We start from the raw sequence: 56,369 nt of genomic DNA on the forward strand, positions 1-56,369 counted from the left end.
TGAATGATCATCAAGACGAAACGGGCAACAGGATCAGTAAGGGCTATCTAACCCTGATCGGGGAAAAATTTCCCGAGCTCGAGATCGTCAACAAAGGATATAATGGCTGGACGGCGGTGAAGATTGCCCAGGAATTTGACAAGCTGGAAATCCCGCGGGCTGACATTTACAGCATATTCCTGGGAACCAATGACTGGTGGGGAGGAAAGCCGCTTGGCGCCTACTCTGACTTCCAAAACGCAACTGGGCACGAAACTCTAAATGGAGCCTTTCGCGTGATGATCGACAAGATCCGCCTCCTCAATCCAGATGCAAAAATCATCCTGATCACCCCCATGCAGCGCGTCGACTTCGTCTACATCAATAATCCCAAAAACAATGCATTTGGATCCTATCGGGAAAAAAATGGCCAGAAGCTAGAGGACTTTGCTGACGCGATCAAAGCAATCGGTGTCCAAGAAGGGCTGCCTGTAGCGGATCTATACCATCAAAAAGACATGGGACTTGCCGACTTGGTGAAATACAAATGGCTCAAAAATCCCGAGACCGGCAAATACCAAAAGTACCGCTATCCTGACTTTGTCGGTGTGCCCTTTGATCCGGAAAAAGATGAATACCCTTATCCTCCAAAGACTGTGGCGATCACCTACGATGGACTGCACCCCTCGGACAAGGGATACCAAATCATAGCGAAGGAACTGCTTCCGATTTTTGAAAGTATCCTGAAATAGGGCTCAGTCCGTACCAAAGCACATTGGGGAGATGCGACAAATTTCCACCCACGCGATTTTACTTAATCTGTACTAGGGTATAGTGGTAATTGTTTGCGTTTGTTTTTTGTTATTTTAGGATTCGCGCTGCATGCTTCCAGCGTGGAGCAGTATCCTGAACCAATTTCTTTTTCTCAATACCTACTGAATTTTTAACAGAAATGCCATGAAAGCAAAACCAAAACAATCTCGTTATTTAACCTTGGTTCTCATCCTGGGATTAATCGCTGCCTGCACCCCACCTGCGGAGAAAACGGCCGAACCCACGTCAATTGTTGAAGCCGATCCCCTTCCGTCCTGGAATGACGGCCCGCGAAAGGAAGCGATCATCAGCTTCGTGGAAGACGTGACCGACAGCGCCAGTCCCAATTTCATTCCCGTGGCGGACCGTATCGCCACCTTTGACAACGACGGCACGCTCTGGTCGGAGCAACCGATCTACTTTCAGTTCTTCTTTGCCTTGGACAGGGTAAAAGCTCTTGCGGCGGAACACCCGGAATGGAAAAACAAACAGCCATACAAAGCTGTCTTGGAAAACGACATGCCCACGCTCATGCAGCAAGGGGAACATGGGCTTCTTGAAATCGTAATGTCAACCCATGCCGGAAATACCACAGACGAATTTGACAGCCTAGTGAGAAGTTGGATTGACACTGCTCAGCATCCGGTAAAAAAAAGGCGCTACACCGAGCTGGTATTCCAGCCTATGTTGGAGCTACTCGACTTTCTGAGAGCGAATGATTTCAAAACCTTTATAGTCTCTGGCGGTGGGATAGAATTCATGCGTCCTTGGGTGGAAGGGGTCTACGGAATTCCAAAAGACCAAGTAGTCGGCAGCAGCATCCAAACTGAATACGACTACAACAACGGCAAGCCCATAATCAAGCGACTGGCCAAGATCGACCTGATCGATGACAAAGAAGGAAAGCCCATAGGGATCAACCGATACATCGGTCGCAAGCCCGTCTTCGCTGCAGGTAACTCCGACGGTGACCTTCAGATGCTCCGCTGGACAGACGCCAACCCCTTGATGAGCTTCCAACTCTATATCCATCATACCGACTCCCTCCGTGAGTGGGCATATGACAGGGATTCCCATATCGGAAAATTTGACATTGGGCTAGATGAAGCAATAGAAAAAGGCTGGACGGTGATCGATATGCAAACCGACTGGAAAATCATCTACCCCTTCGAGAAAAACCAATAAGTGCATGAAGGAGATTAAGGTTAGCATCCGAAGTCAGGCGTTGGCAATTACCTGTGCCCTTTTCGCCCTCTTGATCAGCAAGTCAAGCATGGCCCAAGAGGAGCGAAAAGAAGAAAGAGAATTTACCAAAAAACAAAGTATCGCAATCGCCATCGGCCATACCCAAGTGGCCAAGGGATTTCAGGAAGGAAAAAAGAAATGGCTCTCTTTACCCAGCTGGGCTGTGGACTACACCTATCGCTTGAATCCAATCTGGAGCTTAGGCCTTCAAAACGAACTGATCCTTAGTGATTTCGAGGTGGAGTCAGAGGAAGGAAATGGACAAGTGATCACCCGGTCGACACCGCTTGCCAGCATCGCGGTGGTAGGCTACCGACCCTTGGAGTACCTCACCCTGTTTGCGGGTGCAGGCGGCGAGTTTGCAAAAGAAGAGGATTTCGCGGTGGTTAGGCTTGGAGTTGAGCCATCGATGGAGATCCGGGAAAGGCTCGAACTTTTGGCCAGCCTCGTATACGACTTCAAGATCGATGGGTACAACAGTTTCGGTCTGAGCGTAGGAGTGGCGTATACTTTTTAGCTTGTTCCGCAGAACAAAGGTTAATGCCGCAAAAAAAAAGCCGCTTCCAAGTTCTTGAAAGCGGCTTTTTTGTAGCCTAGCTAGGAATCGAACCTAGATCTAGCGTTTAGGAAACGCTTGTTCTATCCGTTGAACTACAAGGCCATAAGGGTTTGGAAGCGGCGTTTGTCAATCAAAGTTGATCCACGCCACGGATTTTCGAGCCGCAAGATAAAGGAATTCTGAAATTACAGGCAAATATTCTGGAGTCAACTTGTGCCTTTACAATGATTTACCCTATCTTTGCACTCCAAAATTAGGATGGACGGGTTCCATCCAATCACTTAATCTAAAAAATTATGTCCGTAAAAATCAGATTAGCACGTCGAGGCAGAAAAAAACAAGCCATCTATGACGTCGTTGTAGCTGATGCAAGAGCTCCACGAGATGGACGCTTCATCGAGAAAATCGGAACTTACAATCCGAACACAAACCCCGCTTCCATCAACATCAACAATGAGCGTGCTCTTACTTGGTTGTTGAATGGAGCTCAGCCGACTGATACCGTAAAAGCTATGCTTTCCTACCGAGGTATCATGCTGAAAAAACACCTTCAAATCGGTGTATTGAAAGGCGCTATCTCCCAAGAGCAAGCAGACGCTAAATTCGGTGCTTGGTTGGAAGAAAAAGACTCAAAAATCGCATCCAAGTCTGACAAGTTGGCTGCTGCCAAAGCTGATGTCCGTGCAAAAGCACAGGCTGCCGAAGCTGCTAAAAACCAAGCTCGTCTGGACGCTATCAAAGCAAGAGAAGAAGAAGCAAAGGCTGCTGCAGCCGCTGCCGAAGCTCCTGCCTCTGAAGAGGCCGCTCCTGAAGCTACTGCAGAAGGCGGAGAAGCTGAAGCTTAATAGAACCCTATTCCATGAACAAGGATCAGTGCTTTCAAATAGGCAGAATTGCCAAAGTTCATGGACTTCGTGGAGAAGTAAACGTAGTGCTCGACGTAGATTATCCTGAGGACTACGAAGGATTAGAGCACCTGTTCATCGAACAAAAAGGCCGATTGGTCCCCTTCTTTTTGGAGCACTTTGTGATCCAGCCGGGAGGAAAAGCCTTGGCGAAGTTTGAAGAGCTGGACACCATCGAGTCGGTGGAAAATATGGTCGGATCAGAAGCTTATCTTCCTCTGACCGAATTGCCCCAACTCGAAGAAGGTCAATACTACTTCCACGAGCTGGTTGGTTTTGAAGTCATAGATGAGACTTTGGGACTAATCGGACCAGTTCAGATCATCTACGATCTGGAAACACAGGATCTCCTCGGAGTGACCCACCAAGGAAAAGAAGTGCTGATCCCAATACAGGACGGCATCATTTCCAAAGTGGACAAGGCAGCAAAAAAAGTTTACTGCCAATTACCAGAAGGTTTACTTGACATTTATCTGGAAGACTGAGCCATGCACATTGATATCATCACTGTGGTGCCGGGATTACTGGAGGGACCTTTCTCCCACTCGATCTTAAAAAGAGCGGAGGACAAAGGCTTGGCCAGTGTAAAGGTGCATAACCTCAGGGACTATGCCACCGGCAAGCAAAACCAAGTCGATGACTATGCATTCGGAGGTGGAGCAGGGATGGTCATGATGATCGAGCCGATTGCTCGATGCATCGAGGCGCTTCAAAAGGAAAGAACGTATGATGAAATCATCTACATGACTCCTGATGGAGACACCTTTGATCAGCCCATGGCCAACTCGCTCTCGCTTAAGAAAAACCTCCTGATCCTCTGCGGTCACTATAAGGGGGTAGATCAGCGCGTGCGGGACAAGTTCATCACCCGGGAAATCAGCATTGGAGATTTCGTCCTTTCGGGAGGAGAATTGGCAGCAGCTGTAGTGGCTGATGCGATTATCCGGCTGATTCCGGGAGTTCTCAATGACGAGACTTCTGCCTTGACGGATTCCTTTCAGGATGGTCTTTTGGCACCACCCGTTTATACCCGGCCTGCAGAATATGAAGGAATGGGAGTACCGGAAGTGTTGCTTTCAGGCCATGAAGCCAAGATAAACGAGTGGAGATTTGAAGCATCGGTTCGCCGAACCAAGGAAAAACGTCCTGACCTGCTTGAGGGCAGCGGATGGGAGTAGGCGAGACAAGAGTTAAAAAAAGTAATTCATTTAAACCGCTGCGGCGGTGAACTGCGAAAGCATAAAATATAGAGCTATGAGCGATCTAATGAAAATTGTAGAAGCGGAATACAGCGAGGCGAGAGCCAAATTCCCTTCTTTCAAAGCCGGTGATACCATCAACGTACACGTACGTATCAAAGAAGGTAACAAGGAGCGTATCCAGCAGTTTCAGGGAACTGTGATCCAGCGCAAAAACCCGAACACTAACGGTGAAACCTTCACTGTACGTAAAATCTCCAACGGTGTAGGCGTAGAGCGTATCTTCCCAATCATTTCCCCAGCGATCGAGCAAATCGACGTATTGAGAGAAGGTAAAGTGAGAAGAGCTCGTCTGTTCTACTTGAGAGGTCGTCAGGGTAAAGCTGCCCGTATCAAGGAAAAAATCAGACCAAGACACTAAGATTGTCGCGTTCGATATCCTAAAAAGGAATCCAGAAATGGGTTCCTTTTTTTTGTTTTCGTTAAATTGGGAAAAAGATAATCTCCATGAACCCAACAATTTCCCTTTCTGACCCTGGAGCCCTTTTGGGCAAAACGTTCGTGAGAATCGGACAGGGGCTGTTGATATTCCTACTGCTTGGAAGTGCTTACATGGCCTATTTGGCCGCCGATGGTTTTTTTACCGGCTGGGATTGGGAATTTGATTCCGATTTGGCAGACCTCTTTCCCGGACAAAGTCCCGATGCTATAATATCTTACTTCTTTGTTGGTATTTGTGTCAAGCTTCTGCTTTTACTGGGGTTTTTGACTTGGCTCGGCCGTAAGATTTGACTTAATCTATGGCAAGGTTCTTTTTCCGAACCTGATGACACGGCCCTTAATCGACTTTTTGGGTGGGTATCGACCATATACAGGTCCAACTGGGCCCTATGACCAAAGTTTTGGACAGGAACACCACACGTGAGCAATGCTACATCTTATTGACAACTAGCCGTTTTTGACGGTATTTTCAATCTTCAATAACAAATATTTGCGGTCTAATCATTAGATTTAGCTAGCTTTTTTATTCCCACCTAAATTTTAATCTATGCTCAAAAAGATCTGTTTAGGGCTGGCGCTGATTGTTACCGGCCATTTTGCAAAAGCCCAAGAAGGAAAAATTGACTCAACCGCCATGATGATCTTGGACAAGATGAGCGGTCTGTTTGGAGAACTAAAGTCTGTGGGATTCACCAGCGAGGTAGCCAAGGACGTGGTATACTCCGAGGACTTCTTTATTAAGGAATTCGGATCCAGTAAGGTTAGGTTTTTGGGGCCAAACAAGTTCTCGGTCCGCATTTCCGGAGAGAAACAAGATGATCTGTATAGCTACAACGGCTCCCAGGTGGCCTACTACTCTTTTGCGAACAATCTATATGCGGTGGCAGATGCGCCGGATAATCTGATCGAAACCATTGATTGGTTATATGAGGATTTTGGAGTTGAACTGACTCTGGCAGACCTTTTTTATCCGTCTTTTTCCCAAGATTTTGCCGACAAAATGGACTACGTGGAATTTTTGGGAGTCATCCATATTGACGGCGTCCGTACATTCCATATTGGCGCCGCCAATGAAAATGCGACCTTCCAGTTCTGGATCTCTGACGATGGCTATTTTTTGCCAAAAAAAATCCTGATCACCTATATGGACGGGCCATATGCACACCAACATCAAACGGACTTTTACGATTGGGAATTGAACCAAGACCTTCCCGAATCGATTTTTGAATTTTTGCCTCCACCAAATGCCAAGCAAATCACGTGGATCAAAAAAAATTGACCAAGCTAAACAGAGACCTATGAAAACTTTCAATGTGAAAATCGGAATTCTGATGTTGGGTATTTTTGGGATGTTAATTTTTCCGGACCTCGCCGAAGCCCAACGGATGCGGGGGGCCGCCGCTGGTAGGGGGGCCGCAAGACCAACAACTACCAGAAGTGCGCCTCAAAGATCCACTGCCAGGCCCGCGTCGAGGCCTGCTACGGCCAACAGGCCTGCATCAAGACCTCAAGCCTCCCAATCAGACAGAAGAGCTTCCAATTCAAGCGCAAAAGCTACTTTGAATGGAGGCTCAAATAAACTCGTGCAAAAGCCAACTAACAACGGCAAAGTGGCCAGCGTGAAAGACAGAAATGTTGGTAACAACTCCGGGAACCGTGTCGGTAACAATTCCGGAAACCGTGTCGGCAACAACACCAACGTCGGCAATAGGGTAAATATCGACAATAGTAGAAACGTCAACATCAATGTACGAAACACCCGAAATGTAGCCTACCGACCTCCCTATCGCCCCTATCCTCGTCCTCCTGTAGTTTGGGGAGGCTATGGCTTCTCCTGTTTTAGACCATACTACTACCATCCTTATACGCCTTTCTACTGGGGACCTGCTTGGCATCCCTGGGGCTTCTTTGTGGCGGCGTTGGCTACCACGGCCATCATAGTCACCGTGGAAAACCAAAAATACCACTATGATGAAGGCGTCTTTTATACCGAATCCGACGGCGGATATGTCGTGGTAGAAGCACCGCAGGGCGCTACCGTAAAAGTGATTCCCAGCGAAGCCGAAACTGTACAAGTCAATGAAACGGTAAACAACTATTACTATGGAGGAACCTTTTACGAAAAAGAAGATGGAGGCTACACAGTCGTGCCTCCACCGGCTGGGGCGACCGTAGACCAGCTCCCAGAAGGAGCCGAAGAAGTAAAAGTTGGTGACCAAACCTATGTCAAGTATGGCGACACCTACTACCTACCCGTTCAGGTCGATGGGAAAAACGCCTATGAGATTGCCCAAGTCGAAGAGGTGGAACAATAGTTCCTTTAACCAAATCGTGTAATCATCCCTTTCACAGCAAACCAGAAAGACTTAGTCATAAAAAAGCGGTCCTTAGACCGCTTTTGCTGTTTCCATCTGGTTGATGATTTCCTCGTAGTCGAGTTTGTCCCAGTTCTCGGTGATGAGTGGATTTGCCATCACCTTGTTCATTATTGCTTCTTGGAGTTTGCCTTGTGCATAAGCCTCGGCATAGCCCATGTCGGAGAAGGTCACCATGGTATAGAGCGGAATCCATTCTTTTGGATAGAGCTCATGTAGCTTGGCTTCGATTTTTTTGCGGAGCAAAAACTTTGGATCACCTACAGAATCCCTCATTTCTTTGAAGTTTTCCATCGCAAGCTGGCATATGGCATCCGTGTCTGGCTTGCGCTTCTTCTGGAATTTTTCAAAGACCAGGTCCCAGGCGTTGGTGCCTAACTTTTCGATTAATCCATTGAGAATGTAGCAATCCTCAAAACCACAATTCATCCCCTGACCGTAAAACGGCACCATAGCATGGGAAGCATCCCCCAAAAGCAGGGCGTTTCCTTGTACCCAAGGGAAGCACTCAATATTGATCAGTGCAGCGGTTGGATTCTTGAAAAACTCAGTCTTCAGATCCGGCATCAGCTGGTATGCATCGTCAAAATAGGCCTTAAACATCGTTTCCAGATCCTTTTCGTCCCGGATTTTCTCAAAACAAACCTTTGACCCCTCGAAAGGCAAAAATAGCGTACAGGTGAAAGACTTGTCAGGGTTTGGCAGCGCTATCAACATAAACTTCCCGCGGGGCCAGATATGTAAAGCATTCGGGTCCATGGCAAACTCACCCTCAGCAGTTGCTGGGATCGTCAATTCCTTGTATCCATGCGGAATGAACTCCTGCTTGTAATTGAAGCGGATCTGCTTCTGCATTGCCATCCTCAGGGAAGAATAGGCTCCATCCGCTCCGATGACCACCTTGGGAAAAAGAGTTTTCTCACCCGTTGGAGTATCAAACGTCACCTGGTTGCTTTGGAAGTCCACACCAACGCACTTGTGCTCAAAGTGGACAGCAGCTCCCAGCCGCTCAGCCTCTTCGACCAGCATTTGGTTGAATTTGCCTCTGGAGATAGAGTAGATCGCCTGATTGGCATTGCCATAGGGGATAAAGCTGGTTTTGCCGTGCTCGTCGTGCACTTTTCTCCCATACATCGGGATAGCCAACGGTAGCACTTTGTCTTTCAAACCCACCTGTTCCAGACTTTTCCAACCTCTATGGCTTAGTGCCATATTGATGGATCTGCCGGCTTCGGAATAGGGGGTTTTACGCTTGTCTGGCCGCTTGTCGTAGACTGAGACATCCAGCCCTTGGCGCTTGAGGTATATGGCCATCAGACTGCCGATCAGACCGGCACCCAAGATGGTGATTTCGTTTTTTTTCATCGGATAAGTTTACCCACGCTTCTTTCAAGCGAATTTCTCCAAGGATTGTTCCAAAATCTGTGCAAATCGAAACACGTCCATGAAGCTGTTGTACAGCGGAGTAGGAGCAAGACGGATCACATTGGGATTTCTCCAGTCACCTACCACACCATGTTTATAAAACTCATCGAATACGGCTTTCCCTCCCCGATGAATCAGCAAAGATAACTGACAGCCTCTTTCCGCAGGGTTTTTTGGGGTAATAATTTCCAAAACCCCTGATTCTCCGCTGATTTCACGGATGAGAAACTCCAAGTAGGCGGTCAACTTTTCACTCTTTGCACGGAGATTTTCCATTCCCGCTTCCTGAAAAATGTCCAAAGATGCCTGATGCGCTGCCAAAGCCAAGACGTTATTGTTAGCCAGCTGCCAACCGTCGGCTCCAAACATCGGTATAAAGCCTTTTTCCATCTTGAATCGCTCCTCTTCGTCATGTCCCCACCAGCCCGCAAAACGGGGCAAATCGGCACGCTCGGCATAGCGCTCATGGACAAAAATACCCGAAACATTGCCTGGACCGGAGTTGAGATATTTGTAGCTGCACCAAGTGGCAAAATCCACATCCCATTCGTGGAGCTTCAAAACGGCGTTTCCAGCCGCATGAGCAAGGTCAAAACCCGCAACCGCGCCAACTTCATGCGCGGCGGCGGTGATTGCCTCCATATCAAAAAGCTGCCCGGTATAATATTGCAGTCCGGCCATATTGACCATAGCCAGGGAATCTCCTTGCTTTCTGATTTCAGCCAAAATATCCTCTGTGCGCAGGATATGCTCTCCCGGCCTGGGACTTAGTTCTACAAGCGCGTCAGCCGGATCCAAGCCATGAAACTTGATCTGGGATTCGAGCATGTATTGGTCTGAGGGAAAAGCTCCCGCTTCAACTATGATCTTGTACCGCTCTTCGCTCGGTCTATAAAACGAAACCATCAACAAATGAAGATTGACGGAAAGATTGTTCATCGCCACCACCTCATGTTCATGCGCACCAACTATCTCAGCCAGTGCCGGCTTGGATTTTTTGCGAATGTGAAACCAGGCATCTTCCCCATGGAAATGTCCGTCTACCGCCAGATCAGCCCAGTTGTTTAGCTCCCGCTCGAGGTGGTCTTTGACGGATTTGGGCTGAATACCCAGCGAGTTGCCGCAAAAATAGATGGCTTCCTTTCCATTTACTTTCGGAAAGTGAAATCGCGATCGGAAAGACGCCAAGGGGTCTTGAGCGTCCATGTGAAGGGCGAAGGATTCGGAATATTCAAAATTCATTTTTTGTTGGTCAACGGTCGACAGACTTCCGTCCTCGGCCCGTCATAAAATTCTTCAACCTTGATTATCAAACTCAAAACCATGCAATACCTGCTGTCAACAACCGTCGGTGGGCTATTGACATCGTCTATTTTTGCATAAAAGTCCCGCAAGCCTTGCAGGTCCTCAATTCATCATTGGACCAGAAGCGCTCCATGATCGGAGGAAGTTGGGACACGATGTCTGCGAGTTCTACATATTCCTCATACAGCTTTTCCCCGCAATTTTCGCAGTGCCAGATAAAGCCATCCATCTCACCAGGCTGGCGATAACGCTCGATCACCAGGCCAACCGTATTGGCCGGACGGCGCGGAGAATGAGGCACTTTTGCCGGAAGAAGGAAGATTTCTCCCTCCTTGATCTCGATGTCCTTGGGCTTTCCGTTCTCGATGATCTTCAGGACGATATCGCCTTCCAACTGGTAGAAAAACTCCTCACTCTCGTCGTAGTGGTAATCTTTGCGGCTATTGGGCCCGCCCACGACCATTACGATGAAGTCGCCGTTTCCTTTATACACCTGTTGGTTGCCGACAGGCGGCTTGAGCAGGTGGCGGTTGTCTTCGATCCACTGTTTGAAATTGAAGGGTTTTGCTACGGCCATGGTATGATTAGGTTTGAAAGGGGATTTGTGCCAAAGATAGGTATTGGGAGGAAAAACACGGAGTAGATTGTATGAAGTTAAATTTTTGCTCAGTTCTTTCTTGCTAGCATTTCCGCTTCCTGATGGTCTTTAACTTTAGAGTAATAAATGTCGCTCCTAAGCTCGTTCAGGTTCTTTTTTCTTCGTTCTTTTGGCTTGACCCAAAACCAAAAAGTCAAGATTCGCCAAAGCTCCCACCGCACGAGGCCGAACGCTGGCTCGCTGGCAAATCCTCCCTCCCGCCTATCCGAATTATGTTAGGTGCTACGCAGGTGAAACTTACTCCTTGATGGATAGCAAGAGCAAAAACGCGGTAGATATCGTTTTTTAAATTCTTGAATTTCCAGAAGTCGTTATTTTATTCCGGAAAACAATTGCGTTGGCTTGAGTCAATAGAGTCCTCATCTTGTTCCGAAATTAAAAATTCTAAGTCCATTTTGCCTTATTTTGCCTGAAAACCCATTCCCTTCATGAAGTATCCCATCGCCGATATGCATTGCGATTTATTGTCGTTTATGGCCAAAGTGCCCAATGCAGACCCTTTTGATTCCTCCCAAATTGCCTGTGCATTTCCCTGGATGGAAGCCGGTGGGATGAAAATGCAGGTCATGGCCATCTACACCGATGTCAATCCCGACAGCATGGATTTGGCAAGCAAGCAGGCTCGGATTTTTTCGGATTTACTTCAAAACGAGGCCGGTACCGTCACCAGGTTTGATTCGGAATACATTCAAAATCAGGACAATCAAGAGTCTATCGGGATCATCGCTTCGGTAGAAAACGCGGCTGGATTCGGACATGAAAATGCCACATGGCCCGAGATTTACGCTCAGTTTGACTCAATTGTCGATACAGTCGGGCAGCTGGCGTACATCAGTCTGACCCACCATACCGAAAATCGCTTTGGGGGAGGCAACTACACCGAAGGAATCGGACTAAAAGAGGACGGGAAAAGGCTGCTTGACTACATGGCGGGCAAGAGGATTCCGATCGATCTTTCCCATACTTCCGATTTGCTGGCCGAGGGGATTTTGAAACATATTGATCGCCATCACCTTCCGATTCCGGTCATTGCCAGCCATTCCAATTTCCGCACACTTTGGAATCACAAACGGAATCTGAGCGATGAATTTGCCCAGGAAATCATCAATCGAGGTGGGATTATCGGCGTAAATTTCCTTCGCGCATTCTTGGACACGGATGTTCCAGAGCGCTTGTACGAGCACTTGGAATACGGCACCAAACTGCGCGAAAATGCCATCTGTTTTGGAGCAGACTTCTTTTATACCCAAGATTTCCCCGACAAAAGCCGCCATCCTTTTTATTTCTCTTTGGCGGAAAACTCCAGCAAATACCCCGATATTCTGGAGCATCTGAACACGAGCTTGTCCGAGGTACAGCTTCGCAAAATGGCTTTCGAAAATGTCTTTAACTTTTATCAAAAACTCTGGAGCTGATGTCTAGCCATCATTTTGTCAAAGAACAACAGGAGCCCGCAGTCTTTATTTTGAGCACCGGAGGATTGGGCTTTGATGCCGTTTCGCCGCTTTTGGAATGGGTGCCGACGGTTATTGTCTGGCAGGAATGCTTGGACACAGTGCTAAGCTGGGGAATAAAAGTCGACGTGATCCTTGCGGAAGAGGCTTTTCAAAAGGAGAATATTCACCTTTTGGAGGAACAATATCCGGTGAGGTTTCTGACCGCCAACGCAGACAATTTCCTCCATGAAGGCCTGCAATACCTGCTGGCTTCCCAACACAAAGGAGCGCATTTGGTGGGCTTTGACCATTCCAAGCTAGAGACTTTGACTCCCGAGGCGGAACTCCTAGACCTGACCGTTTTGGACGACGGCTGGAAATACTATCCTGTCAAGACCAGAGAATTCAAAAAGTGGTTTGTGGCTTCGACTATCCGCATCCTCGGAAGGGAAGGTATGCCTTTGGAGGTCGCCAATTCGGATGGCAAACTTTTTCTGCCACTTTTCTATTTGACCCAACTGGAAGTACCCGAGGGCATCACCGAGATCAAGGGAGCGGATTTATTTTGGGTGGGGGAAGAGGTTTGAGGCAAAGGAAAAATTAGGTTGACATTTAAGTTATTTTGGACCCTCTTTCACTTCGGGATAACCAAAGGAAAAAGGAAGACCTTTGCCTTCCTTTCTTGTTCTATGGATAAAGATCGCGTGGTTCCTCGCGATGACGGTTACTCCCTCACCCAGCTTACTTTTTCAGCCATTGAATCTCTTTTGCCTTCCGGCCAGTTGTCAGAAGCTGGCTTGGCAACGTAGAAAAAGCCCATCAGCATATCCTCCCCTTCCAAACCGAAATCTTCTCTAGCTTCTGGCCAGAAAGTCGGCCCGCCGGTACCCCAGTAGCAGGCCAAGCCATGCGCGCAAGCTGTCAGGTACATGTTCTGAACCGCCATGGCAGTTGCAGCGATCTCCTCCATTACCGGAATGCCTGAACCTTCTGTTCTCTTCATAACGATAGCGATCACATGGGAAGCCTTCAAGGGTTGTTCCTTGAATTTCTGGTAGGTTGCTTCGATAAAGTTGGTGCCGTTTTTCTCCGCTCTGTACTTGTAAAGTTCAGCCTGATAGTCGGCAAATTTCTTTATTCCAGCCCCGGCGTAGACGATGAATCTCCAAGGTTGGGTGAGCTTGTGGGTAGGCGCCCAGCTTGCGTTTTCGAGGATTTCCTCGATGATGGAGTCCTCCACCGGATCGTTTTCCTTATACTGTGCGGCAAATTGGGAACGGCGTCCCCGGATAATCTTATTGACTTCTGCGATGTTGAAATCGGGTCTTTGCATGTTTGTCTTAAAATGTATTATTCGATCAATTGATTTTTTGCGCTGGAAGTTCGCTCTAGGTCTAAAAACCTGACTCGATTTTTAGAATGCCTTCTTGCTCATGGGACAAAAAGTCGAGAATCTCATTTTTCCTCGACAAAAGTATTTGAGCTATATGATTGGTGGAAGAGTTACCCAAACGAAACCAAACCACTTTAGGCGGAGATTTTAGAAGAATGGAAAGATCCACGAAGTCAGAATCGAAACTCGCGATGGCAAATCCGTTTTCTTTTGCCCAATTCCAAATCTCTCGATCCGTTTTTCCTTCTAAGCCCACCTCTCTAACCTGCTTGCAACCCGGAAAGTCTGCAGAAAACGCTTTTAGGATTCGATAGGAAATATTTTGATCAAAAAGTAAAGGCATATCGCTGGCTAAGCATACTTCAACTTCTGCTCTTTGTCGGCGGCATAGGCGAGGCAGGCTCGGACATGTTCTTCGCTCAGCTCCGGAAAGTCTTCCAAAATCTCCTCCACACTCATTCCGGATGCCATCCAACCCAAAACATCGGAAACGGTGATCCTACTTCCAATGAGATAAGGTTTTCCAAACCGGATATTGGGATCAATGGCGATATATTTTGAATAGTCCATGGGGGAATTTACGAATATTTCATCCAAATGATTTCTAATGGGACGGGACAATCCAAGCCGGCAGTTTTCCAGTTCTTGAGCTCCAACCAAGCGTCACCCAGCCTAGTAATTCCAACCTAGCTTCACACCCCCATACCAGTTGCGGGTCGGAGCGGGCTGATAGTATCTCCCACCAAATGCGTTGAGGTCATTGCCGAGGGAGTAGCTTTCATCCAAGAGATTGTCCACTCCGGCGAAAAGCTCCAAATCCCACTGTCCCAGATTTTTCACCCAGCCAAACCTCAGATTTACCAGGTTGTAGGCATCTTGATAGACGGTATTGGCATCGTTGAGTGGAATTTCGTCCGTGAATTGATGGGTCAGGTTCAAATAAATTCCCGGACGGGAACGGATATCGAGCCGGCTTACCAGATTGTTCGGCGGTACGCCGGTTAGGTCATTTCCTGAGAAATCGTTGTCCTGTTTTTGGTAGTCGTTGAATGTAAAAAACTGTCCCGTATAGGCAGTTCCCAGCAGCAAGTCCTTAAAGAATCCCAAGCCATTTCTCAGCAAGGCGTAATCCACAGAGGCTTCAATCCCCTTTTGATCAGTGGAACCTGCGTTTCGGAAGAGCACCACGCCATTTTCATTGGTGTAGGTGGTAATGGTCTGGTCGAGTTTAAGATAGTAGGCAATCAACTCAAGATTGATTTTTTCCTTTCCAAGTCTATAGCCCAATTCAAAGTTGGTGCCCTTCTCCGCTTCAAGATCCAGATTGACACTGCCCTCGTTGGTACGAACCTCGTCTATGGTCGGAGGAGAAAATCCCCCGCTGACAGAGCCATAAACCGAACTGAAGGAATTCAGCCTGTAATTCAGCGCAACGCGCGGCACGATTTCAGGATCGAAAGTTCGCTTCTGTAGTCCCGTTGCCCCACCGGAAGCGTCGATTTGACGATCTATCTCATAGCCTGAGAAGTTTTCGCTCAAACCTAATGTGAAAAGCAGCTCCTCTGTGAGATTCCACTCAGCCTGCTGAAAAAGGAAACCTTGGTAAGCTCGGAGCTTGTCCGCAAAGCGAACGGTATCTGCGACACCTTCGCGATTCCCAAAATTCTGGGCGTTCGTCAAGCTGTTTTGGTATTCTCCACCTGCAACTAAGCGAAAGGACTTCCCTGCCAACTTTCCGTCGTAAATGAATTTGGTTCGCAACCCGTATCCGAAACCCAGTTCTTTCTTGTAGTCAAGAATGAAGGGATTTTCAAAGTCATTCGTGTTTAGATAGACCGTGGTATTGTTACTCGCTTTCTCTGAAAAGCGATACAGATGCCCCAAGGAAAGCAAAAGTGCTTGCTGAGAAATGGAGCTGTTTTGGGCGACAGAACCTGGGCGAGCCTGAGTCGGATCCGCCGCTAACTGGTCGGCATTCAGCGCTCCGGGGATCTGATAATCTAGATCCGACACCAGCAATTGGGTGCGGATTTCCTGCTTGTCTGATACAGGGAAAAAGCCCCCCAACTGAAATACTTGTCTATCCACCGCCGAGTGCTCCCGATAGCCATCCGATTTCTGCGAAACGAAAGAAGCTTCAATTCCGCCATCACCGACCTGCTGGGAAAGGCTCAAACGATACTTTGAAAGCCCAAAGTCACCAGCCAGAAAGTCCGCCGATACCCGATTTCCAGAAATGTTTGGCTGACTGAAAAGTGAAATTGCCCCGCCATTTCCCGCACCGTAGATACTCCCAGACGGACCTTTTACTACTTCCGAAGACCGGATATTCGCCAAATCGAGCAAATTCAGAGCGGTCGTACCGTCTGGCGCGGTGAAGGGGACTTCATTCCAATAGACTTTGACATTGCGTACCCCGAACGGCGATCGCAGCGAACTTCCCCTAATCGAAACCCGGTAGCTGGCGGGAGCGCGCTCTTCGATGCGAACACCGGCCTTTTGGTTGAAAGCATTCACCGGGGAGATCTCGTTAAATCTTCCGAAGTCGCGTTCCGTCACTTGCACGACGGCTGCCGATTGCTGCAAAAGCGGGCGCTCGCTCTCAAAGGCTGTCACCGTCACTGCGCCTAGATTCATGACAGCTGGCGTCAGTTTGACTTCATTTTCTCCCGACCCGAAAAGCTTTTCCAAAGATTCATAGCCTTCCAAAGTGAAAGAAATTCTGAGCTTATCCCCCGGAAACACGACCGTTCCAGATGCATTTGTCCTTTGAATCGTACCCTCTTCAGCTCTCACTCGCACGTTTTCCAATGGAAGCCCCGTGATCTGGTCAACAACCCTGACTTGGATTTGAGCCTGAGCAACCAAGCTGATCAAGCAAAACAAAAAGAAGAAAATCTTTTTCATGTGGGAAATTAAGACGAAAGCCGAAGATAGTGGATTGAATATTTTTCAGCGGCCTAATCTGGCTTTAAACCCATTTTGGAAGAAAAACAGTAAGAGCACAAATTGATTGGCCTATCTCTCTGTTTGCTTGGAAATAACGATTTAAAAAAATACTTTTTGCAAAGGCAACTATGGAACTACCTTCCTAGCAGTTCAGCCAAAGAGGCATTCAAAATATAAATTTCGCTATACCACCTTCCCAAATAACCATGAAACGCCTTCTATTCGCATTCTTTTTTCCCTTGGCGCTGTCCTTTAGCCTAGCCTGTGACGCGCAGATGATGTCCAATCGGGACAAAAACGGTGACATTCCTTTCAAAAAAACAATACTCTTCGACGACTTCGTTTCTGAAGGAGTCGCCGTGGGAGACGTGAACCAAGACGGGAAAATCGACGTGTTGGCCGGGCCTTTTTGGTTTGAAGCTCCAACTTGGACTAAACATGAAATCTACGAACCTAAACTCTATGTGGCGGAAAAGGAATGGAGCAATTCCATGCTGAATTTTGCCCTGGACGTGAACCATGACGGCTGGGTAGATCTGATTAGGGTGGATTTTCCCGGAAAGGCGGTCTATTGGCATGAAAACCCAAAAGGCAAAAACCAACTTTGGCAGGTGCACATGATCCATGAGACCGTGGGAAATGAATCGCCCAATTTTGTCGATATGGATGGAGATGGGCGAAAGGACATCCTTTGCGGAGATGTGGCAAACAAGCAAATGATTTGGCTTAAGGCGCCAGTTTCCGCTGGAGATTTGGCTTGGAAAAAGTATACGATAAGTCGTCCTGGTACTCCTGGATCCGAAAACTTTTCACACGGACTGGGATATTCAGATATCAATGGGGACGGAAAACCTGATGTAATCGTGCGTGAGGGCTGGTGGGAAAATCCAGGAAATCCGACACAATCCGACTGGAAGTGGCACCCCTCGAATTTGGGCGAGCCGGCTTCCCACATGTATGCAGCCGATTTCAACCAAGATGGATTTGCAGATGTCTTTGCCGCCTCCGCTCATGAGCGGGGCATTTGGTGGTATGAAAGCAAAGGGGATGGGAGCAACGAAAATTTTATCCGGCATATCCTGACAGAGGAGATGTCAGAAACTCATGCCGTCGCCTTCGAGGATGTGAACGGAGACGGCAAGAAAGACTTTATTACCGGAAAGCGCTATTACGCTCACATGCGGGAAGGTACTGGGGCCTTGGAACCAGCCTATTTGTATTGGTTTGAGTATATACCGGACAAGAATCCGCGATGGCTGGCGCATCAGATCGACGACAACTCCGGAGTTGGACTCAATGTCGTTGCCGAGGACATTAATGGCGATGGCCTCTTGGATGTGGTGATCGCGAACAAAAAGGGGATTTTCGTTTTTGAGCAAATCGATTGAATAATTGATCTTCCCCCGCAAGACTGACGTCAGGAGACTTCGATGTCGAAGGTTCAGAACGGATTGACAAATTCCTCCATTTTCTTATTATTTACAAAAACCCTTAGGAACTTCCTGTAATTTTTTCTTTATAATACCATTTAAAATGGGTAGGTTTTCGGCCAAATACTACCCTATGAAAAAGTACGTCTGGCCGTTTTTAGCCCTTGGATTAAGCTATTGTCAGGAAAAAGCAGTTCCTCCCGCTCCGGTTTTGCCGGTGCCTCACGAGCGTCAGATCGCTTGGCAAGAATTGCAATTTTACGGATTTGTCCACTTCAATATGAATACCTTCTCCGATCGGGAGTGGGGTTTTGGAGATGAAAAACCCGAGCAATTCAACCCAACAGCTCTTGATGCCAGACAGTGGGCTCGAGTGGCCAAAGAGGCTGGCATGAAGGGCCTGATCATTACGGCCAAGCACCACGATGGCTTCGTGCTTTGGCCATCGGCCTATACCGAACATTCGGTCAAAAACAGTCCCTGGCGTGATGGAAAAGGGGACCTGATCCGCGAATTTGTCGACGCTTGCAGAGAGTATGGCTTGAAGGTCGGGATTTATTATTCTCCATGGGACCGAAACCATCCGGACTATGGCAAGCCGGAATATGTAACCTACATGAAGAACCAGCTTACCGAGTTGCTAACTAACTACGGGGAAATCTATGAAGTCTGGTTTGACGGAGCCAACGGCGGAGACGGCTGGTACGGCGGAGCAAACGAGGAGAGAAAGGTCGACAAAAGAACCTACTACGACTGGCCGACCATGCACGCACTGGTGCGCGAACTCCAGCCCAATGCCATGATGTTTAGCGATGCGGGACCGGACGTACGCTGGGTCGGCAACGAGCATGGATTTGCCTACGAGACCACTTGGTCCAACCTTATGCGCGACTCCACCTACGCCGGGATGCCGGACTTCGACAAGTGGGCTTCCGGCCAGGAAAACGGCACCCACTGGGTGCCAGTAGAGTCCGATGTCAGTATCCGTCCAGGGTGGTATTATCACAAATACGAAGACCACAAGGTTCGGACTTTACCGGATCTGATGGAGATCTACTACAAAAGCATCGGACAAAACAGCTCGCTTTTGATCAACTTTCCGGTGGATACTCGAGGATTGATCCACGAAAAAGACGAAGAAGCCATTTTGAAGATGGCGGCCAAAGTGAAGGAAGACTTCGCAGTGAATCTCGCCAAGGACGCTTCCTTCGAAGCCAGCGAAGACCGCGGTAAGGGATATGAGCCGACAAACCTCAATGACGGCGACTTTAACACCTACTGGACTACTTCCGATGGGCAAGTGCAGGCCTCTGTGGAAATCGACTTTGGAAAAGAAGTCTCATTCAACCGTCTCCTTCTCCAGGAATTTGTCAATCTCGGTCAGCGGGTGAAGTCATTTTCCCTAGAAAAAGAAGTGAATGGCAGCTGGGAAAAAGTCGCTGAAGGCACCACCATCGGCTACAAGCGCATCCTGAGGTTTGCGGACACGCAAGCCCAAAAGATCCGTGTCAATTTCCTCGACTCGAAGGACATTCCCGTGATTTCCGAGATTGGTGTGTTTTCCGCGCCAGCCTTGCTTTTCCCTCCAAAGATCACTAGAACCCCTGACGGCAAAGTCAACATCCAAGCTGCCGAATCTGACTTGGAAATCTTCTACACGACCGATGGTTCCACCCCGGAAAAAGGCAAAAATGCCTATTCTGGAGAGTTTGATGTGGTTTCTGCTCAGACTGTTCAGGCAATTGCTGTGGACCCAACTACTGGAAATACTTCAGAAATTGCCTTAGTGGAATTCGACCTTCCGAAAGTGAGCTGGAAGGTTGCGAGCTCGGATGAAAAATCCGTGCGCGCAATAGACGAAAATATCCACTCTTATTTCACGACGGAAAACAACAATTTCCAAGTCGACTTGGGTAATACTTCCGAATTGACGGGCATTTCTTACTATCCAATGCAAGCCCGTTATCCCAGCGGATTTATCGCGGACTATGCCGTCGAAGTAAGTGAAAACGGAAGCTCTTGGAAAGAAGTAGCTCGGGGAGAATTCTCCAATATTGCGGCCAGCCCAATCGAGCAATACGTTCGCTTTGAAAAGGTGCCAGCACGCTATGTCCGCCTCAAGTCCCTGAAAACCACCGATGGCAACAAGGCCACCGTGGGGGAATTTGGCGTTATTACCCGCTAACACTGAAAACAATTTTGTGGTTTCTGGGCAAATTGGCTACTTTCTCAGCTCAATTTGCTTAGAGCCCAAATAATTAACCTATGAACAGACGCATCGCCCTGCGGCATCTGGCTTTGATCTCGGGAGGACTCGTCCTGATTCCTTCCTGTGATTTTAGCAAAGAGGATATCCTCGCCGCGTACGAAAACCTTAAAGTCACCGCTTCCCAAAAGAACCTTTTGGGGATGATTTCCGATACCATCATCCCTGCCGGAGAGATCAAAGGAGCTCTCGATCTAGAGGTACCAGACTTCATTCTGGTCATGGTAGACGACTGCTTCACTCAGGACAATCAAACAAAATTCACCGAGGGCTTAGCCTCTTTCCCCGATTATGTGAAAAACGCATCGGGAAAGAAATTCGAGGATCTCTCCACAAAGGAAAAAGAGGAAGTCATCCTTGCCGGCACCAAGCTGGAAGGAGATGATACCGATGAGGGGAAGAAAAAAGCGGCCGTCGCCTATTTCCTGAATTCCACCAAAAGACTAACTATCCAAGGCTATATGGCCTCCGAATACATCCAAACCGAAGTCATCCCCTATTCCCTCATCCCTGGCGAATACAACGGAGCAGTCTTGATCTCTGACCTCCAAAAACCTAGAGTAAATGGCTAATCTGAATATCCGCAACAAACAGGAGCGAACCTACCAAGCCATTGTAATCGGATCGGGTATCAGCGGAAGCTGGGCCGCCAAGGAACTCTGTGAGCTAGGCGTAAAAACTCTTATGCTCGAGCGCGGGCGCAATGTGGAGCATAGCAAGGACTACCCCACCACCACGATGTTACCCTACGAATTCGAACATCGAGGCCAAATCCCAGAAAAAATCAAGGAGGAAAATCCGGTTGTCAGCCGCTGCTATGCTTTCCGAGAGGATGCAATGCACTTTTTTGTAAAAGACAAAGAGCATCCTTATGTCCAAGAAAAGCCTTTTGACTGGATCAGGGGCTACCAAGTAGGTGGAAAATCCCTACTGTGGGCTCGTCAAGTACAACGTTGGTCTGACTTCGACTTCGAAGGTCCAGCGAGAGATGGTTTTGCCGTGGACTGGCCGATTCGATACAAGGACCTCGAAAAGTGGTATAGCCATGTCGAAAAATTCGCAGGTGTCTCTGGTTTCAGAGACGGCATCGACACGCTTCCCGATGGAGAATTCCTTCCCGGCTACGAGTTAAACATCGTCGAAAAACACTTTGCCGACCAGCTGAAGAAAAACTATGGCGGCACCCGCCATATGATTTCAGCACGTTGTGCGCACATCCACGGCAATGCGGAATATTACGCCCAACAAGGTAGAACCCTTTGTCAAAACAGAAACCTCTGTCAGCGCGGCTGTCCATTTGGAGGCTATTTCAGCTCCAATTCATCGACCATTCCTTGGGCTTTAAAAACCGGAAATCTAACCCTGAGACCAGACGCCGTGGTTCATTCCATCATCTATGACGAGGAAAAAGGCAAAGCCACCGGAGTCCGTATCGTGGATCGGTTGACGAAGGAGACCGAAGAATTTTACGCAGATGTAATCTTCCTGAATGCAGCAGCGTTGAACTCCAACCTTGTCTTGATGAACTCAACCTCAAGCCGCTTTCCAAATGGGCTTGGCAATGACAATGGGCTTTTGGGCAAGTATGTGGCTTTCCACAACTACCGGGCACAAGTTTCGGGAACTTGGGAAGGACACAATGAATACACCACCTCCGGCGGTCGTCCTACGAGCGGATATTTCCCAAGATTCAGAAATGTCTACAAACAAGAAACAGACTTCCTGAGAGGCTATGCGGCTGGATTCTCTGCAAACCGCGGCGTTCGGTCAAACTCGGACGGCATAGGTATGGAGCTCAAAAACAGCCTCCTCAACCCCGATCAATTCGGTCCTTGGTACGTGGGCTCACACATGATGGGCGAAACCATTCCGAAGGAAAGCAACTTCGTAGCCTTGGACTTGAGCCAAAAAGACGAATGGGGGATGCCTCTTCTGAAAGTCAGCGTGGACTACGACGACAACGACGAAAAGATGATCAAAGATTATCAGGAGCAGATGTCAGAGATGTTTGAAAAGGCTGGCATCACCAATATCCGGGTCAACGATGATCATAGAATCCCTGGCTTGGACATCCACGAGATGGGCGGTGTACGCATGGGCAAAGATCCCAAGACTTCCCTGCTCAACGCCAACCACCAGCTTCACGCGGTTCCAAATGTATATGTGACCGACGGGGCGTCAATGACCTCCACTTCCACGCAAAACCCTTCGTTGACCTACATGGCTTTTGCCGCCAGGGCTGCGCATCATGCGGTGGCCGAAAGCAAAAAGTAAGTCAGATTGGAATTCTAAAAGCTGATAGCAGAAATCTGAAAAAGGTCCAAATTTTCAATTTGGACCTTTTTTTATTCTTCATTTTTGGCTTTTCCAAGCCTTCAACCATCCCAAGATCAAGTCCAACCCATACTCGGTGAGATAAGCTTCGGGATGATATTGGATTCCCAAAATCGGTAGCGTCCGATGAGCCATTGCCATAATTTCACCGGATTCTGTTTCCAGAACGCACTCTAAGCAATCTGGTAGGTTCTTGAGCTGGAGCGAATGATAGCGCGTGACCTGAAACTTCTCAGGAAGATTATCGGTGAAAAAGTGCGGCCTTGTCTTTCGCACATTATGCACTTTGCCATGAATCGGCACCTCGTTTTTCACCAAGTCTGCTCCAAAAAACTCCCCGATGGCCTGATGTCCCAAGCAGACGCCAAGAACGGGGATTTTGTCATGGTATTTTTCGAAAATCGCATTCAGATTTCCCGATTTGCTAGGAATCCCAGGCCCAGGAGAGAGAATAAGACCCTGAAAATCAATCTTTTCCAGGTCTGCAAGCATCGCGTCATTTCTCAGGATCAGGAGTTCCTCGCCGGTCTGACGGATGAGGTCTGCAAGGATATGGCTGAAAGAATCAAAGTTGTCAATCAGCAGCAGCATCCTTAAATCCCTCGACGATCTCGTCAACCGTCTTTTGCAGTTCCCCAATTTTTGGCACCACCGGTTCTAGCACCCAAATTACCGCGGGTGCGAGGGGTTCTACATATTGAAGAAATTCACTTTTCGCACTCCATTCCTTGGACATTTTCAGATCAAAAAGATTGGCAAGCCAGAGGAAAAGACTGATGAAAAAGGCGGTCTTGACTATCCCCAAAATAGCACCTCCTATGCTATCCAGGCCGCCCAACAACACCAAGTCCACCATTTTTTTCATCATCCAGCCGGCAATACCAACGATTGCCATCGTGATGCCGAACACAATCAGAAAGGCGAGGATGGGAAATGCGAAAGTAATTTGGTCTAGATGCTTGGCTAGGTATTTACTCATCGGCTCCATAAAATACACGCCGAGAATGATAGCCAAGACAAAGCCTACGAGCCCCATAATCGTCCTCAGAAGGCCTTTCCTATAGCCCTCGATGGCACCAAGGATGATCAGGATCAGCAGTATGATATCGACCGTTGCCAACTCAGTTGTTCAATAAGGCCTTTACCATATCCGCAATCGCCTTGCCATCGGCTTTTCCCGCAAGCTTTTTGGTCGCTCCCATTACCTTGCCCATATCCTTAGGACCCGTAGCACCCACCTCGGCGATGACCGCTTGGATCTCAGTCTTCAATTCTTCCTCGGAGAGCGCCTTTGGCAAAAACTCCTGAATCACTGCCAGTTCGGCCAATTCAACATCCAACAAATCGGTCCGCCCCTGCTGCTGGTAAATATCTGCGGAGTCTTTGCGCTGTTTGGCTGCTTTGGTCAGCAGCTTCATTTCATCGTCTTCGGACAGCTCTCCTTTGAAACCTTCCTTGGTTTCTTCCAAAAGTATCATGGATTTGATCGCACGAAGCGCTGTGAGGCGTACCTTGTCCTTCGCTATCATCGCCGATTTTATTTCCCCTTCTATTTTCTGCTTTAAAGCCATTAGTCCTAAGTTTGTGTTTCTTCAAAAATTTCGGGTAAAAATACCCTTTTTTCCCAGCAGATATGACTAAGCTGAGTGTAAATATCAACAAGATCGCCACCCTGCGCAATGCACGCGGAGCAAACAATCCCGACGTGGTGAAAGTGGCTATGGATTGCGAGCGATTTGGCGCACAAGGGATTACGGTGCATCCAAGGCCTGACGAGCGACACATTCGATATCAAGATGTACTCGACCTAGCGACGGTAGTGTCGACTGAATTTAACATCGAAGGCTACCCGGATCAGCGCTACATGCAGCTGTGCAAAGAGGTGAAGCCTGCACAGGCCACCCTCGTACCTGATCCGCCAGATGCCATCACGTCCAACACCGGCTGGGATACGATTTCAAATCAAAGCCAGCTCCGAGACATCGTTGCCGAACTCCAGTCCTATGGTTGTAGGGTTTCGATCTTTATCAATCCCGAGGATAAGTATTTCGAACCGGCCAAACTGACTGGTACGGACCGGGTAGAGCTCTACACGGAGCCCTATGCTTCACTTTTTCCCAAAGACAAAGAAAAAGCCGTGAAGCCCTATGTTGAAGTTGCCTTAATAGCCAAAGAGCTCGGACTTGGACTCAATGCAGGCCATGATCTTGATTTACACAATTTGGCCTACTTAGCCCAAAGCATTCCTTTTTTGGAGGAGGTTTCCATCGGACATGCGCTAGTTTGTGACGCACTCTACTATGGCTTGCAAAACACAATCCAGATGTATAGGAGGCAGCTAGAATTGTAGTCAACGGTCCACAGACTACAGTCAATGGCGGGTTGAAAAGAGCTCCATTTATTTAAACATTTACTTATATCATTCAAATTTGAAGATTTAAGAGTATGGAAGGAGTCGATCAATCTGTCAGCCGGGGTCAGCAAGTTGATTAAAACTTTCCCTGCAGCGGAAAGATTTGTTTTGAGTTCTCAAATGCAACGGGCAGCAGACTCCGTTGCTCTGAATATTGCAGAAGGATCTACAGGCCAGTCAAATGCCGAATTCAAAAAGTTTCTCAGCTATGCTAATCGCTCGGAGATAGAAGTGGTCAATTTCCTGTATCTGGGGAAGAAAAGAGACATAATCAATGAGGAAGATTTTTCAGTTTGTATGCTGTATACGAAGCCTTAATTGTGAAAATTCAGGCACTAAAAAACTCCTTTTAAAGTTGAACATTTGATTTTATTACTGCTCGGCTGCCGTCTGCGGACTGTCGACCGTTGACAAAAAAACAATGAAACTAAACTATAAAAAAACCGGCTCTGGAAAACCATTGGTCATCCTCCACGGCCTATTCGGCTCTTTAGACAATTGGTTTTCGATTGCAAAGGAACTCGTGGAGCACTACACGCTCTACTTGGTCGATCAGCGAAACCACGGCGACTCTCCCCACGCCGAAGCGTGGAATTACGCCGTGATGGTGGAAGATTTAAAGGAACTTTTGGACGCGGAGGGATTGGATAAAATCTACTTGATGGGTCACTCTATGGGTGGAAAGACGGCGATGAATTTTGCCGTCAACTATCCGGAGCTGGTTGAAAAACTGATTGTGGCGGACATCGCTCCGCGCTACTATTCACCCCACCACCAATCTATCTTGGAAGGGTTGAATTCCTTGGATCTCAAAGAAATCAAATCGAGAAAGGAAGCGGATGATCAGCTAGCCAAATACATTCCCGAACTCGGTGTCCGTCAGTTTTTGCTAAAAAGTCTGACAAGAGACAGCGAAGGCTTTGTTTGGAAAATCAACCTTCCTGCGATCACAAAAAACATTGAAAATGTGGGCGAGGCTCTTATGGAAGGAAGTCATTTCGATGGACCAACCCTCTTTTTGGCGGGAGCAAATTCCAATTACATCCAACAAAAAGACCTACCTGACTTGGAAGCCCATTTCCCCAACTATCAGCTTGAATTCGTAGCCAACGCAGGACACTGGCTACACGCCGAGCAACCGCATGCGGTGGTAGAGGAGATGAAAAAGTTTTTAAAATAAAAAAGGGGATGTAAAAACCCCCTTTTTTAAACAAAAACTAATTTTTCAATTTTAAGGAATAGCCCAGCTCCAAGGCCCAATAACTCATGCTGGTCGAATGGGTGACGTGATATTCTTCAGACTCGAAGATGACCTCCGGAAAATCGCGTACGACCACCGCGTTCATCATTGTGATCCCAAGGCTCCCTTTCACAAAAAGCGATGATCTCTCGTTTAACGCATAGTGTAGCTCAACATTTGGTTTTACTAAAGGGAATACACGGTTTTCCACTAGTTGGGATCCGGAAAATGTAAGGTCGTAAAGTGGAACACTGGAGATGGTGCCGTCAGGATTCTTTTTGTCATTTCGCATAGTTTGGAATGATTTAGAATTTTCGTAATAGCGATCTTTGCTTGGCATGTAGCCAATCCCAAATGCCAAATTCGCTCGAATAGAGAACTTGCTATTCTTAGGATTGTGGTGGTAGCCTATAAAGGGTAAAATCGAAAAATGATGAATTTCTCCAATACCATGTCGACCAATTCCAAATTGGAAGCCGTTTCCATACCGATTTACTCCGAGGTCGATCCCATAGATCAAGCCATTTTCCTTTATTGTTAGTCCCGAGGCAGTAATCGACCAACCACCGGAATTGACTGTTCTCAATCCATCAAAGTTCCCACTATAGCCCCAGTTGATGCTTGGAAAGCCTAAAGAGAGACTAAGCGATTTCTGGGCAAATGATCCGGAGTGTGCTGCCAAAAATACTAAAAGGGTTACGGCGATAGTTTTAAACATGAATTAAAATCCCTTATCTATTTGGTAAAGATCAAAATCCCAGTACGCAAACCCACCCGCACCATCACCATGGTTTCCTCCAACTTCCACATAAAAGTGGCTATCCAGCCTATATGATTCCAACCCCCTTGAGGAAGAATAATGGGTCTCTTCGTAGACGTCATTCCATTTCGAGTCGTTGTCGATATCTGACTGAATACCAATACTGTTTCTCTTGCTTTTGAACCAATAATCCCAAGATATTTGAATCTCTGTAGGTTCCCCGCTATAAAGTGGAGGTGAATTTCTCTTCATGTGTTTTGCCTGAGAGAACAACTTGAAATAGACTCCAGAGGACTGATACACATGTTTGGCTTCAACCCGATATTCGTACCCATTGTCGCCAGGAGTATTACTATCATATCTGCATTCATCCCAATCGCAATTGGATCCCACGGCTGCAATTCTTCTGTTCTCTAAATCCGCTTTCTTTTTTGAGAGAATGGTTCCTGTCGAGCCTTCTTCCAACAGTCCGATCACATCGTCCTCAAAAGAAAAAAGATAGACTAAATCCGAGTCGTAATCGCCTTCAATCAAATACTGTTTCAAAGAAAAATCCTTCGTCACGGCTACCAGTTTTTTGGCAAAGTCTAGATAGAACAATCTCTCACCAATTACGACAGTCTTCTCCTCGTCTAGAATATCAACGATCAGCGAGCCCTCGTATTCTTTGAGCGCATCGGTTTCATCGTCTGACAGAATTCTTGCATTTGAGGATACTTCTTGCCGTTGTATCAAGCGGGATATCGACCTGAACTCTAAGTCAATAATTTCATCAGGGTTCTGGATTGCGTCTTCATAAGCTTCAAAATCAGCAAAGCTTAACGTATTGTCCTTGACCTTGAGCTTGCTGACCTGAGTGACATCTGACAGAGATTCGTTGGGGTCTGATATGCAGCCTAAAAGGATTGCCACAGGAAGTATTAAACCTCCAATTTTCAAATTTGTTTTTTCATAAGAATATGTTTTAAAAGTTTAAGTCAATTATAAAAAAAACCACAAACTAAACAATATGACTTCTTATTTTTCAGTAAAAACACTTCATGTCACTGTATATCAGTTGAATAAAATTTTAGTAATGTGAAATCAAACGAATATTCGGAGCTTTGACGATTTTCTTACGAATTTTGCGCTATGCCCAAAGGAAAGCTCTTTTTAATCCCCAATGTACTAGCCGACAACACGGCCCATTGGGTGATCTCCCCCCAAGTACAGGAAGTCATCGCACACACCAAGATTTTTTTGGTCGAAAATCCCCGTTCCGCCCGTCGCTACATCTCCAGCCTCAAGCTGGGGGTGAATCTGGAGGAGGTGCACATGGACATTTTGGACAAGGGAACCCCGCCGGAGTTTATCAACCGGCTCATGCAGCCGCTCATGAACGGCGCCGATATTGGGGTGATCTCAGAAGCTGGCTGTCCCGGTATCGCCGATCCGGGAGCATTGGCTGTTGCCTATGCGCACCAAAAGGGAATTCAAGTCGTGCCAATTTCCGGACCTAGCTCCATGTTTTTGGCGCTGATGGGTTCGGGATTTTCAGGGCAGTCCTTCGCTTTTCACGGCTATTTGCCCATTGACAAAAAAGAAAGGGCTTTGGCTCTAAAGAAACTGGAAGCGGAGTCCATGAAAGAAAAACGCAGCCAGCTTTTTATGGAAACCCCTTTTCGGAACAACCAAATGTTGGAAGACTTGCTCGCTAACTTGGCTCCGCAAACGAAACTCTGCATCGCCAAAAACCTGACTGCTCAAGACGAATTCATCCAAACCAAAACCATCGCCGACTGGAAACATCATCCCGTCGACCTGCATAAAATCCCCACTGTTTTTGTCCTACAAAGCTTTTAAGCCATGTTTACCATCGACGCCCATCTTGACCTGAGTATGAATGCCCTAGAGTGGAACAGGGACCTCACCCGGCCTGTCGCCGAGATCAACGCCAGGGAAAAAGGCCTGACGGACAAGCCGGATCGCGGCAATGCGACGGTATCTCTTCCAGCACTTCGCGAAGGGAACATCGGCTTGGTGGTCGCCACGCAAATAGGCCGCTATGTAGCTCCAAACAATCCCCTTCCCGGATGGCATTCGCCAGAACAGGCTTGGGCGCAAACCCAAGGTCAGCTGGCGTGGTATCAAGCCATGGTCGAAAAGGGCGAAATGACCCAAATCCGCAATCTGGTGGACTTGGATCGCCATGTCGAGCTTTGGAATGATGGAAAAGAAGCGAGTGAAAAGCCAGTGGGATTTATTCTTTCCTTGGAGGGAGCCGATTCGATCGTGAGTCTGGACTATCTCGAAAAAGCCTACCAAAGCGGTTTGCGAGCCTTGGGACCCGCACATTATGGACCCGGTCGCTATGCTTTCGGTACAGATGCCTCAGCGCCACTCAGCCCGCAAGGAAAAGAACTGCTCAAAAAAATGGATGAACTCGGCATCATCCTGGACGCCACACACCTTTGTGATTTGGCTTTTTGGGATGCGCTGGAAATTTACCAAGGTCCGATATGGGCCAGTCACAACAACGTCCGGGCTTTGGTCGATCACAACCGGCAGTTTTCCGATGAGATGATCAAAGCGCTGGTGGATCGCGGTGCGGTAATCGGTGGCGCCTTCGATGCTTGGATGCTCAGTCCGGGTTGGATCAGAGGCGAGTCAAGTCCAAGAGAACGGAATGTGACGATTGCCACGGTCTTGGACCATCTGGATCACATCTGTCAGATTGCCGGAAATGCTGACCATATCGGCATAGGCTCCGATCTGGACGGAGCCTTTGGCACCGAGCAAAGTCCGTATGACCTCGAGACTATTGCCGACCTACAAAAAATCCCCGACTTGCTTCGGCAAAGAGGCTACTCCGAATCAGACGTGAATAAAGTCATGCGCGACAATTGGTTGAACTTTTTGAAGAGAGCTTGGGCCTGATCCAAGAATAATTGTATGATATCGTTGTTTTTAGGTTGCATAAATAATTCAAATTGAATTATTTGCAAGCATGTATTACTATCTAGCAACGTATGAATTGTAAAAATTTACTCCTTTTCACCCTTTTCACCCTACTAGTTTCCCCTTCCTTTTCCCAAAAATTAATGCTTACTGCGGATCATTCTGATGCAAAGTTCATCTTGCTGAATGACTATGACGATTCTGACAAGGTGGAGCTGGGTACCGGTACGGTAGAATTGAAGCTTGAAAAAGACAGCAAAAACCGCGTAAAAATCGTAAAGCCCGGCTATCAACCAGTGATCAAAGAGTACAACAAGGATCTCAAGTGGGACAAGGAACAGCGTATCGCATTGACCACTCGCCAAGTTGACATCACGGCCGAACCTTTTGATGCGGAGATCCTCGTAGACGGCCGGGTGATCGGTACCAAAGCCATCTACCTTTACGTCCAAAAGGACCGTTTTCTGACTTTGGAGGTAAAAAAGCCCGGCTACATGCCCGTGACCAAGGTGTACTACAACCAGCCGGACAAGGAAACTCCGCCTTTCAAAGACCACTTTGTCCTGAAAGATCGACAAGTAAGACTGGAAGTCTCACCTGCAGATGCCAATGTCGCTGCCAATGGCATTACCCTTGGCAAAGGCAACCAGGACATCCGAGTCCCTTTTGGCGACTGTGTGACCGTGACTGTGACCAAAGACGGTTTTGTCAACTATGAAAAAGTACTTTGCAACAAAGAAGGTGATCCTGAACCACCGGTCCGCGATAAAGCAGTTTTGGAAGACAGATTGGTAAAGATTACCACTGCGCCTAATGACGCTGCGATCGAAATCGGCGGCAAGCGTGTAGGCAACGGTTCTTACGATTTGAAAGTCGCCAAAAACTCCTGCGTCGAAATTCGCGTGAGCAAAGACGGATTTATCCGCTATGTGAAAAACTACTGCAACCAAGCCAATATGCAGGAGCCACCTGCATCGGACTTTCTGGAAATGGTCGTGGACGAGGCCTACACTTCCTCAGTTTCTTCCGACCTGGCTAACGTAAGAATCACCGTACCGGTCAACCCCGCACATTCTCCTGAAGCAGCTTGGAAAATTCTCAGCTCCATCATCACGGGCTATTTTGACATCCTTGAGACCGTGGACTACAACACTGGCTATCTGACCACTTCCTGGCAGGTGCAAAACTTCCAGTCGAGCATCATCCGTACGCGAGTGATCGTATCCAGTGGAGGCAACTCGGACCAACTTGCCTACGCGGTGAAGCTGGTGAGCCAAGAAGCCTATCTGGATGGAAAAAACCCAGTTACGGTCAAAGACGACGAGCGCTTCCAGGATTGGGCTCGAATCCTGAAAAAGTATGACGGTCTGATCCAAGAGATACAGGCCCGTTTGCAAAACTAAAGGCAATCCCAATCATCGTTCTCCTACCCCCAGCAGTGATCTGTTGGGGGTTTTCTTTTTTTGTAGGCTAGAGAAGACTTGCATTTTTTCTACCCTTAGCAAAAGGTAGATTTCCCCACCTCAAGTAGCCACAAAAACCAATGCCGGAAGCGTTGACCACTAGTCCTTTTCCCCCAGGAGCGGGGTAGTATCTGACGGAATAATGTATAAATTGACTTTCCGCATTTTCAATCCAAACCAAAAAGAAATGAAACCTATAGTACAGATTTCCCTGGATCTGACGAATATCGATGAAGCACTGGAAACGGCTGCGCTGGCCATGAGAGCGGGCGTTGACTGGCTGGAAGCAGGAACTCCGCTGATCTTGGCTGAAGGGCTTCATGGCGTGAGAAAATTGAGGGAAGCTTTCCCGGGAATACCAATTGTAGCAGATCTGAAAACCATGGATGGAGGCTATCTGGAAGCGGAAATGATGGCCAAGGCGGGTGCAACCCATGTTGTCGTCATGGCCCGCGCGCACGCCGAGACCGTCAAATGCGTAGTCAAAGCCGGCAGAGATTTCGGAGTGAAAGTAATGGGTGACAATATGATCTGCTCAGATATGGTTGAAGGAGCCAAGTTTTTGGAAGACCTCGGTTGCGACTACGTGATTCACCATATCGGCTACGATGAGAGAAGGGGAATTGCAGCAGCCGGGCATCGTATGCCCAGTCCGCTGGATCAGCTGCGAGAGGTAGTGTCAGCTGTAAATATCCCTGTACAAGCTGTTGGCGGTCTATCTTTGGAGCAGGCAATCAAGTGCCCCCAATATGGTGCTCCATTGGTGGTCTTGGGTGCACCATTGACCATTGATGCGGATTCGTTCAAAACAGCCGACGGCAATTTGGAAGCGTCCCTCCGGATGATCTGTGAAGCCATCCACGCCCAAGAAACCGTTTTACCCCAAAAAGCCTAAAACCATGTCCAGCTCAAAAAACGCGGCAGTAGTCAACTACTCCGAGCAAAAATATTCTGTAGAACTCCGCGAGATTCCCGTACCTGAGATAGGGGAAGAAGATATTCTTCTAGAAGTGGAAAACGTCGGCGTTTGCGGCAGCGATCTGCACCAGTGGACCTCAGACCACAGCTGGCCGGTAAACTATCCAGTCGTATTGGGACACGAGTTTGGAGGCAAAATCGCCGCCTTGGGATCCAGGGTATCCGGCTGGAATGTCGGGGAACGCGTGGTCTCTGAGACCGCTGCTGTGATCGACAGCCAAAACCCCATGAGCAAAGTCGGTCTATACAACCTAGATCCTACTCGAAAAGGCTTTGGCTATGGCGTGAACGGCGCGATGACACGTTTCGTACGGGTACCTGCAAGATGCCTCCATCATGTACCCGAGAACCTATCCTTTGAGGAAGCCTGCCTGACCGAGCCCTGTTGCGTGGCTTATAATTCCGTGGTGGGAAATTCCAATATCAAACCTGGCGACCGCGTGATCGTGATTGGACCAGGGACAATTGGAATTTTGTGCGCCGCTATGGCTAGACTGTGCGGAGCAGAAGTCGGAGTCTTGGGGCTTGAGGGCGACCGGGCTAGGCTGGAAATCGCAAAGCAAGCCTATGGCTGCGAACCGCTCATCGGAGAGGATGCAGCGGAAGCCTGGGCGAGAAAGCGGGACGGCCTAGGGGCTGACCTTATTATCGACGCAGCTGGACATAGCATCACGCTGAAAATCGCCATGAAGATAGTCCGTCCTAATGGGCAGATCACCAAAGTCGGCTGGGGACCTCAGCCTCTCAATTTTTCCATCGATCCGATTGTACAGAAAAACATCCGGCTTCAAGGTAGCTTCAGCCACAACTGGCCTATCTGGGAGCGTGTGATCGCCTTGTTGGCAAGCGGCGCTTTGAACGTGAAGCCCATCATCGGCGGCGTATGGCCTATTACGGAATGGCATGAAGCCTTTGAAAAAATGCATTCTGGACAGGTGGTGAAGTCTGTGCTCAAGCCCGTCTGACATGCGACTCAAGGGAAAAGTAATTATCGTCACAGGCAGCACCACAGGCATCGGCAAAGCCATCGCGAAGCGATGTGTAGCCGAAGGAGCAAAAGTGGTTCTCCATGGCCTGGAGGAAGATCTGGGTTTGGAGGTGCTCGGTGAAATAGGCGAAAAAAACGCCGTTTTCCACTGTGAAGACATCTCCACCGATAGGTGCCCGGCGAACTTGGTTCGCGTGGCAGAGAAGAGTTTCGGCAAGCTGGATGCAGTGGTCAACAATGCGGCATGGGTCGTCACCTCCAACGTAAATAACACAGACCGGGCTTTTCTCCAAAAAATCCTCGACGTCAATACCATCTCTCCCTTTTTGCTGATCCAAGAGGCCTTGCCCCAACTTGCTAAAACCAAAGGCTGTGTGCTCAACATCGGATCGGTCAATGCCTGGAGCGGCGAACCCAATTTGCTCGCGTACTCCATATCAAAAGGCGGCCTGATGACTATGACCCGCAACCTTGGCGATGTGCTCATCCGAGACCATGGCGTTCGCGTCAACCAAATCAATCCCGGATGGGTACTGACAGAGCGGGAGCGGGAACGGAAAAAGGAGCATGGACTGTCCGAATCCTGGTATGAGGGATTGCCTCCAATCTACGCCCCCGCCGGAAGAATCCTTTGGCCTGAAGAGATTGCAGCGGCCTCCATCTACTGGCTTTCCGATGAAAGCGGCCCCATTAGCGGGCAAGTCGTCGATCTCGAGCAATATCCAATGATCGGTCGAAACGCCCCAAAAGACACCAGTACAATCAAATAAGTTGAAATAAATCAGCACAAGATAAAATGCCAAAATTAGCAGCATTCCCAAAGGCCTTTATGCAGGCACTTTGCAAAGACGGAAGTATGAAAATCGCCGATTGGGTCAAACTGGCGGCCCCATTGAACATCGACGGACTGGAATGGTACGCGGGATTTTTGGAGATGGAAAACGAAAAGAACTGGCCTGTTTTCCGCAGGATGGTTGAAGATGCAGGAATGGTCATCCCCATGATGTGTTGCTCTCCTGATTTTACCCATTTGGACAAGGCGTTTCGCGAAAAGGAAATCGAAAAACAAAAGCGCTGGATCGAGATGACTGACGTGCTGGGCGGAAAATACTGCAGGGTTCTTTCAGGTCAATACCGCCCCGAATTATCCATAGACGAAGGCATCAAACTCGCCAAAGACAGCATCGAGGCCTGCCTTCCTTACGCACAATCCCTTGGAATCACACTGATCATCGAAAACCACTACAAGGACGACTTCTGGGAATATCCGGAATTTGCCCAGAAGCGGGCTATCTTTACCAAGTTGGTGGACAGCATCCACCATCCCTTCTTCGGAGTAAACTACGATCCGAGCAATACTTTTCTCGCTGGCGAAGACCCTTTGGATCTGCTTTACGATGTCTCCGAGCGCGTTGTGACCATGCATGCCAGCGATCGTTTTTTGAAGTACGGCACCATCGAAGATCTCCGAAAAGAAGAAGAAGGCGGTGCGGTCGGCTACGCCAAAAGGCTGAGCCACGGCGAAATCGGAAAAGGGATGAACGACTACGATGCCATCTTTACCGAGCTGAAGCGAGTAGGTTTCGACTCTTGGATCAGTATCGAAGATGGCGTTGACGGGATGGACCAGCTGGAGCGTAGCGTGGCATTTTTGAAGAAAAAAATCGCGCAGTATTGGAAGTAAGTCCAAGGTCAACAGACGACAGTCGGCCGAAAATACTGAACCAAAACCAGAAACCCCGAATATTAACCAGCGGCCGTTGTCCGTGGACTGCCGACCGTTGACAAAAAACCTTACCATTTTGAAACTATCCAACTTTACCTCCATTCCTTCCCAGTGCTTCCTCGGCGAAGGCCCGCTTTGGCACTCCGGGCGGCAAAGCTTTTTTTGGGTGGATATCGAAAGGGGCAATCTTTTTGAATACCACAGTGCCACGGGTGTCACGAGTACGCGAAATTTTCCCCATCGACTGGCCGTGGTGCTGGAGGGAAAAGACGGAAGCCTGATATTGGGTTTGGACAGGAGGCTGGCACGATTCGACTTGGAAACCGAAGAATTGGAATGGCTCTGTGAGGTGGAAGAAGACCTTCCGCTCCATCGCTTTAATGACGGAAAAGTGGACCCAGTCGGCAGCATATGGATCGGCACGCTCAGTACCAATTTTACCGAGGGTGCAGGTTCACTCTATCGAGTTGGACGGGATCTGCATCCCAAAGCACAACTATCCAATCTCACGATCAGCAATGGAATGGCCTGGACTGAGGACAAAAAAACATTCTTCTTTATCGATACACCGACCCGTCTGGTTCGGGAGTTTGACTTTGACTTGGAGTCTGGACAAATCCAATTTCGAAGGGTAGCTGTGGAGGTGCCGGAGGAGTTGGGATTTCCAGACGGAATGTGCATTGACCGAGACGGCATGCTCTGGATTGGCCACTACGGAGGATCTGGAGTGTTCCAATGGAATCCAAAAACTGGGCAACTTTTGGAGAAAATCGAACTTCCGGTTCCGCATGTCACTTCCTGCTGTTTCGGAGGGGAAAATCTCGATATCCTTTTGATCACGACTGCCCAGGAAAACCTTACTCCGGAACAACTGGAAAAATATCCCCAAAGTGGAGATGCGTTCTTGGTGAAGGTAACGGTACCAGGATATAAAACTAGCGTGGCGATCTTATAACAAAAAGGCTGACCTCTTGGCCAGCCTTTGAAGCTATAGCATTGGCCTGAATTGCCTTAAGAATCTGACATCATTCTCGGTAAAGAGGCGCAGGTCTTTGATCTGGTATTTCAACATCGCGATGCGCTCGATGCCCATACCAAAGGCAAAGCCCGTGTATTTTTTGGAGTCAATCCCACAGTTTCCCAGCACGTTAGGATCGACCATACCTGAGCCTCCGATCTCTACCCAGCCGCTTCCTTTGCAGACATTGCAGCCTTTTCCACCACAGATCAGACATGAGATATCGATCTCAGCGCTGGGCTCTGTAAACGGGAAGAAAGAAGGCCTGAATCTCACCTTGGTCTCCTTGCCAAACATCTCCTTGGCAAAATGATAAAGCGTATTTTTCAAATCGGCGAAGCCGACATTTTCATCGACATACAAGCCCTCAACCTGATGGAAAATACAATGTGCACGCGCGGAAATGGCTTCATTGCGGTAAACCCTTCCTGGTGACAGTGTACGGATAGGAGGCTTTTGGTTTTCCATTACCCGCACCTGCACGGAAGAGGTATGGGTACGAAGGGCGATATCGGGATTCTTCTCAATGAAAAACGTGTCCTGCATCTCACGGGCCGGGTGGTTTTCAGGGAAGTTGAGCGCAGTGAAGTTGTGCCAGTCGTCCTCGATTTCAGGACCTTCGGAAAGGTTGAATCCGATTCGCTCAAAGATCTCAATGATGCGCTGACGAGTGGCCGTTAGCGGATGGATGCCTCCCAAGGGATAGTTGGACGGAGGCAAGGTCAGGTCAATATCGGCTGACTTCGATTTCTTGTTTGCCGAGTTGACCTTTTCGATCAGCTCCTGGAATTTTTCCTCGGCCAGCTGCTTCACACTGTTGACGACCTGCCCGTATGCTCTTTTTTCCTCGTTGGGAATTTTCCCCATCGCTGCGAACAGTTCTCCTACGACGCTCTTTTTGGAGATAAACTCCATTCGGTAGGCTTCCAGTTGATCCGGGGTGGTGGCATCGGCCGCTGCAATGGCCGCTTTGATCGCTTCGACTTTCTCCTGGTACATGGCTTGGGATTTAATCAGGGCACAAAGCTACCATTTTTAGGCTTTTTTGGGTAAAAGCCAGCGGCGAAGTCAACACTGAACCTGCGATTCCTCGATTTTTTTTATTCCAGCTCAATCCAAGTCGGAAATCCGCCTCGTAAGTGCTTTCAACTTTACATCAAGAACTCTAAAAATCAAAAACCATGAACAATCTAGTGAAACTGGCTTTTGCAGCCTTCGTATTTTTGTCAGCCAATCTGGCCTATGCGCAAATGGAAAAGACCGTCGAAGTGGGCGGTGCTCCAATGTATCCCTCCAAAAATATCGTGGAAAACGCAGTGAACTCTGCCGATCACACCACCTTGGTGGCTGCAGTGAAAGCTGCCGGCCTTGTGGAGACCCTCCAGGGCAAAGGGCCCTTCACAGTCTTTGCCCCCGACAACGCAGCCTTTGACAAGCTTCCAAAAGGAACTGTTGAGACTCTTTTGAAGCCTGAGAATAAAGGTCAGCTGACCTCGGTACTAACCTACCATGTTGTGGCGGGCAAAATGGGCTCAAAGGAGATTGCAGCTGCAATCAAAAAAGGAGATGGAAAAGCGACCCTGACCACTGTGCAGGGGGGTAGATTGACTGCATGGATGAAAGGAAAAGATCTCTACATCACGGATGAAAACGGAGGACAATCGAAAGTCACCATCGCGGATGTATGGCAGTCCAACGGCGTAATCCACTCAGTGGATACCGTGGTACTTCCTAAAATGTAAGCAACAATCACCTTAACCAAAAAGGCCGTCTGGAATGATTCCAAGCGGCCTTTCTGTTTCCAGACCATTTTCCCTACCAGGTTCTTCCCCCTGAAGGCCGCCCCATTTGCCAAGGCTGCCTCGGCTCCTCGTCGGACTGCTTGAAGTTGCCAAGGATGTAGGTGAAGGTGAGCATGCCGTATCGCGTGAGCACATTGGTGTATACGTCCGTCACTGACACATCCGACACGGTTCGACTGATGCTGTTGTTTTGGTTGAGCAGGTCAAAGATGACTACTTTCAGCTCGGCCTTGTTGTTTTTGGCAAAACGGTAGCCGCCTTCAATATTCCAAAGCCAGAAGTTCTGGTCGAAGCCTTCCGAAAGTCCGCTGTACAGCGTATGGGCGACGTTGTTTCCGACAAACACTTTCCCGTTTTGCGACGAGAGGTAAAGTCGGATATTCGATTCCTGCTGATAGTAGTTGTTGTCAAGATCCTGTTGCAGGCTGGAGTTGACGATGTTGTAGGTACCTGTGGTCTGTATGGAAAAGTCCACGTTTTTGCTGATGTTGGAGCTGAAGGTCAAGCCCTGGCTGAGAGCAAGGTTGTCGTTCAGGTTCCTGTCCCCATTGATCATGCCCGGGGTTCGGTTGAAGCTTACCCGGCTATTGGTGTTAAACTGGGTTTTGATTTTCTTGATCGGTGCACCGTAAGTTAGGAAGAGACTGGTCCTCCAGTTTCCATCCAAGTTGACGGGCTGGGAAATTTGACCTCCTGAGCGCAATAGTATTTCCCCGTTGATCAGGGTGTCCTTGGCAGTGATGAAGGTATTGTTGCCGATGTAGTTGTTGGTCGCCGAATAATTCACAAACATGAAAAGGGTCCTCGACTTTTCCATGTACACCTTGCTGATGTTGGCGAAAATGTTGTGGTTATAGCTCTGGGCTAGGCTTGGATTACCTACACTCATGTTGAGCGGATTTTGGTTGTTGACCACGTTCTGAAGTTGGGAGACGTTTGGTTCGTCTGTGTCCGTTCTATAACGGAACCTCCAGCTGAAGCCCGTCTCACGGTTGCGGTAGTTGATGCTCGCACCAGGAAGCACATTGCTGAAGTCCCTTTTAAAAACTCCCTCTGTAGGGAAGAAAGACTCATTGTCCAAAGTGGCAAACTGATAATCCAAGTTCAGGTTGATACTATAGCCCTCTTTGTTGTAGGCATAGCCGGAGCGCAACCTTTGAGTGATGAACTTGTTGTCAAACTCATTGGAAAGAGCGGTATCCAGCACAGGCCTACGCTCGTCGTCCAAAATATAGGTCTTCTGGTCCGCGATCGTTTTGTTGTTTCCGATCTGATAGCCCAGTGTACCGATGGAATTTTGCCCCAACGGTTCCGTCAGGGTCGCGTTGATCCGGTAGTTGAATCCCTCATTCAAAGCGTCCGTATCCTGAAGCGTGGTGTCCAACAGGTTCCTATTAAAATCCCTACTGGCGGCAAGGAGATCGGAGTTTTGGTCCCGGTTGCTCCACGCGGTGTATATATCAGTCGAAAGCGTTCTTCCCTTTTTTTCAAACTTGTAGCGGTAGGTCAGGTTGTTGGAGATATTGAAAGCTTGGGTCTCTGCATCGGTGATGGATCTCAAGGCAGATAGCGAGTCTCCCGTGCTAGCCAAAGTCAAGGCATCCCTGTCGCTAAATGTCTTATTCGTTTGGAAAGAAAGGTTTGGTGTCAGGATGATGGAGTTCTTTTCATTCAAGTCCGCCTCGATTCTTGCATTTGCGCGATGGTTGTAATTGTCCACCGTGTTGATGAGGTTCTCCTGGTAATACTGTCTCAGGTCTTCGTTGACCACGGTCTCCCGGTTGGTGATCTGCTGCAGCGTGTTGGTGGTGTTGTTGAAAAAGTAACTTCCCGTGAAATTAACTTTGTCTCCCCACTTGTCCGAATAGTTCAATCCAAGTGCATTGGTCGTGACTATGCCCCCCGAGTTTCCGACGTAGAAATTGTTGTTTCCACCGCCCCAGCGACCTCCGCCGCCACCGAAGCCTCGGCCTCCGCCGCCAGAAGCATTAGCAGACAAACCCGCCAGATCTTGGCTGGAGAAGTTTTGTTGGTTGATGTTGTTGAACAAGCCCAAAACGGAAATCCTTTGGTCTCCTTTGAATAGATTGACGCTTCCTCCTGCGGAATAGCGTTCATCGGTGCCAAACCCTCCATAGGCTCTTCCAAATGATCCGTTTTTACGGTCTTCTCTCAGGATAATGTTGATAGTCTTGGTGTAGTTGCCGTCGTCAAATCCGGTGAGTCGGCTTTGATCCGAGCGCTGATCCAATACCTCCACCCTATCGATGGCGTCTGCTGGGAGATTTCTCAGCGCAATATTGGGATCACTGCCAAAAAATTCCCGGCCATCGACGAGAATCTTCTGCACCTGTTCTCCTTGAGCTTGGATTTGCCCTCCCTGCATCGTGATGCCGGGCATCTTTCTGATCAAATCTTCGGCCTGGGCATTTTGTTGGGTTTTAAAGGCATTCGCGTTGTAGGAAGTGGTGTCTCCCCGCTGCTCGCCGACTGGCGCTTGCCCTTCGATGACTACTTCTCCTAGTACTTTGGTATCCTCCAAAATAAAAAGCTCACCCAGCTCCACTGGGTCTCGGAAGCTGTGAATCTTGGTGATCGTCGCGTAGCCTAAAAAAGAAATTTCAAGCTTTACCTCTGGAATCGCCGGCCTGGCGATCTCAAACTCTCCATTTGGCCCGGTAACAGTTCCCCTGAGCAGGGAATCGGTGACGGTTTTGATTGTCACGTTGGCGCCAATCATGGGCAGTTTGGATGTCCCGTCCGTCACTTTCCCGGTAAATTTCCGCTCTGGGCGGCTTTGTCCGGCCGGGCGCTGCCCGTAGACAGACGCGCCACACAACAAACTAAAAATCAGGATGATAAAAAGGTATGTCTTTTTCATAGAATTCAAAGTTCACACCTTTGACCAAAAGATTCAGCCGACGGTTTAATCCGGATCGATATAAAATTGGAAAGGATATTTTAGAGGATGGATGGTCTAAAATTCCTTTCAAAATACCAAGCCTTTCAGACCTGGGCCATGATCTCCGGATAGGAAATACCAAAGTGGCTGTTGTCATATACTGCTCGTCCATTTCGGACGATGATGACTTGGGGTGACTCATGGGGAACACCAAATTCGGCCTCGATCTGGTTGGAGAGACTTCTGAAAGCAATGAGGTCCAAAAAGTATGGTACTACCCTCTCCCCATCCTCCGTCTTCCAGTTGCGCAGCAGTCTATCCAGAGACATGCTGCTGACTGAACATCGGGTGCTGTGCTTGAAAATCAACACCGGCTTGGAAGTGCTTAGCGCCTTGATTTCCTCTATTTGGGTCGATTCAGTGAGTTTTTTCCAGTTCATTGTCGTGATTGCTTACTTTTGGGGCAATTGTTGCATGGGAGGAATCAATTACCTATTTCCGTCTTGGTTTTGCTATGAAAATAACCAACAAACGCCGATTTGTTCCATCTGACTACCTAGGCTTGATCATTTTTTGTGCCATCACGGCCTGCAAGAGCCTAAACCCCAACGCCAATCCCCCGCTTCCGCGGATTCCCGATGCCTATTCGCAGGTAAACTTGCCTCTGGAGATCCCCATCGAGACCTTGGAGATTCTAGCCAACCAACGCATTCCACTGGTGCTTTTCGACGACCGAGGAATCGAAATGGGAAATGGGATAATCGGAAATCTGGCTTTTACCCGAAACGGCATGGCAAAGGTAAAAGCCGTGGACGAAAAGCGACTAGAGCTCACCCTTCCGATCCAAGTCAAGGGGGAAGTAGGTTTAAAACCTGGTGGACTACGAAACCTATTTCAGTCTAAAGTCCCCATTAACCATTCCTTTGCACCTGTGGTGCTATTTGATCCGGGAATCAACTCCAATTGGTCTTTGGGGATTTCTGAATTTGAGGTGGAGGAACTTGGAGGAAAAATGAGCCTAAACGTCTTGGGAATGGAACTGGATCTAACGCAAATGATCCAACAGGAGATCCAAAGGTATGCAGCCAAAAACCTGACCTCAAATCCCGATTTGCTCCCACTCAAGCCACTGATAGATCGGGCTTGGAACCAAGTAGGAAGGCCTGTCCTTGTGGAATTTGAAGGAAAGAAGATGGCCTTTTCGATCCAGCCCGATTCGGTGAAACTTTCGGAAAAATTCACACCGGGCCAAAGCTATGATCTGAACTTGGGCCTGTCCGGGAAAGTAAATTCCCATCCTGTGGACGCTATGCCGAGTAGGGCTTTCCCCTTACCCAAGCTAACCGATAACAAAAACACTGGAAATTTTCTCGAAATCCTCATCCCGCTTCGCTTGAGCTACTCGGAGATTGATCAGCTGCTAAGCGAAAACTTCGAAAACCAAGCTATCCGTGTCAACAAGACTACCGTTTTCCGTCCTAGTAATTTCCGGTCCCAAGCATTTGGGGATAGACTTGGGATCTGGATGGACTTCCACGCAGAGCAAGCCGATGGAAAAAAAATCGACGGAAGCCTATTTTTGGTCGGCTCTCCGATATTCGAGCCAAAAGAAAAAATCCTGATTTTCGACCAGACCAACTTCCATTTGGAAAGCGACAGCAAAAAAGCAAGAATGGCTGCCTCGCTGAAAAAAGGCAAGATCATCCGGCAGCTCGACAAAAAGCTGCGCTTCGAAATGGCGGAGGTGATGGAAGAAAGCTTAAGCGGAATTCGGGAAAGGCTAGCCCTGCAGACACCCTATGGGGACTTGAAAGTTGAAGACTTGGAGATCGTACCCGATGGATTTTACCCCTCCGCGACCGGTTTGGAGATACAGCTGAAAGCCACAGGAAACGTAGCTGTCGATTGGAAATAATGAAAGCTGCCCGACTTTCGCCGGGCAGCCTGGAGATTTGGACGATTGACTATTTTAATTTTTTCATCATATCCACTGCCACACCCTTGATATCATCATCAAGGAAGCTTTTGGAAATCTTGTCGATTTTTGATTTGAGGGTCGCTCCCAACTTGCTCGCCTTGGCGGATTGCAAGGCAAACTTGACCACCGAAGGACTGCTGTCATCTAGGGAGTGCTTGAGGATCGCTTCGGCAGCGCCTGTACTTCGTTTTTGAGCTCCGTAAGCAGCGGCTACCCTAATCGGTACGGATCCAGAGGCGGCTGCTTCTTCCAGTATTTGATCCGCAGCGTCTCCTTCGATATAGCCGACAAGATAGGCGGCCTTCATCGCGAGGTTTTCGTCACTTCCGCCGACCAGTTCTTTCAGAAATGGAAGTGCAGACTCTCCAAATTTGAGCCCAGCAGCCGGATAGTCTAATTCATCCTGTCGCAGAAAGGCCAGAAGTTCATCTGGGTTAAACTCCCCGGATGCTGCTGATTTTCGTTTTTGTGCCATGATCGTCTGGATTTAAAGTGGAGTACTGAGGTTCGAATTGCGCATCGTCGTGGACTCGGCGGCAGTCAGGTCCGGAGGAGGGTTCGTAATGTTAAAAGTCCCGTTTCCTGTCATGAGCCGATCATTGTTGTTCACATGGTTGAGTCCCAGCACATGCCCAAACTCATGTCCCAAAGTCCATCTGCTGGCAGATCGGACTACGACGCAGCCCGGTCTTCCCGCAGGATGAGCTGCGCAGCCATTGTAACCCGGCACGGTACTTCGTACATAGTACACGACTAGGTCATTGCCGGACATGAAGTTTCGGTTGCCAAAGAGCGAATTCTGCTCGGCGGTAGTCTGTCCCATGAAGCATCCTCCTACATCCACGTCGGTCAACGTTGGGAGATTCAGATTTTCTGTGGTGACCCAATCTACCCGGATCCCGGAAACTGCCCAGACCTCCTGCATTGCAGCAAATTGCTGATTCAGGGTAAAAGAGGTAGGGTTTTCAAGGATTTTCACATGAACTCTTACCCTTTCCCTGAGCACTCGTACTCCAGCCGTAGGCGACCAATAAATGCTCCCTTTTTGGAAATGGGAAATCCTGCCAGTGCCTCCAAAAACCACCAGTTCGTCCGAGGTTGGGTATCCCACGACACTCTTTTCCCACCCTATAGAAGCCCAATGCTGTCTAATGAGTCCATGGACTTCATGGGCACCGGTGGTCGGAGTCCAATAGATGCTTCCTCCCTGGAAGTGGTTGTACCGACCGACCCCGTCCGGAGTTGTGTTTTCATTGGTCAAGGGATAGCCTAGAAAGCTCTTTTCCCAACCCAAACTGGAATATTTGGAACGAATCGCCCCATGAACTTCCCAAGCTCCGGAGGACGGGCTCCAGTAAATGCTTCCCCCCTGGAAATGATTGTATCTGCCAATCCCGTCGGGACAGGCTGATTCGTCAGTCAGAGGATAACCCAAAAAGCTCCTCTCCCAGCCCAAAGACTGCCAGCGAGCCCTAATCAGCCCATGCACTTCATGGGCACCTGTGGATGGATGGTAATAGATCGATCCATTTGCATAATGCTGATAAGAACCCACACCGTCCGGACATTTATTGATCGGAGTAGTGTTTGGTCCCAACCAGCCTCCCGGACCTCCCAAGGCCTGGTATTTCAGGGTAATGGGATGCTGAAAAATCTGGATATTCTTAATCAATTCCAGATTCAGCTCTGTCCTCACCAAAGCGGGGTCAATTTTGAGTTTTGACATAGGACTATCGTAAAAATGTGAAACAAAAAATTTACTTAATATAATGACAATATATTAAAAATCAATCTATGATAAATTATATTTTCATTTCTAACGCCTTAATTCATCTAGTAGTTTTTCGTCAAATTTTTAAAATCGTGGATCCCTTTTTGTTGGCTTTTTTTCAAAAGTTTCAACAACAGCTGTGCCGTCAGGAAGGCGTCTCCTGCTGCAGTGTGCCTATCGTCCGTTTCGATTCCATACCTACTGCACAGCGCGTCCAAACTATAGCTTTCCAGTTGGATCCTACTGCGGTCAGCCTGAGGCCCGTGCTCCAGCCTAATCGCCAGATTCAGTGTATCGATGACCGGATTGGGCAACTTCTCAACGCCAAAAGGCTTAAGCAATTTGATTATCATCTCCAGATCGAATCCCAGATGATGCCCGACGAGAATAGAATTACCAAGATATTTCAACAGAAGCCGCGAAAACTCTTCGGTCGAAATCTGGTTCTGTATCCCTACCAATCCATGTATAGGTGCCGACTTACCTCCATGGCCTTTCGCCGCAGGGTACCATTCCACTGCGCTGGGAACTTGGATCCTAGACTCTGAAATCTTCACGGCACCAAAGGACAGGATGGAGTCCTTTGTCGTATCCAAGCCTGAAGTTTCCGTGTCAAGAACCGTAAAATTCAAATGCTCGATTGATCGAATTCCAGAAATCACCACTTCATTTTCGGCAAAAAATTCTCTCACGAAGTCCAGCCTCTCCCGCTTGGGTTTCCAAAACTGCCACCAACTCATCGCCTGAAATAGTCAAGTTGGAAGCGGATATTGACGACTTCCTGCAACTCTGAAATCGGGGAGAAGGTATTCTTTAGGAGTTGGCGCTGGATTTTCCCCAAAGATTGGGGTTTAATATATCGTCCGTTGTTTCGCTGGTGAAGCCCCTCCAAGGCCCTCATGCGCATCAGAATTTCGTAGGCTTTGCCAGCTTGAGAGAAAAGCTCCGCATTGCTCGGCTCCAGCTCCGAGAGCTTTTCAAATCTCTTGAAGGTATTGTTGATTCCTACGACCTGATGGCTCAAAATGAGCAATCGCGCCAAGTCGGTCAGGGGAAGCATTGCCCTGGCTTTGATGTCAAACTGATCCCTGTTTTCGCCGGATTTCTCCACGACAAAATCCTTGAAAAAGCCCAACGGCGGGGGATTTTTCAGTGCATTTTGAGCGAGGAAGTTGAGAAAAATCCGCTTTTGCCCTATCTCTTTATACACGTGCTGAGTGAGTTCCTCCACAAGAGACTTTGATCCGGCTACCGACCGGTAGTCAAAAAAGATCGAAACCTTCATCAGCGCTTCAGGGCTTGGATGGTGTATCCAGTCGGAAAAGTAGTTTTTCCAAACAGAAAGCGGCTGGACCCACTCAGGATTGCTGGCCATGATCTTCCCCGGACAAGGATCAAAACCACAGGCCAAAAGCACTTCAACCACATTTTCCCCTAACTTTTGAAAGTATTCGGAGGCTATCGTCTCTAGCTCAGGAGGCACATCTTGGTACAAGATCGCGTTGTCAAGGTCCGTCCTCAGAAGCTGCTCCTCCCTTCCCTCGCTACCCAGCGAAAGAAAACAGAATCGGGTCTCGCCCATTTCGGGAAAGTCCGGTTTGAGTTTTTCTTTGGAAATTTTCAGGGCTTGTGTGATGATCACGTCGTTGATCTCCGTCATCACCGATGCTACAAATTCCATCGAGATCTCATTTTCGAGGTAGTACCGCAGCATTTGTTCCGCCCGGTCGCGGATCAGCCTCATGTCCCGCACATCCAAGGTATTCATCATCCCGTGGATCAAGACTGCAGGGCTGTTGCCCATAGAAAGAAAAATGTCGTGGTCGGCGATAATTCCGCAGACCGGACTATCTGAGCTGCCGTCTTCTGTCAACACCAAATGGTGGAGCCTGCGGCGGATCATCTCAAGGTAGATGGTCGTGAATCCGTCCTGCTTTTTCACCGTGACCACCGGAGATGTCATCACTTCTGACACGGGTTTTTTCGGAGAAAAGCCAGAAGCTACGACTTTGCTTCTTAGATCCTTGTCGGTCAAAATGCCCAGCGGGAAGTCTTCCCCGCTACAAACCACGATACTGCTAACCTGGGAATTCGTCATGAGCTGGGCGGCATCTTCTATGCTTGTGTCGGGAGCACATTTCAGGACGTTCTCCGAGTACCTGACTTGCGCTGGGTCGGAAAAAATCAGGAGAGAATGGTCTCCCGTAGTATTTCTGAATAAACTTCTCGCCTTCTGTCCTTGGGAAAGATCCTGCCGGACCACCACCTGCCCCGCAGCAAAACCCGCAGCAAAAAAAAGTGCAACTCGGCTATTTTCCTCCAATACCTTTTCAAAAACCTCCACCGGAACGGCATAAATGAGACTGTTTTCGATGATTTTGGAGCTGAGAAGATAGGGGCGTTTTCCCAGTAGTGCCAACACGCCAAAGACATCCCCTTCATCGCAGACTTCGCGGATTTCATCTCCATTTGGCGTGTCTTCTACCAAATGGACAAGCCCCTCCTTCAGGATAAAAAAGTGCGGTCTCGCCGCCTCTCCCTGTCGAAACAAAGTCTCACCTGACTCCAGATATTGAATCTCGACTGAGCGCGCGACCGGTTCGAGTTCGCTTGGACTGAGAAAGGAAAACGGAGGGAAGCGCTTGAGAAACTCGGCTACCCGCTTGACGATGACATTGCTCATTTACATCACTAAAGGCTAAACTGAATCATAGACTGACAGAATGACAAGGAAATTTCCCGGCTCAACATTTGAACAAATCGAAACTTAAGCTATTGTAAATGAAGGGTCTTTTCAAATTTTTCCGGCCATTTCGCCGACTTCTTTGGGCATTGATCGTGGCCTTCATGGTTGGTGTGCACAATTTCTACAAACAGGAAATGGACTCTCCAGATTCGATTGTGTCTTCTATAGAGATGGATTCGGAAGAAAACGACTCTACTCCGAAAGACTAAAAAAAAGAGCCGGGGACTCCGGCTCTTTCACTTTCTATTTCCTTCCGGCAATGATCTTTTCGACCACTTCTGGATCGAGTAGCGTCGATGTATCTCCGAGACTATCCAAGCTTCCTTCCGCCACTTTCCTTAAAATCCTTCGCATGATCTTTCCCGAGCGTGTTTTTGGCAAACCCGGGACGATCTGTATCTTATCTGGCTTGGCAATAGGACCTATGATCTTGGAGACCGCATCTTTGATCTCATTGATCAGATTGTCCTCAGTTCTATTGGTCATATCGCAAATGACATAGGCGTAGATGCCTTGTCCTTTTACTTCGTGTGGATAGCCGACCACCGCGGACTCGATGACTTTAGGATGTTCGTTGATAGCGTTTTCTACCTCGGCAGTACCCATTCTATGTCCTGAAACGTTGATCACATCATCCACCCGACCGAGTATGCGATAGTAGCCGTCGTGATCGCGCTTCACCCCATCGCCTGTGAAGTACATGTTTTTGTAGGTCGAGAAGTAGGTTTGCTTACATCGCTCATGATCGCCGTAGGTAGTACGGATCATCGATGGCCATGGGAACTTGATGCAAAGGTTGCCTTCGACGGAATTGCCCGTCAGCTCATTTCCCTCTGCATCTACGATGCAAAGCTGAACTCCCGGGAGTGGCAAGGTTGCGTAAGCGGGTTTCGTTGGCGTGATCCCAGCCAAGGGTGAAATCATGATTCCCCCAGTCTCAGTCTGCCACCAAGTATCCACAATCGGGCAGCGTCCCTGTCCGATATGGTTGTGATACCAATGCCAAGCCTCTTCGTTGATAGGTTCTCCTACTGAGCCCAGGACTTTCAGGGAGCTGAGGTCTTTACCCTGAATTGGAGCAGTTCCAAAGGCCTGAAGTGCACGGATCGCGGTAGGCGCAGTGTAGAACACATTGACCTGGTGCTTTTCGATGACTTCCCAAAATCGGCCCGGACTAGGATAGGTTGGCACTCCCTCAAACATCAAGGTAGTAGCTCCGGCCAACAAGGGACCATATACGATGTAGGAATGTCCAGTGACCCAACCAATATCAGCCGTGCACCAATACACATCCCCTTGGGAATATTGGAAAACATTGTCAAAGGAGTACTTGGTATACACCATGTAGCCGCCAATGGTATGGACTACTCCTTTGGGTTTGCCGGTGGAACCGGAGGTGTAGAGGATAAAAAGCATATCCTCACTATCCATTTCTTCGGCTTGATGGATTTCGGATTGACCCGCCAATACCTCATGCCACCAAAAATCCCTTCCTGAAACCATGTTGGTTTCTTGACCGGTTCTTTTGTACACGATCACGGTTTCGACCGAACTCTTTTCCAACGCCTCATCTACCACCGATTTCACTCCGATTTTTTTGCTTCCCCTGTAGTTTCCATCAGAGGTCAGGATAGCCTTTGCTTCGCAGTCGATGATACGGTCCGCTAGAGAAGAACTTGAAAATCCCGCAAAAACCACTGAATGGATGGCACCAATCCGAGCGCAAGCCAGCATTGCTACGGCAGCCTCTGGCACCATGGGCATATAAATAATAACCCGGTCGCCTTTTTTGATCCCTTTGCTCTTTAGCGCATTGGAAAACCGGCACACCTCGACGAAAAGCTCTCTGTAGGTCAGCGTACGCGTGGCCTCTCCCGGCTCGTTGGGCTCCCAAATAATAGCGGGACGATCCCCGATGGTGTATAAGTTGCGCTCAAAAATGTTTTCGGTAATATTCAATTTCGCATTGAGGAACCACTTTACATCAGGCTTCTCAAAATTCCATTTCAGCACGCTGCTCCAACGCTTTCTCCAGTGAAATGAATCGGCAATTCTAGCCCAGAATTCTTCGGGCTGGGCAACGCTTTTCTGGTATTCGTAAAGGTACCCGCTAAGGGTATGTAATCGGTCACTCATGGTAATGGAGGTTATAAAGGGGGAATGTTTCTTTTAGTGATTTTGGGCAGCGCCTGCGCCCTTGGGAATCCTGATATTCTGGATTAGATCCTGTACCTGCTGAGGTGGTGCAGGAGTAAATTTAGAAATGCCAAAGCATACGGCGAAATTCAGCACCATACCCAAAGAGCCAATTCCCTCGGGCGAGACTCCAAACCACCAATTTTCCGGGGTGTTGAGCTCAGGATGGAGGAACTTAAAATACACGATGTAGCCGATAGTGAAAACCAAACCAGAAATCATCCCGGCAATCGCTCCCTGCTTGTTGGTCTGGGTTGAGAAAATCCCAAGGATAATTACCGGGAAAAAAGAGGCAGCTGCCAAGCCAAAGGCAAAGGCGACAACTTCGGCTACAAAACCCGGAGGATTAACCCCAAAATATCCAGCAAATATCACCGCTCCAGCGGCAGCTATCCGGGCAATCAGCAGTTCTTTTTTTTCCGAAATTGTCGGATTGAAGGTTTTGACCAAATCCCGAGACACCGAGGTGGAAATCACCAAAAGCAATCCGGCAGCGGTGGAGAGTGCTGCAGCCATGGCCCCGGCAGCGACCAGTCCGACGACCCAATTTGGCAGCTTGGCGATCTCGGGGCCAGCAAGCACCATGATGTCCTTGTCGATGGAGAGTTCATTGGTATCAGGATCGGCGAGGTATTGGACCTTCCCGTCTCCGTTCTTGTCATCAACAGAGATGAGATTTGTCTTTTGCCAGTTTTGTATCCAAACTGGAAGCTCGGAGATGTTTTTTTCCGAGGTGGAGTTGATGGCGTTGTAAATCCCAAAGGCAGCCACAGCTGGAGCGGTCGTGTAGAGGATTGCGATGAAAAACAAGGCATAACCTGCTGAAAGTCGGGCATCTTTCACTTTTGGAACCGTGAAAAAACGTACGATCACATGGGGCAGCCCAGCTGTGCCCACCATCAAGGCCAAAGTGATCATAAACATGTCCGTCATGCCTTTCCTTCCCGAGGTATATTCAGCAAAGCCCAGTTCTGACAGCACACCATCAAGTTTTTCCAAAAGGGGAGTACCGTCGGCCACACTCCCGCCAAGACCAATTTGGGGGATTGCGTTGCCGGTCAGCTGCATGGAAATGAAGATAGCCGGTACCATGTAAGCGAAGATCAGCACGCAAAATTGGGCGACCTGCGTATATGTGATGCCTTTCATTCCTCCAAGCACCGCATAGAAGAACACAATACACATTCCGATGATCACACCCGACTCGATCGGAATTTCCAAATAGCGCGAAAAAACGATTCCCACACCTCTCATCTGTCCCGCCACATAGGTGAAAGAAATGAAAAGCGCACATATTACCGCAACTACCCTCGCTTTGTTGGAATAGTATCGGTCTCCCACAAAATCCGGCACGGTGAATTTCCCGAACTTTCGGAGATAAGGCGCAAGCAAAAGTGCCAAGAGTACGTATCCCCCCGTCCACCCCATCAGATATACCGAGCCATCGTAACCAGAGAAAGAAATCAATCCAGCCATGGAGATAAACGAAGCGGCCGACATCCAGTCGGCGGCTGTTGCCATTCCATTTGCCAAGGGGGATACTCCCCCTCCCGCCACATAAAATTCTTGGGTGGAGCCGGCTCGCGTCCAAATTGCGATCCCGATATACACTACAAAGGAAAGTCCGACAAGAAGATAGGTCCAGGTAAGTATATCCATAGGTGAATTCAGTCTTCGTGAACGTCAAACTCCCTGTCTAGTCTGTTCATTCGAAGCACATAGACGAAAATCAGGATAATGAATGAATAGATCGCGCCCTGCTGGGCAAACCAGAATCCCAGAGGATATCCCCCGAGGTGGTAGCGATTTAGGGGCTCTACCAAAAGGATTCCAAAACCGAAAGAAACGACAAACCAGACAACCAGCAAAACCATGAGCGTGCGCAAATTTTTCTTCCAATAGGAAGTCATTCTGTTTGGCGTTTCCTTCATAAAATCGATGCGGTTTGAGGGTAAAAAAGCGGGTGAAATAGCGGCTAAAATGCCATTTCTAGGATAGAAATTTCTGCTTTTTAATCCAAAAATGAAATACTTGATTCTGGAGACAGAATCCAAGTCATTTTCTGCTAAAAGCCAAAAATTTTTGAAAGTCTTGCCACTTTTCTTCAAAAACCGAACAGAAGGCTACAGATTCTTACAAAAAATCTGGTGGATTTCTAAAAGGTGGGAAATCACACAAAGTACTCTGACGCCATCGCCAATGCCGCCGCCACGAATGTGACGATGAGCTTGTTGAGCTGAAACTTGTGATGGGGACTGCTCTCAAAGAAAATCGTCGTGGAGATGTGGAGAAATCCACCCGTGACCAAGCCGTAAAGAAGTCCGATGCCTTCGTTGGAGAGGGCCCCTTGACTAATAAAAAAAGCGCTGGAGAACATGCCCAATGGAGACGCCAAAGCGAAAATAGTCAATAGAGCGAGTGTCCATTTTTTGCTCAATGAAGCCGAGAGCACCGCAGCCAGAGCAAAAGCGGCCGGCCCCTTGTGCATGATGATACCCAACAGCACAGTCTTGTCGCTGTGGGAATGTCCCGAGACCAGTGAAGTCTCTGGCATGGCTGAGCCATGTGACAAAAGTGTACCCTCCAGAAACGCGTGGATAAACAAACCCAGCATCAAGGTAATCACGCCTTTGGAAGTCTCAGAATGGTGCTTGTGGATATGGCCGTGCTCTATGCCCGATGACCAAAACTCCAGCAACTGCTGCAAGAGAAAGCCAATGAGGATATAGAGGCCCATCCGGGAATTGCTATATCCCGAACTAAACAGCTCCGGCACGATGTGAAGAATGGTGATGGAAAAAAGGTACGAGCCCGCAAAAACCAGGGCCAATTTGAAAAATCTATCCTTGAAGGCCGGCGCAAAAAACACCAAAGAGCCCGAAATCATCGCAGTAAGAAAAAGAATCAGAAAGTTTATTCCCATAGTCAAAATTCGGCTTTTCGGCTAGTCGAAAATGCCCAGTCTGGTGATAACTCTTGCAAAGGTAAGAAAATTCAATAATGTTGCATTTAGCAAGGCTATTTTACCGGGAACGACAAAAAATCAGTCAGTTCGGGACTGACATATTGCTTCAGCTTCCCACTCCTTTCATTATAAATGAAGAGCATTGCCAGGTCCGATCGGGAAGAGTCCAGTTTCATTGCCTCTCTCCAACCGAGCACCATCAGGGCATCGGACAGGGCATCGGCTGTCTTTGCGTCAGGGCCCACCACCGTAACTCCCAAAAGTCCGTGCCTGACCGGAAGGCCAGTCCTAGGGTCTAGGGTATAGGATAGACGAACCGAGTCTTCGGTATAGGTTTGTTGGAAATCGCCTGCGGTGGAAATTGCTTTATTCTGAAGCGCAACAATTCCATCGGCCCGAGCTCCTAGACTGTCCGCCAGGTAGTACACGCCTATCTTCCAGAGCTCGTCGCGCTCGTTCTTCCCCTTGGCCAAGTTTTCACCTCCGATTTGAATCAGGTAATTTTCTATGCCACGCTCCTCCAGAAACTCCGCCATCATGTCCATCAGATAGCCTTTGGCGGATTTTGAAAAGTCCAGAAAAATGCCGCTAAACGACTTGCGCACCAAGGTATCGGTCACAGCGATTTTTTTTAAGCCGACAAGCGGAAGAACCAATCTTATATCCAAACTGTCCTGCAATCTGGCACCCGCGCGAGAGAATGTCCATACGTCCTCTATCGGCTTCATAGTCGGGTCGATCGCGCCTCCATAGAGGTCAAATACCCGATTCGCTTCCCCGAAAACATCCAACAAAACCGATGATGGGGACAGGAGGGTGTCACGAAAATTGAGCCGGTTGATCTCGGAAGTCGGCTCGGAAATGGAAATGATCAGGCTAAAGGCATTGATCATCGAATCTATCGACGGCTTGAAGACTCGATTATCCTCGTCCAGATATGTCACGCGATATTCCGCGTCCAGTGCATTGCCAAAGAATGCGACTTTGCCTGGCTGGTGGGGCTCCAGATTCCTGTTTGCCGAACGCTCCTCCCGGGTTCGCCAGGCATAGACTAGCAACACAACAGCAAAAAGTATCAGTGAATAGACAATGTTTTTCCTAGCGTTGGGATTCATTGAGCGGGAGATTTCGGGACGAATTTAGGCCATTTTTTGTCAGATCGGATAAAATGGAAAAGATCTCCGCATGGGGTTTTGTTTATATTTGTGCGTATCCCAAACGCCATGAGAGAAGACTATCTGAGAGGAGATGAAGAGCAACTAAGCCCAAAGGACCGGGAATTTGAGCGCGCACTGAGGCCTTTGAGTTTTGAGGATTTTACGGGTCAGGCCAAAATTGTAGAAAATCTTCGGGTTTTTGTCCATGCAGCAAAAAAGCGCAACGAGCCGCTCGATCATGTCCTGCTTCACGGGCCTCCGGGTTTGGGCAAAACCACGCTTTCCAATATCATCGCCAACGAACTTAAGGCTGGGATCAAGATTACTTCCGGGCCCGTTTTGGACAAACCTTCCGATCTGGCAGGACTACTGACCAATCTTGAAGAGGGCGATGTGCTTTTTATAGATGAAATCCACCGACTCAATCCCATCGTGGAGGAGTACCTCTATTCTGCAATGGAGGATTTCCGTATCGACATCATGCTGGACAGCGGCCCCAATGCCCGTACAGTTCAGATTTCCCTGAGTCCTTTCACGTTGATCGGCGCGACGACGCGATCCGGATTGCTCACCTCTCCATTGCGGGCCAGATTTGGGATCAATTCCCGGTTGGAATACTATGACGCCAAGCTTTTGACCGATATCGTGTCCAGGTCTGCGGGGATTTTGCAAACACCGATTGATGAGATTGCGGCCTACGAAATCGCCCGCAGAAGCCGAGGTACACCCCGGATCGCCAACATGCTGCTGCGACGAACGAGGGACTTTGCAGAAGTTAAAGGCAATGGCACCATCAACCTGGAAATTGCAAAAATCGCCCTCAATGCTTTGGATGTGGATGAAAACGGTCTTGATGAGATGGATAACAGAATCCTGCTCACCATTATCGAAAAATTCAACGGAGGACCGGTAGGCCTTGGTACCGTCGCCACTGCCTGCGGTGAGGAGGCGGAAACAATTGAGGAGGTATACGAGCCTTTTCTTATTCAGGAAGGCTATCTCAAGCGAACCTCAAGAGGGCGTATGGCTACAGAGCTCGCCTACAAACACCTGAGGATCAAACCAACCGGCGCTACGGGAACTCTATTTGATCAATAAAAATCAACAAACCTAACCGTGTCTCATTCTTCTTTTGGCTTATTGTTTGCGCCAAAAATATAACCAAGAATTGCTGTTAGCACCGGTAATAGGAGATTCAGTAATATCAACTGAGCTATGGATATGAAAAATGCTCTGACATCATTCTTTTCCTCCTTTACCAACTTAAACACCTCCAGCTTTTTGGCGAAAAGAGAGTCCGCAGGATTTAATTGGGAAGTATCAAAATCTGACGTTGCATCCAGCGGTTTAAAAAATAAAAACAAGAATAGCATCGCTAAGCATCCAATAATAGTCCATAATACAAATTGAGACAATTTATATCCAATTATCGGTAACGATGGTTCCAAAACAGTTGGCTTCGATGTACTTCCAGAAAACACATCGTCTTCCGCCATAGCCGACAAATCCACCTTGTTTGGAGGGAAGGTGGAGGAGCCTCCCGGATCCTCCACCTTATCTTGATACTCTCCGGCCATGGCTATTTCTTATATTTGGCCATTTCAAGAGTCGGCATTACCACCTTTTTCAAATCCCCTCCTTGATCATCAGTAGTTATGAGTACTCGTTTGTTTTTAGCTTCATTAATAGCCCATTTGTAAAATGTAAGAGCTTCTGCGGTAAGCTGTGAAGCCTTTTCAATACCAGTTTCCTTTTTCAGTTCTTCAATGAACTTATCGTCAATATTCAACCTGATCTCAGCCATTATAAATTAAAGTTTGTTTGTATCAAAATACGAATTACCGGACAAAACATCCAAATTTTATCCGAATTTTATCCATAAAAATTCCAAATCACATTTGGATTGTCAGAAAAAACACGTAGCGACTTGTATTTTTTGAAGGCTGTAAACTCAAAAAGTGGCCGTGATGAATCTTTTTTAGACCAAAAAATCAAATGTTGGATTTTAAGATCCAAGGCCTAAAACACCAAATTGAAATGATTTCCCATTTCACTCCCCTGAAAACAGGATGCACATCTCGGTTGAAAACGTATTTTAGGGACTTCCACACACCTGATCCAAAAAACTGATGAAAGTCGTTCAGTACTTTTTCTTGATTTCCTTTTTCTTATTTGCTTCTGCCGGATTTCCCCAGCAGAAAATCAACTCGCCAAATGTAGTCCTGATCATCACAGACGATCAAGGCTATGGAGATCTAGGCACGCATGGGAATCCGCATATCCATACGCCGACTATCGATGCTTTCGCTGCAGAGAGCGTCCGTTTCACCAACTTTTATGTTTCCCCCGTATGCGCACCCACTCGGGCAAGCCTGATGACGGGGAGATATTCCCTCCGAACAGGCATCAGGGACACCTACAACGGGGGAGCCATGATGGCCGGAAGCGAAATCACCATAGCAGAGCTCTTACGGGCAAAGGGCTATGCGACTGGGATCTTTGGCAAATGGCATCTCGGCGACAACTATCCCATGAGGCCCAGCGATCAGGGGTTTGA

General features: G+C 48.3%; 58 protein-coding genes and 1 tRNA gene (2 of these 59 only partly in view). 32 read left to right on the plus strand and 27 right to left on the minus strand.

Annotated elements, in window-relative coordinates:
* From J0A67_RS14110 to J0A67_RS14120, 3 genes are all read left to right on the plus strand, one after another.
* Positions 1-731: the 3' portion of an SGNH/GDSL hydrolase family protein gene (locus J0A67_RS14110; RefSeq protein ID WP_206570006.1), read on the plus strand. 100 nt of this gene lie to the left of the window's left edge; 731 of the gene's 831 nt are visible here — the last part of the coding sequence; the start codon falls outside the window, past its left edge; it ends in the stop codon at positions 729-731.
* 205 nt (positions 732-936) lie between these two features.
* Positions 937-1,977: an HAD family hydrolase gene (locus tag J0A67_RS14115; RefSeq protein WP_206570007.1), complete on the plus strand. Its 1,041-nt coding sequence runs from the start codon at positions 937-939 to the stop codon at positions 1,975-1,977.
* A 4-nt stretch (positions 1,978-1,981) separates the two neighbouring features.
* Positions 1,982-2,554, plus strand: a complete 573-nt coding sequence (locus J0A67_RS14120; RefSeq protein WP_206570008.1) for a hypothetical protein — start codon at positions 1,982-1,984, stop codon at positions 2,552-2,554.
* 72 nt (positions 2,555-2,626) lie between these two features.
* Here the strand turns inward: J0A67_RS14120 and J0A67_RS14125 are convergent.
* Positions 2,627-2,698: transfer RNA gene (locus tag J0A67_RS14125), tRNA-Arg, on the minus strand.
* 194 nt (positions 2,699-2,892) lie between these two features.
* Between J0A67_RS14125 and J0A67_RS14130 the strand changes: the two genes are divergently transcribed.
* The 7 genes from J0A67_RS14130 (at position 2,893) to J0A67_RS14160 (ending at position 7,516) form a co-directional block, all read left to right on the plus strand.
* Positions 2,893-3,441, plus strand: a complete 549-nt coding sequence (locus J0A67_RS14130; protein WP_206570009.1) for a 30S ribosomal protein S16 — start codon at positions 2,893-2,895, stop codon at positions 3,439-3,441.
* Between the two features lie 14 nt (positions 3,442-3,455).
* Positions 3,456-3,986, plus strand: a complete 531-nt coding sequence (gene rimM / locus J0A67_RS14135; RefSeq protein WP_206570010.1) for a ribosome maturation factor RimM — start codon at positions 3,456-3,458, stop codon at positions 3,984-3,986.
* Between the two features lie 3 nt (positions 3,987-3,989).
* Entirely contained in the window at positions 3,990-4,679 is a 690-nt protein-coding gene (trmD, locus tag J0A67_RS14140; RefSeq protein ID WP_206570011.1) for a tRNA (guanosine(37)-N1)-methyltransferase TrmD, read from the plus strand.
* Between the two features lie 76 nt (positions 4,680-4,755).
* Positions 4,756-5,121: a 50S ribosomal protein L19 gene (gene rplS / locus J0A67_RS14145; RefSeq protein ID WP_206570012.1), complete on the plus strand. Its 366-nt coding sequence runs from the start codon at positions 4,756-4,758 to the stop codon at positions 5,119-5,121.
* Positions 5,122-5,207: 86 nt separating this feature from the next.
* The gene (locus J0A67_RS14150) at positions 5,208-5,492 is read left to right on the plus strand and encodes a hypothetical protein (protein ID WP_206570013.1); all 285 of its coding nucleotides are present in this window, start codon (positions 5,208-5,210) and stop codon (positions 5,490-5,492) included.
* A 256-nt stretch (positions 5,493-5,748) separates the two neighbouring features.
* On the plus strand, positions 5,749-6,480 hold the full coding sequence (locus J0A67_RS14155) for a DUF2092 domain-containing protein (RefSeq protein ID WP_206570014.1): 732 nt from the start codon (positions 5,749-5,751) through the stop codon (positions 6,478-6,480).
* 19 nt (positions 6,481-6,499) lie between these two features.
* On the plus strand, positions 6,500-7,516 hold the full coding sequence (locus J0A67_RS14160) for a DUF6515 family protein (protein WP_206570015.1): 1,017 nt from the start codon (positions 6,500-6,502) through the stop codon (positions 7,514-7,516).
* Positions 7,517-7,588: 72 nt separating this feature from the next.
* Here J0A67_RS14160 and J0A67_RS14165 read toward each other — a convergent pair whose 3' ends face one another.
* The 3 genes from J0A67_RS14165 to J0A67_RS14175 form a co-directional block, all read right to left on the minus strand.
* On the minus strand, positions 7,589-8,941 hold the full coding sequence (locus J0A67_RS14165; RefSeq protein ID WP_206570016.1) for an FAD-dependent oxidoreductase: 1,353 nt from the start codon (positions 8,939-8,941) through the stop codon (positions 7,589-7,591).
* Between the two features lie 24 nt (positions 8,942-8,965).
* A complete protein-coding gene (gene kynU, locus J0A67_RS14170) occupies positions 8,966-10,243 on the minus strand; it encodes a kynureninase (protein ID WP_206570017.1) in 1,278 nt (425 codons plus the stop codon).
* Positions 10,244-10,370: 127 nt separating this feature from the next.
* Positions 10,371-10,883 carry a 3-hydroxyanthranilate 3,4-dioxygenase gene (locus tag J0A67_RS14175; RefSeq protein ID WP_206570018.1) on the minus strand — a complete coding sequence of 171 codons (513 nt, stop codon included), beginning with the start codon at positions 10,881-10,883 and terminating at the stop codon, positions 10,371-10,373.
* A 509-nt stretch (positions 10,884-11,392) separates the two neighbouring features.
* Here J0A67_RS14175 and J0A67_RS14180 point away from each other — a divergent pair.
* Both J0A67_RS14180 and J0A67_RS14185 read left to right on the plus strand, forming a co-directional pair.
* Positions 11,393-12,379 (plus strand): dipeptidase, encoded by a 987-nt coding sequence (locus J0A67_RS14180; protein WP_206570019.1) that lies wholly within the window; start codon positions 11,393-11,395, stop codon positions 12,377-12,379.
* On the plus strand, positions 12,379-12,987 hold the full coding sequence (locus J0A67_RS14185) for a thiamine pyrophosphokinase (RefSeq protein WP_206570020.1): 609 nt from the start codon (positions 12,379-12,381) through the stop codon (positions 12,985-12,987). The genes J0A67_RS14180 and J0A67_RS14185 overlap by 1 nt, the downstream gene beginning before the upstream one ends.
* Before the next feature lie 137 nt (positions 12,988-13,124).
* Here J0A67_RS14185 and J0A67_RS14190 read toward each other — a convergent pair whose 3' ends face one another.
* The 4 genes from J0A67_RS14190 to J0A67_RS14205 all read right to left on the minus strand — a co-directional run bounded on the left by J0A67_RS14190 (position 13,125) and on the right by J0A67_RS14205 (position 16,700).
* A complete protein-coding gene (locus tag J0A67_RS14190; protein WP_206570021.1) occupies positions 13,125-13,733 on the minus strand; it encodes a nitroreductase family protein in 609 nt (202 codons plus the stop codon).
* A gap of 61 nt (positions 13,734-13,794) precedes the next feature.
* A complete protein-coding gene (locus J0A67_RS14195) occupies positions 13,795-14,136 on the minus strand; it encodes a DUF5615 family PIN-like protein (protein WP_206570022.1) in 342 nt (113 codons plus the stop codon).
* A gap of 8 nt (positions 14,137-14,144) precedes the next feature.
* Positions 14,145-14,363 (minus strand): DUF433 domain-containing protein, encoded by a 219-nt coding sequence (locus J0A67_RS14200; RefSeq protein ID WP_206570023.1) that lies wholly within the window; start codon positions 14,361-14,363, stop codon positions 14,145-14,147.
* Between the two features lie 102 nt (positions 14,364-14,465).
* Entirely contained in the window at positions 14,466-16,700 is a 2,235-nt protein-coding gene (locus J0A67_RS14205; protein WP_206570024.1) for a TonB-dependent receptor family protein, read from the minus strand.
* A gap of 248 nt (positions 16,701-16,948) precedes the next feature.
* Between J0A67_RS14205 and J0A67_RS14210 the strand changes: the two genes are divergently transcribed.
* From J0A67_RS14210 to J0A67_RS14225, 4 genes are all read left to right on the plus strand, one after another.
* Positions 16,949-18,130, plus strand: coding sequence for an FG-GAP repeat domain-containing protein (locus J0A67_RS14210; protein WP_206570025.1), 1,182 nt, complete (start codon positions 16,949-16,951; stop codon positions 18,128-18,130).
* A 175-nt stretch (positions 18,131-18,305) separates the two neighbouring features.
* The gene (locus tag J0A67_RS14215; RefSeq protein ID WP_206570026.1) at positions 18,306-20,357 is read left to right on the plus strand and encodes an alpha-L-fucosidase; all 2,052 of its coding nucleotides are present in this window, start codon (positions 18,306-18,308) and stop codon (positions 20,355-20,357) included.
* 80 nt (positions 20,358-20,437) lie between these two features.
* A complete protein-coding gene (locus J0A67_RS14220) occupies positions 20,438-21,010 on the plus strand; it encodes a gluconate 2-dehydrogenase subunit 3 family protein (RefSeq protein WP_206570027.1) in 573 nt (190 codons plus the stop codon).
* Positions 21,003-22,712 (plus strand): GMC oxidoreductase, encoded by a 1,710-nt coding sequence (locus tag J0A67_RS14225; protein ID WP_206570028.1) that lies wholly within the window; start codon positions 21,003-21,005, stop codon positions 22,710-22,712. The genes J0A67_RS14220 and J0A67_RS14225 overlap by 8 nt, the downstream gene beginning before the upstream one ends.
* A gap of 78 nt (positions 22,713-22,790) precedes the next feature.
* Here the strand turns inward: J0A67_RS14225 and J0A67_RS14230 are convergent, their stop codons facing one another.
* The 3 genes from J0A67_RS14230 to J0A67_RS14240 are packed head-to-tail and all read right to left on the minus strand — an operon-like array spanning position 22,791 to position 24,343.
* Positions 22,791-23,363, minus strand: coding sequence for an anthranilate synthase component II (locus J0A67_RS14230; protein WP_206570029.1), 573 nt, complete (start codon positions 23,361-23,363; stop codon positions 22,791-22,793).
* Positions 23,347-23,892, minus strand: a complete 546-nt coding sequence (locus J0A67_RS14235) for a CvpA family protein (protein ID WP_206570030.1) — start codon at positions 23,890-23,892, stop codon at positions 23,347-23,349. The genes J0A67_RS14230 and J0A67_RS14235 overlap by 17 nt, the downstream gene beginning before the upstream one ends.
* A 1-nt stretch (position 23,893) precedes the next feature.
* Positions 23,894-24,343, minus strand: coding sequence for a GatB/YqeY domain-containing protein (locus J0A67_RS14240; protein WP_206570031.1), 450 nt, complete (start codon positions 24,341-24,343; stop codon positions 23,894-23,896).
* A 62-nt stretch (positions 24,344-24,405) separates the two neighbouring features.
* Here J0A67_RS14240 and J0A67_RS14245 point away from each other — a divergent pair, with 62 nt between their 5' ends.
* The 3 genes from J0A67_RS14245 to J0A67_RS14255 all read left to right on the plus strand — a co-directional run bounded on the left by J0A67_RS14245 (position 24,406) and on the right by J0A67_RS14255 (position 26,365).
* On the plus strand, positions 24,406-25,122 hold the full coding sequence (locus tag J0A67_RS14245; protein WP_206570032.1) for a pyridoxine 5'-phosphate synthase: 717 nt from the start codon (positions 24,406-24,408) through the stop codon (positions 25,120-25,122).
* Positions 25,123-25,188: 66 nt separating this feature from the next.
* Positions 25,189-25,503, plus strand: coding sequence for a four helix bundle protein (locus J0A67_RS23305; protein WP_206570433.1), 315 nt, complete (start codon positions 25,189-25,191; stop codon positions 25,501-25,503).
* 103 nt (positions 25,504-25,606) lie between these two features.
* On the plus strand, positions 25,607-26,365 hold the full coding sequence (locus J0A67_RS14255) for an alpha/beta fold hydrolase (protein ID WP_206570033.1): 759 nt from the start codon (positions 25,607-25,609) through the stop codon (positions 26,363-26,365).
* A 37-nt stretch (positions 26,366-26,402) separates the two neighbouring features.
* Here the strand turns inward: J0A67_RS14255 and J0A67_RS14260 are convergent, their stop codons facing one another.
* Both J0A67_RS14260 and J0A67_RS14265 read right to left on the minus strand, forming a co-directional pair.
* Positions 26,403-27,143 carry a hypothetical protein gene (locus J0A67_RS14260; protein WP_206570034.1) on the minus strand — a complete coding sequence of 247 codons (741 nt, stop codon included), beginning with the start codon at positions 27,141-27,143 and terminating at the stop codon, positions 26,403-26,405.
* A gap of 3 nt (positions 27,144-27,146) precedes the next feature.
* Positions 27,147-28,124 carry a hypothetical protein gene (locus tag J0A67_RS14265; RefSeq protein ID WP_206570035.1) on the minus strand — a complete coding sequence of 326 codons (978 nt, stop codon included), beginning with the start codon at positions 28,122-28,124 and terminating at the stop codon, positions 27,147-27,149.
* Positions 28,125-28,316: 192 nt separating this feature from the next.
* On the opposite strand from J0A67_RS14265, the gene J0A67_RS14270 reads away from it, so the two are divergent.
* From J0A67_RS14270 to J0A67_RS14305, 8 genes are all read left to right on the plus strand, one after another.
* Positions 28,317-29,027 carry an SAM-dependent methyltransferase gene (locus J0A67_RS14270; protein WP_206570036.1) on the plus strand — a complete coding sequence of 237 codons (711 nt, stop codon included), beginning with the start codon at positions 28,317-28,319 and terminating at the stop codon, positions 29,025-29,027.
* Positions 29,028-29,030: 3 nt separating this feature from the next.
* On the plus strand, positions 29,031-30,101 hold the full coding sequence (locus tag J0A67_RS14275) for a dipeptidase (protein WP_206570037.1): 1,071 nt from the start codon (positions 29,031-29,033) through the stop codon (positions 30,099-30,101).
* Positions 30,102-30,265: 164 nt separating this feature from the next.
* On the plus strand, positions 30,266-31,525 hold the full coding sequence (locus J0A67_RS14280; protein ID WP_241265199.1) for a hypothetical protein: 1,260 nt from the start codon (positions 30,266-30,268) through the stop codon (positions 31,523-31,525).
* A gap of 247 nt (positions 31,526-31,772) precedes the next feature.
* Complete coding sequence (locus tag J0A67_RS14285; protein WP_206570039.1) at positions 31,773-32,480, plus strand: orotidine 5'-phosphate decarboxylase / HUMPS family protein; 708 nt, start codon at positions 31,773-31,775, stop codon at positions 32,478-32,480.
* A gap of 4 nt (positions 32,481-32,484) precedes the next feature.
* On the plus strand, positions 32,485-33,528 hold the full coding sequence (locus J0A67_RS14290) for a zinc-binding dehydrogenase (RefSeq protein ID WP_206570040.1): 1,044 nt from the start codon (positions 32,485-32,487) through the stop codon (positions 33,526-33,528).
* A 1-nt stretch (position 33,529) separates the two neighbouring features.
* Positions 33,530-34,321, plus strand: coding sequence for an SDR family NAD(P)-dependent oxidoreductase (locus J0A67_RS14295; RefSeq protein WP_206570041.1), 792 nt, complete (start codon positions 33,530-33,532; stop codon positions 34,319-34,321).
* A 26-nt stretch (positions 34,322-34,347) separates the two neighbouring features.
* Complete coding sequence (locus J0A67_RS14300) at positions 34,348-35,235, plus strand: sugar phosphate isomerase/epimerase family protein (RefSeq protein ID WP_206570042.1); 888 nt, start codon at positions 34,348-34,350, stop codon at positions 35,233-35,235.
* Between the two features lie 118 nt (positions 35,236-35,353).
* Positions 35,354-36,232 carry an SMP-30/gluconolactonase/LRE family protein gene (locus J0A67_RS14305; RefSeq protein WP_206570043.1) on the plus strand — a complete coding sequence of 293 codons (879 nt, stop codon included), beginning with the start codon at positions 35,354-35,356 and terminating at the stop codon, positions 36,230-36,232.
* Positions 36,233-36,265: 33 nt separating this feature from the next.
* Here J0A67_RS14305 and J0A67_RS14310 read toward each other — a convergent pair whose 3' ends face one another.
* Positions 36,266-37,294: a phenylalanine--tRNA ligase subunit alpha gene (locus J0A67_RS14310; protein WP_206570044.1), complete on the minus strand. Its 1,029-nt coding sequence runs from the start codon at positions 37,292-37,294 to the stop codon at positions 36,266-36,268.
* 182 nt (positions 37,295-37,476) lie between these two features.
* Here J0A67_RS14310 and J0A67_RS14315 point away from each other — a divergent pair, with 182 nt between their 5' ends.
* On the plus strand, positions 37,477-38,037 hold the full coding sequence (locus J0A67_RS14315) for a fasciclin domain-containing protein (RefSeq protein WP_206570045.1): 561 nt from the start codon (positions 37,477-37,479) through the stop codon (positions 38,035-38,037).
* A 73-nt stretch (positions 38,038-38,110) separates the two neighbouring features.
* On the opposite strand, the gene J0A67_RS14320 is transcribed toward J0A67_RS14315, so the two are convergent.
* Together J0A67_RS14320 and ytxJ are read right to left on the minus strand one after the other, a co-directional pair.
* Positions 38,111-40,978 (minus strand): TonB-dependent receptor, encoded by a 2,868-nt coding sequence (locus J0A67_RS14320; RefSeq protein ID WP_206570046.1) that lies wholly within the window; start codon positions 40,976-40,978, stop codon positions 38,111-38,113.
* Between the two features lie 125 nt (positions 40,979-41,103).
* Positions 41,104-41,439 carry a bacillithiol system redox-active protein YtxJ gene (ytxJ, locus tag J0A67_RS14325; protein WP_206570047.1) on the minus strand — a complete coding sequence of 112 codons (336 nt, stop codon included), beginning with the start codon at positions 41,437-41,439 and terminating at the stop codon, positions 41,104-41,106.
* A 74-nt stretch (positions 41,440-41,513) separates the two neighbouring features.
* Between ytxJ and J0A67_RS14330 the strand changes: the two genes are divergently transcribed.
* Complete coding sequence (locus tag J0A67_RS14330; RefSeq protein ID WP_206570048.1) at positions 41,514-42,914, plus strand: DUF4403 family protein; 1,401 nt, start codon at positions 41,514-41,516, stop codon at positions 42,912-42,914.
* A 49-nt stretch (positions 42,915-42,963) separates the two neighbouring features.
* Here J0A67_RS14330 and J0A67_RS14335 read toward each other — a convergent pair whose 3' ends face one another.
* The 4 genes from J0A67_RS14335 to J0A67_RS14350 form a co-directional block, all read right to left on the minus strand.
* Complete coding sequence (locus J0A67_RS14335) at positions 42,964-43,452, minus strand: HEAT repeat domain-containing protein (RefSeq protein ID WP_206570049.1); 489 nt, start codon at positions 43,450-43,452, stop codon at positions 42,964-42,966.
* Between the two features lie 12 nt (positions 43,453-43,464).
* Complete coding sequence (locus J0A67_RS14340) at positions 43,465-44,703, minus strand: hypothetical protein (protein ID WP_206570050.1); 1,239 nt, start codon at positions 44,701-44,703, stop codon at positions 43,465-43,467.
* A gap of 107 nt (positions 44,704-44,810) precedes the next feature.
* The gene (locus J0A67_RS14345; protein WP_206570051.1) at positions 44,811-45,488 is read right to left on the minus strand and encodes a 3'-5' exonuclease; all 678 of its coding nucleotides are present in this window, start codon (positions 45,486-45,488) and stop codon (positions 44,811-44,813) included.
* Positions 45,485-47,431 (minus strand): DUF294 nucleotidyltransferase-like domain-containing protein, encoded by a 1,947-nt coding sequence (locus J0A67_RS14350; RefSeq protein ID WP_206570052.1) that lies wholly within the window; start codon positions 47,429-47,431, stop codon positions 45,485-45,487. The genes J0A67_RS14345 and J0A67_RS14350 overlap by 4 nt, the downstream gene beginning before the upstream one ends.
* A gap of 98 nt (positions 47,432-47,529) precedes the next feature.
* Between J0A67_RS14350 and J0A67_RS14355 the strand changes: the two genes are divergently transcribed.
* The gene (locus J0A67_RS14355; RefSeq protein ID WP_206570053.1) at positions 47,530-47,703 is read left to right on the plus strand and encodes a hypothetical protein; all 174 of its coding nucleotides are present in this window, start codon (positions 47,530-47,532) and stop codon (positions 47,701-47,703) included.
* 34 nt (positions 47,704-47,737) lie between these two features.
* Here J0A67_RS14355 and acs read toward each other — a convergent pair whose 3' ends face one another.
* The 5 genes from acs to J0A67_RS14380 all read right to left on the minus strand — a co-directional run bounded on the left by acs (position 47,738) and on the right by J0A67_RS14380 (position 53,770).
* The gene (gene acs, locus J0A67_RS14360; RefSeq protein ID WP_206570054.1) at positions 47,738-49,630 is read right to left on the minus strand and encodes an acetate--CoA ligase; all 1,893 of its coding nucleotides are present in this window, start codon (positions 49,628-49,630) and stop codon (positions 47,738-47,740) included.
* Positions 49,631-49,663: 33 nt separating this feature from the next.
* On the minus strand, positions 49,664-51,349 hold the full coding sequence (locus J0A67_RS14365) for a sodium:solute symporter family protein (RefSeq protein WP_206570055.1): 1,686 nt from the start codon (positions 51,347-51,349) through the stop codon (positions 49,664-49,666).
* Positions 51,350-51,357: 8 nt separating this feature from the next.
* On the minus strand, positions 51,358-51,621 hold the full coding sequence (locus tag J0A67_RS14370) for a DUF4212 domain-containing protein (protein WP_206570056.1): 264 nt from the start codon (positions 51,619-51,621) through the stop codon (positions 51,358-51,360).
* A gap of 239 nt (positions 51,622-51,860) precedes the next feature.
* A complete protein-coding gene (locus tag J0A67_RS14375) occupies positions 51,861-52,613 on the minus strand; it encodes a ZIP family metal transporter (RefSeq protein WP_206570057.1) in 753 nt (250 codons plus the stop codon).
* 95 nt (positions 52,614-52,708) lie between these two features.
* A complete protein-coding gene (locus J0A67_RS14380) occupies positions 52,709-53,770 on the minus strand; it encodes an FAD:protein FMN transferase (RefSeq protein WP_206570058.1) in 1,062 nt (353 codons plus the stop codon).
* A 108-nt stretch (positions 53,771-53,878) separates the two neighbouring features.
* Here J0A67_RS14380 and ruvB point away from each other — a divergent pair, with 108 nt between their 5' ends.
* The gene (ruvB, locus tag J0A67_RS14385; RefSeq protein ID WP_206570059.1) at positions 53,879-54,910 is read left to right on the plus strand and encodes a Holliday junction branch migration DNA helicase RuvB; all 1,032 of its coding nucleotides are present in this window, start codon (positions 53,879-53,881) and stop codon (positions 54,908-54,910) included.
* 23 nt (positions 54,911-54,933) lie between these two features.
* Here ruvB and J0A67_RS14390 read toward each other — a convergent pair whose 3' ends face one another.
* Together J0A67_RS14390 and J0A67_RS14395 are read right to left on the minus strand one after the other, a co-directional pair.
* Positions 54,934-55,389: a hypothetical protein gene (locus tag J0A67_RS14390; RefSeq protein WP_206570060.1), complete on the minus strand. Its 456-nt coding sequence runs from the start codon at positions 55,387-55,389 to the stop codon at positions 54,934-54,936.
* A gap of 2 nt (positions 55,390-55,391) precedes the next feature.
* Entirely contained in the window at positions 55,392-55,616 is a 225-nt protein-coding gene (locus tag J0A67_RS14395; RefSeq protein ID WP_206570061.1) for a hypothetical protein, read from the minus strand.
* 325 nt (positions 55,617-55,941) lie between these two features.
* Between J0A67_RS14395 and J0A67_RS14400 the strand changes: the two genes are divergently transcribed.
* A protein-coding gene (locus J0A67_RS14400) for an arylsulfatase (RefSeq protein ID WP_206570062.1) crosses the window boundary here: on the plus strand, positions 55,942-56,369 show its 5' portion. The gene runs 1,333 nt beyond the window's last position; only the first 428 of its 1,761 coding nucleotides appear in the window; the start codon lies at positions 55,942-55,944; its stop codon lies off the right edge, out of view.

Origin of the sequence: Algoriphagus aestuariicola (assembly GCF_017254835.1) — a bacterium.
GTDB lineage: Bacteria > Bacteroidota > Bacteroidia > Cytophagales > Cyclobacteriaceae > Algoriphagus > Algoriphagus aestuariicola.

Bases quoted from the DNA above. Each gene is read 5' to 3' on its own strand.
- J0A67_RS14115 (WP_206570007.1), top strand. From the start codon at position 937: ATGAAAGCAAAACCAAAACAATCTCGTTATTTAACCTTGGTTCTCATC.
- J0A67_RS14120 (WP_206570008.1), top strand. From the start codon at position 1,982: ATGAAGGAGATTAAGGTTAGCATCCGAAGTCAGGCGTTGGCAATTACC.
- J0A67_RS14130 (WP_206570009.1), top strand. From the start codon at position 2,893: ATGTCCGTAAAAATCAGATTAGCACGTCGAGGCAGAAAAAAACAAGCC.
- rimM (WP_206570010.1), top strand. From the start codon at position 3,456: ATGAACAAGGATCAGTGCTTTCAAATAGGCAGAATTGCCAAAGTTCAT.
- trmD (WP_206570011.1), top strand. From the start codon at position 3,990: ATGCACATTGATATCATCACTGTGGTGCCGGGATTACTGGAGGGACCT.
- rplS (WP_206570012.1), top strand. From the start codon at position 4,756: ATGAGCGATCTAATGAAAATTGTAGAAGCGGAATACAGCGAGGCGAGA.
- J0A67_RS14150 (WP_206570013.1), top strand. From the start codon at position 5,208: ATGAACCCAACAATTTCCCTTTCTGACCCTGGAGCCCTTTTGGGCAAA.
- J0A67_RS14155 (WP_206570014.1), top strand. From the start codon at position 5,749: ATGCTCAAAAAGATCTGTTTAGGGCTGGCGCTGATTGTTACCGGCCAT.
- J0A67_RS14160 (WP_206570015.1), top strand. From the start codon at position 6,500: ATGAAAACTTTCAATGTGAAAATCGGAATTCTGATGTTGGGTATTTTT.
- J0A67_RS14165 (WP_206570016.1), bottom strand. From the start codon at position 8,941: ATGAAAAAAAACGAAATCACCATCTTGGGTGCCGGTCTGATCGGCAGT.
- kynU (WP_206570017.1), bottom strand. From the start codon at position 10,243: ATGAATTTTGAATATTCCGAATCCTTCGCCCTTCACATGGACGCTCAA.
- J0A67_RS14175 (WP_206570018.1), bottom strand. From the start codon at position 10,883: ATGGCCGTAGCAAAACCCTTCAATTTCAAACAGTGGATCGAAGACAAC.
- J0A67_RS14180 (WP_206570019.1), top strand. From the start codon at position 11,393: ATGAAGTATCCCATCGCCGATATGCATTGCGATTTATTGTCGTTTATG.
- J0A67_RS14185 (WP_206570020.1), top strand. From the start codon at position 12,379: ATGTCTAGCCATCATTTTGTCAAAGAACAACAGGAGCCCGCAGTCTTT.
- J0A67_RS14190 (WP_206570021.1), bottom strand. From the start codon at position 13,733: ATGCAAAGACCCGATTTCAACATCGCAGAAGTCAATAAGATTATCCGG.
- J0A67_RS14195 (WP_206570022.1), bottom strand. From the start codon at position 14,136: ATGCCTTTACTTTTTGATCAAAATATTTCCTATCGAATCCTAAAAGCG.
- J0A67_RS14200 (WP_206570023.1), bottom strand. From the start codon at position 14,363: ATGGACTATTCAAAATATATCGCCATTGATCCCAATATCCGGTTTGGA.
- J0A67_RS14205 (WP_206570024.1), bottom strand. From the start codon at position 16,700: ATGAAAAAGATTTTCTTCTTTTTGTTTTGCTTGATCAGCTTGGTTGCT.
- J0A67_RS14210 (WP_206570025.1), top strand. From the start codon at position 16,949: ATGAAACGCCTTCTATTCGCATTCTTTTTTCCCTTGGCGCTGTCCTTT.
- J0A67_RS14215 (WP_206570026.1), top strand. From the start codon at position 18,306: ATGAAAAAGTACGTCTGGCCGTTTTTAGCCCTTGGATTAAGCTATTGT.
- J0A67_RS14220 (WP_206570027.1), top strand. From the start codon at position 20,438: ATGAACAGACGCATCGCCCTGCGGCATCTGGCTTTGATCTCGGGAGGA.
- J0A67_RS14225 (WP_206570028.1), top strand. From the start codon at position 21,003: ATGGCTAATCTGAATATCCGCAACAAACAGGAGCGAACCTACCAAGCC.
- J0A67_RS14230 (WP_206570029.1), bottom strand. From the start codon at position 23,363: ATGCTGCTGCTGATTGACAACTTTGATTCTTTCAGCCATATCCTTGCA.
- J0A67_RS14240 (WP_206570031.1), bottom strand. From the start codon at position 24,343: ATGGCTTTAAAGCAGAAAATAGAAGGGGAAATAAAATCGGCGATGATA.
- J0A67_RS14245 (WP_206570032.1), top strand. From the start codon at position 24,406: ATGACTAAGCTGAGTGTAAATATCAACAAGATCGCCACCCTGCGCAAT.
- J0A67_RS14255 (WP_206570033.1), top strand. From the start codon at position 25,607: ATGAAACTAAACTATAAAAAAACCGGCTCTGGAAAACCATTGGTCATC.
- J0A67_RS14260 (WP_206570034.1), bottom strand. From the start codon at position 27,143: ATGTTTAAAACTATCGCCGTAACCCTTTTAGTATTTTTGGCAGCACAC.
- J0A67_RS14270 (WP_206570036.1), top strand. From the start codon at position 28,317: ATGCCCAAAGGAAAGCTCTTTTTAATCCCCAATGTACTAGCCGACAAC.
- J0A67_RS14275 (WP_206570037.1), top strand. From the start codon at position 29,031: ATGTTTACCATCGACGCCCATCTTGACCTGAGTATGAATGCCCTAGAG.
- J0A67_RS14280 (WP_241265199.1), top strand. From the start codon at position 30,266: ATGCTTACTGCGGATCATTCTGATGCAAAGTTCATCTTGCTGAATGAC.
- J0A67_RS14285 (WP_206570039.1), top strand. From the start codon at position 31,773: ATGAAACCTATAGTACAGATTTCCCTGGATCTGACGAATATCGATGAA.
- J0A67_RS14290 (WP_206570040.1), top strand. From the start codon at position 32,485: ATGTCCAGCTCAAAAAACGCGGCAGTAGTCAACTACTCCGAGCAAAAA.
- J0A67_RS14295 (WP_206570041.1), top strand. From the start codon at position 33,530: ATGCGACTCAAGGGAAAAGTAATTATCGTCACAGGCAGCACCACAGGC.
- J0A67_RS14300 (WP_206570042.1), top strand. From the start codon at position 34,348: ATGCCAAAATTAGCAGCATTCCCAAAGGCCTTTATGCAGGCACTTTGC.
- J0A67_RS14310 (WP_206570044.1), bottom strand. From the start codon at position 37,294: ATGTACCAGGAGAAAGTCGAAGCGATCAAAGCGGCCATTGCAGCGGCC.
- J0A67_RS14315 (WP_206570045.1), top strand. From the start codon at position 37,477: ATGAACAATCTAGTGAAACTGGCTTTTGCAGCCTTCGTATTTTTGTCA.
- J0A67_RS14320 (WP_206570046.1), bottom strand. From the start codon at position 40,978: ATGAAAAAGACATACCTTTTTATCATCCTGATTTTTAGTTTGTTGTGT.
- ytxJ (WP_206570047.1), bottom strand. From the start codon at position 41,439: ATGAACTGGAAAAAACTCACTGAATCGACCCAAATAGAGGAAATCAAG.
- J0A67_RS14330 (WP_206570048.1), top strand. From the start codon at position 41,514: ATGAAAATAACCAACAAACGCCGATTTGTTCCATCTGACTACCTAGGC.
- J0A67_RS14335 (WP_206570049.1), bottom strand. From the start codon at position 43,452: ATGGCACAAAAACGAAAATCAGCAGCATCCGGGGAGTTTAACCCAGAT.
- J0A67_RS14340 (WP_206570050.1), bottom strand. From the start codon at position 44,703: ATGTCAAAACTCAAAATTGACCCCGCTTTGGTGAGGACAGAGCTGAAT.
- J0A67_RS14345 (WP_206570051.1), bottom strand. From the start codon at position 45,488: ATGAGTTGGTGGCAGTTTTGGAAACCCAAGCGGGAGAGGCTGGACTTC.
- J0A67_RS14350 (WP_206570052.1), bottom strand. From the start codon at position 47,431: ATGAGCAATGTCATCGTCAAGCGGGTAGCCGAGTTTCTCAAGCGCTTC.
- J0A67_RS14355 (WP_206570053.1), top strand. From the start codon at position 47,530: ATGAAGGGTCTTTTCAAATTTTTCCGGCCATTTCGCCGACTTCTTTGG.
- acs (WP_206570054.1), bottom strand. From the start codon at position 49,630: ATGAGTGACCGATTACATACCCTTAGCGGGTACCTTTACGAATACCAG.
- J0A67_RS14365 (WP_206570055.1), bottom strand. From the start codon at position 51,349: ATGGATATACTTACCTGGACCTATCTTCTTGTCGGACTTTCCTTTGTA.
- J0A67_RS14370 (WP_206570056.1), bottom strand. From the start codon at position 51,621: ATGAAGGAAACGCCAAACAGAATGACTTCCTATTGGAAGAAAAATTTG.
- J0A67_RS14375 (WP_206570057.1), bottom strand. From the start codon at position 52,613: ATGGGAATAAACTTTCTGATTCTTTTTCTTACTGCGATGATTTCGGGC.
- J0A67_RS14380 (WP_206570058.1), bottom strand. From the start codon at position 53,770: ATGAATCCCAACGCTAGGAAAAACATTGTCTATTCACTGATACTTTTT.
- ruvB (WP_206570059.1), top strand. From the start codon at position 53,879: ATGAGAGAAGACTATCTGAGAGGAGATGAAGAGCAACTAAGCCCAAAG.
- J0A67_RS14390 (WP_206570060.1), bottom strand. From the start codon at position 55,389: ATGGCCGGAGAGTATCAAGATAAGGTGGAGGATCCGGGAGGCTCCTCC.
- J0A67_RS14395 (WP_206570061.1), bottom strand. From the start codon at position 55,616: ATGGCTGAGATCAGGTTGAATATTGACGATAAGTTCATTGAAGAACTG.